We start from the raw sequence: 56,537 nt of genomic DNA, 5'->3' as shown, positions 1-56,537 counted from the left end.
CGGTCGCGGCTGCGCTTGAGCAGATGCCACGCTTCAACAGCTCGCTGTCTGAAGACGCACAGAAACTGACGCTGAAGAAATACATCAACATCGGTGTGGCGGTTGATACGCCAAACGGTCTGGTGGTTCCAGTGTTCAAAGATGTGAACAAGAAAGGCATCACTGAGCTGTCTCGCGAACTGATGGCTATCTCCAAAAAAGCACGTGATGGCAAACTGACTGCGGGCGAAATGCAGGGCGGTTGCTTCACCATCTCCAGCCTCGGTGGTATCGGGACGACCCACTTCGCGCCTATCGTTAACGCGCCGGAAGTGGCTATCCTCGGTGTGTCCAAGTCTGCGATTGAGCCGGTCTGGAATGGTAAAGAGTTCACGCCGCGTCTGATGATGCCGATGTCACTCTCCTTCGACCACCGTGTTATTGACGGTGCTGATGGTGCGCGTTTCATCACCATCATTAACAACGCACTGGCCGACATTCGCCGCCTGGTGATGTAATCCTGAAGAAGGCCGGCGTAAGCCGGCCTTCTGGTAAGTTGTTGTAGTGATTCGTGGCGCCGCGCTTTGCAGTTTATTAACAATTCTGTAAACTCTTGCGGTGAACGCGTCCCGGTGGATGAAGGGCGTTGAAATATATACCCAAAATAATTGGAGCTGCATCAAGGCGGCAAGCGAGGGAATCCCGATGAGCTTACATAAGTCAGTGATTCGGGTGAGCGAGCGTAGCCAACACAGATGCAGATTCAAGTATGACGGGTATCTGCTCTGACCCGCCGGACAATCAAATAAGAGGTCATGATGAGTACAGAAATTAAAACTCAGGTCGTGGTACTTGGGGCAGGTCCTGCAGGCTACTCTGCAGCCTTCCGTGCAGCGGATTTAGGTCTGGAGACCGTGATCGTTGAGCGTTACAGCACCCTCGGTGGTGTTTGTCTGAATGTCGGCTGTATCCCTTCTAAAGCCCTGCTGCACGTGGCGAAGGTGATTGAAGAAGCCAAAGCGCTGGAAGAGCACGGTATCGTGTTCGGCAAGCCGCAAACCGACATCAACAAGATTCGTACCTGGAAAGAGAAAGTCATCACCCAACTGACCGGTGGTCTGGCAGGTATGGCGAAAGGCCGCAAAGTGAATGTGGTCAACGGTCTGGGTAAATTCACCGGTGCTAACACCCTGGAAGTCACCGCTGAAGACGGTTCTAAAACCGTCATCACTTTCGACAATGCCATCATCGCTGCGGGTTCCCGTCCGATTGAACTGCCGTTTATTCCCCATGAAGATCCACGCGTGTGGGACTCCACTGATGCGCTGGAACTGAAAGAAGTGCCTGAGCGTCTGCTGGTTATGGGCGGCGGCATCATCGGTCTGGAAATGGGTACCGTGTATCACGCGCTGGGTTCTCAGATCGACGTGGTCGAGATGTTTGACCAGGTGATCCCGGCGGCTGATAAAGACGTGGTGAAAGTCTTCACCAAACGTATCAGCAAGCAGTTCAACCTGATGCTGGAAACCAAAGTTACCGCTGTTGAAGCCAAAGAAGACGGCATCTATGTAACGATGGAAGGTAAAAAAGCGCCGTCAGAACCACAGCGTTACGATGCGGTTCTGGTAGCCATTGGCCGCGTACCTAACGGTAAAGGTCTGGATGCAGGCAAAGCGGGCGTGGAAGTGGACGAGCGCGGATTTATCCGTGTCGACAAGCAGCTGCGTACCAACGTGCCACACATCTTCGCCATCGGCGATATCGTGGGTCAGCCAATGCTGGCACACAAAGGTGTGCATGAAGGCCATGTTGCAGCAGAAGTGATTTCTGGTCTGAAGCACTACTTCGACCCGAAAGTGATCCCATCGATCGCCTACACTGAGCCAGAAGTTGCCTGGGTGGGTCTGACCGAGAAAGAAGCGAAAGAGAAAGGCATCAGCTATGAAACGTCCACCTTCCCGTGGGCAGCATCAGGCCGTGCTATCGCTTCCGACTGTGCAGACGGCATGACCAAACTGATCTTCGACAAAACCACTCACCGCGTGATCGGTGGTGCGATTGTCGGCACCAACGGCGGCGAGCTGCTGGGTGAAATCGGTCTGGCTATCGAGATGGGTTGTGATGCTGAAGATCTGGCTCTGACCATCCACGCTCACCCAACCCTGCACGAATCGGTGGGTCTGGCGGCGGAAATCTTCGAAGGTAGCATTACCGACCTGCCAAACCCGAAAGCGAAAAAGAAATAACTCGCTTTGGTGTGTAAAAACGGCTCCTGCGGGGGCCGTTTTGCTTTCTGTCTTTCCGTAAAAAACCGCGCAGGGCGCCGCAAAATCGCGTATCTTTGCTGGCAATTTCTGACCGGTCAAAAGGCTCGTTGTGTCGAATAAAGTTGCCCTGATCACCGGTGCCTCACGTGGTATCGGTCACCATCTTGCCCGCCATCTCCATGCTGCGGGCTATCACCTGATACTCATTGCACGGAATGCGCAGGCGCTGAACGCCTTAGCAAACACTCTCGGCTCTGCACGCGTGCAGACGCTGGCACTGGATGTTTGCGATTATCCGGCGGTGGCACAACAGGTGCAGCAGGCACTGAGCGTGCACGCACAGCTTGATGTGCTGATCAACGCGGCGGGGATCTTCCGTGGCGGATCAACGCAGACCGCGCTGGATGATTTCAGCGCTATGCTGGCGACTAACGTCACTGCTATCCATCATCTTTGCCAGCTGTGTGTTCCCTGGCTGTCGAAATCGCCTGAGGGGCGCATCTTTAATCTCGCCTCGGTGAGCGGTGTGCAGCCTTATGGCAGCGTGGCCAGCTATGCCGCCAGCAAACATGCGCTGGTCGGATACAGCCGATCCATTGCACGTGAACTGGGAGCTCAGGGGATTAAAGTCACCACGCTGTGCCCCGATGTGGTGGATACCGATATGGCGCAGGGTTCCGGTCTGGCAGCCGATGAGATGCTGAGTACCGACGATCTGTGCCGCGCGGTTGATTTCGTGATGTCATTGTCTCCGGCTGCGGTTGTGGAGCAACTCACCATCGGGCGGCAGTATCGTCCACGTAAACCCGTCTGACCCAGGAGACGTTATGCTGGAACTGAAAGGGGTATCGCATGCTTATGGTGAGCGTAAGGTCCTCGATAACATCACTCTGCAACTCGCAGAAAAGCGCATTGGTATTGTCGGCAGCAACGGGTGCGGCAAAAGTACCTTTGCCCGTCTGCTGAACGGCCTGCTGCTGCCGCAACAGGGCGAGGTGCTGGTTGATGGCTTGAACACCCGTCAGCAGGGGAAAGCGGTACGGCGTAAAGTCGGCTTCGTGTTTCAGAATCCGGACAACCAGATTGTCTTTCCGGTGGTTGAAGAAGATCTCGCTTTCGGCATGAAAAACCTTGGGCTGTCAAAGCAGGTGATCCGCGAACGCACCGATGCGGCGCTGGCACGTTACGATATGCAGGATCTGCGTCAGCATCCGGCTCATCTGTTAAGCGGCGGGCAAAAGCAACTGCTGGCTATCTCTGGCGTGCTGGTCATGGAGCCGGAATATATCGTCTTTGATGAGCCAACCACGTTACTCGATCTGCGTAATAAACGGCGTATTGCGCAGGCGATTGCCGATCTCGATCAGACAGCGATCGTGGTGTCTCACGATTTGGAATTTTTACAGGATTTCGATCGCGTGCTGGTGTTTGAGCGCGGGCAGGTGGTGATTGATGATGTGCCCGCAGTGGCACTGAAAGAGTACGTCAGGATGATGTCATGATATTAAGCGATTACATCCCGGGAAATTCGATGATCCACCGGCTGCCCCCCGGCCTGAAGATCCTTTCGCTGGCGTTACTGGGCACGCTGCTGTTTGTGTTCCCCCGGCTGGAAACCTCGCTGGTGGCTCTTCTGCTGGTAGGATTGCTCTATCCACTGGCGCGTATCTCACCCCGCATTATGCTGTTGCAGCTTAAACCGCTGCTGTGGGTACTGGTGCTGTTGTTTGCCGTGCAGTGGTGGATGGTCAATTGGCAGTCCGGCGTGCTGGTGATTGCACGGCTGGCGGCGCTGATGCTGATGGCGGCGCTGGTGACGCTCACCACGCGCACCACTGAGATGATTGACGCCCTGGAGAAAGGCCTGTTCTGGCTGCGTTATGTACGTATTAATCCGGCGAAGGTCAGCCTGGCGCTGTCGCTGGCGATGCGTTTTATTCCGGTACTGGCAGCGATTGTTGCTGAAGTGCGGGAGGCGCAAAAAGCGCGTGGGCTGGATCGCAGCCTGATCGCCATTGCCATTCCGGTGATCGTTCGTACCCTGAAAATGGCTGATGATATTGCGGCGGCGCTTGAAGCCCGCGCTTATGACCCCCAACTGCGCCGTGAGCGCACCGATGCTGAGAAAGTGAGAGGATCTTAATGTCCACCCGAGATATTGTTTATATTGCGCTGTTTGCCGCCATCACTGCCGCGCTGGGTCTGTTTCCGGCGTTCAGTCTGCCGGTGATTGCTGTGCCGATCACCGCTCAGACTTTAGGCCCGATGCTGGCCGGTGCCATTGCCGGGGCGAAGCGCGGTGCGCTGGCACTGGTGCTGTTTGTGGTGCTGGTGGCGATTGGCCTGCCGCTGTTGGCGGGCGGTCGCGGTGGTTTAGGGATTTTCCTCGGTCCAAGCGGTGGCTTTATTCTGGCATGGCCGCTGGCAGCATTACTGATTGGCTTCCTGTATCAGCGTAACCTGCGTTCACTGACGCTGGTTAAAGAGGTGCTGTTCCTGGTGTTGGGCGGGGTAGTACTGATCTACTCGGCAGGTATTCCGTGGATTGCGGCAGTGGCCGGGTTATCTTTAAAGCAGGCGGCGCTGGGTTCACTGGGCTTCCTGCCGGGCGATATTGTCAAAGTGGTGCTGGCGGTGCTGATCATTCGCGCGGTGCGCCGGGCTTATCCGACGTTGTAAACGGGTCGGGCATGCCCGACCCCTACGGGGATCTGCGTGGGGGCTTATCTGACATTGTAAACGGGGCGGGCATGCCCGACCCCTTACGGGAATCTGCGTGGGGGCTTATCTGACGTTGTAAACGGGTCGGGCATGCCCGACCCCTACGGGGATCTGCGTGGGGGCTTATCTGACGTTGTAAACGGGGCGGGCATGCCCGCCCCCTACGGGGATCTGCGTAGGGGCGAGGCAAGCCTCGCCCGGGTTTTTTCCCGGAATAATGGTTACATCCGCAATAAAATCTTCCCTTTCAACTCCCCTGACTGCACGGCTTTGACCGCCTGGTCGATCTCCTCCAGCTCATATTCGGCGACAATCTCGGTGGCAATCACGCCGTCGCGGATCAGCGCCATCACCTCATTGATTTTGCGTTGAACCCGCGTCTTCTCATGGCCGTGCACCCACAGACGCAGATGGAAATTAGAGAAGCGAATATCCGGGCGGCTGCGCCAGAAGGTCGCCGGGATCGGCTGACCAGACAGCAGGCCATAGTGAATAAACTGCCCACCCGGCGTCAGTGCCTGGGCCAGCGCCAGAGACTCTTCACCACCGATGCAGTCGAAAATAGTCGCTACGCCGCCGCGTTGTGCTAACGCGGCCAGCGCCTGCGGATAATCTTGTGCGCTGCTGTTCAGCACCTGCTCTGTGGCATACCCGCCGAAGATGTCGAGGTTCTCTGCTTTACGCACAATTGCAATCGGCTTCAGCCCCAGATGATTGGCAATGCGGATCAGCATTTTACCGATGGCCGAGTTTGCTGCATTGATGATAATGCGCATCCCCGGGGTGAAATGCATTTCCTCGGTCAGCATCAGCAGCGCGGTCATTGGATTGACGTAGCTGGTCGCCGCCTGCTGGTCAGTCACGAAGTCTGGCAGCGTAAAACACCACTGCGGATCGCAGTCCTTATAATGCTGCCAGGCTCCCATGCTGCCAACGGGTAACACACGCTGGCCAACAGGCAACCCGGCCTCATTACTCTGGCTTATTCTGCCCATTCCCTCGAAGCCCGGCACAAAGGGCAGGGCGATACGTGAACGATAGGCACCAGAAATAGTAATAATATCAGAGGGGTTGATGGTGGCGAAGGCCATTTTCACCCGCACCTGGCCTGCGGTTAACTCTGTGAGTGGACTCTGTTCAAGCTGCATCACCTCACCGATTTTGCCGAACTCCCGGACGACTGCTCTGGTGAATAAAGTCTCTTTCATGGTATATTTTCTTCAGTGTTGTCCGGTTGACAGGTTAATGTTTTTTATGCAGGAACAGTATAATAGCGAAACATTTCGCGTATCAATGCGCGATATAGATTTAAACGGTCACGTGCATAATTCTGTTTATTTAGACTATTGTGAAGATGCTGTGGTTAATGCGTTTCGCCGCGCTGATATTCTGCCTTTATTTCGACCACACACTGCGGGTGTGGCCTACCACGTGAAAAAATGCGAAGCCACTTTCTCTCATCCGCTGTCAGTGGATGATGTGGTGTTACCTCAGGTGTTGATTGAGAAAATCGGTAACAGCAGTTTAATTTTCACCATCCGTTTAATGCTCGATGATAAAACCACGCTGTGCGCCGAAGGCAAATTCATCTGGGTCTGTGTAAGTCTGACGGATAATAAGCCGTGCCCGATCCCGGATGAAGCCCGTCAGGCGCTCACCCGGCACTTTCCGTTTGTCGGGGCCTGATCGTCATGCCGGTTCACGACAGAGTTAAGCAGCATGCAGAAAACCATCCCGACCTGACCGCCGTTGATATTGAAGGTTACACGCTGAGCTGGCAGCAGCTGTGGCAGCGTGCGCAGGTGCTGTACCAGCAGCTGTGCCGGATGCCTTCCACTAGTGAAAACCGCACTGTAGCAATAGCCATCGGTAACGATATTACCTTCCCCGTTGCCTGGCTGGCGGCCACTGCGCAGCCTTTTACGGCGGCGATTATCGATCCTCAGGTGCCCGTTGAACAACGCCACGATATGCTGCAACGGCTGGCGCCGGATCTGTTGCTGCTGAAAGCAGAGGATCGGGCGCTGATCGCACAGGCCGAGCAGCTGGCGATCCGCTGGCTGGCCGTCGATAGCGAACCCGCGCCACGTGTTCTGCCAGACGATCCCGCATTTACCGCCGGGATGCAGGCTGAAACGCCGTTTCTGATCAACTTTACCTCCGGCACCACCAGTCTGCCGAAAGCCTTTATCCGATCGCGACGATCCTGGCGCTGTAGCTTTGAAAACGGTGAAGCGCTCTTTGGGTTAAAACATGCCCCCTCAACGCTGTTTCCCGGTCCCCTTTCTCACGGTATTGGCCTTTACTGCCTGAATGAAACGCTGTACGCCGGAGGAACCTTCTACAGCCCCGGGCAGTGGCAGCCTGCGGCGGCGCTGGCGTTGATTGCGCAGCGACAGATCGAACGGCTGGTGGTCGTCCCCACGATGATCGCCGGGTTTGCTCGTGTGGCAGAAGGCAGCGCATATCCCAGCCTCCAGCGTCTGTTAAGCGCGGGTGCCAAGCTGGAGCTAAATCACTACCGTCAGGCGCGGACACTGTTTCCCGTCGCGCGAATGCAGGAATATTACGGTGCCTCAGAGCTGGGCTTTATTGCCGTTTCCACCCTGGAGGATGCCGATATCAGCGCATCGCTGGCAACGGTCGGCCAGGCGTTTCCCGGCGTGGAGATTAGCATCCGTAATGATCAGGGAGAGGTTCTTCCCGCGAACCAGCCGGGCACCATTTATATTACCAGCGAACAAATTATCGACCGTTATTTGTGGGGCGATGACGGCAGCGCCTTTGTAAAAGATCAGTCAACGGCGACGGTGGCTGATATCGGTTATCTCGATGATGATGATCGCCTGCATGTCATTGGCCGTCGGGGAAATATGATCCTCAGCGGTGGCAATAATATTTATCTCTCTGAAATAGAGTCAGCGATTAAATCATTGCCGGGAATTATTGAAGCCGTAGTGATTGCGGTTGATGATGATTATCTGGGTAAGAAAATGGTCGCTATTGTTGAGGGCGCACCAGAAGAACTGACACAGTTATCACAACGTTGTCGCTCACTGCTGGCGAAATATAAAATTCCGCGCCAGTTTTATCATATTACACACTGGCCACTGACGCCGAGCGGTAAAATAAAACGCACCGAGCTGGAAAAAAGGATCGCACAACATGGCAGCAGCAAAGAGCTTACTGAATTACCAGCCAGAGGATGACTGGCAGCCGGTGATCGTCGCTGCACGACGTACTCCGGTTGGCAGAGCTTATGGCATCTTTGACGGTGTGCCGATGGCCGCGCTGCTGACACCGCTGTTTGAGCACATCATGGCGACCCTGCCAGCGGGGTTTACCGCGATTGATGAAGTGATTATCGGTAATGCGACGGGCGGCGGCGGCAATATTGCCCGGCTGGCAGCGCTGACGGCGGGCTTGCCGCTCTCTGTTCCTGCCGTCACGGTGGATCGCCAGTGTGGTTCCGGGCTGGAAGCGGTGATTAATGCCTGCCGTCTGGTGCAGGCCAGAGCAGGGGAGTGTTATCTGGCGGGCGGCGTTGAAAGTGTCAGTACTGCACCGTGGCGCGTGGAAAAACCCGCATCGCTGAAACAGATGCCGCGTTTCTTCGGACGCGCGCAGTTTTCACCGGATGATATCGGTGACCCGGAGATGGGCATGGCGGCCGAGAATGTGGCGCGCCAGTGTGGCATCAGCCGGGAGCGTCAGGATCAGTTTGCCCTGCGCAGCCATCAGCGTGCGCTGGCGGCACAGCAGCAGGGGGCATTTCGGCAAGAGATTGTCCCGGTTAGCGTCAGGGGGCGTCTGGTGGAGAACGATGAGTGTCCGCGTGCCGACACCTCGCTGGCTAAGCTCTCGGCATTGTCGCCGGTGTTTGCCGCTGACGGAACAGTAACGGCGGGCAACTGTTGCCCGCTGAATGATGGCGCATCGTTGCTTCTGGTGATGAGCCGCCGCAGGGCACGTGCCAGTGGTTTTACCGAAGGACTGCTGTTTGCGGATGCCTGTAGCGCAGGCGTCGATCCTAATCTGCTGGGCCTCGGGCCGGTGCCCGCCACGCAGAAACTGCTGGCACGCCAGCCGGGTCTGACGCTGGATCAGGTCAACGTCATTGAGTTTAACGAAGCTTTTGCTGCCCAGGTTCTGGGGTCTGTTGATGCTTTGCATATTGATGAGATGCGGATTAACCGCCAGGGCGGCGCTATTGCTCTGGGGCATCCTTATGGCGCATCAGGCGCGATAATGGTAACGCGTCTGTTCAGCCAGCTTCTGGGCCAACCGCACAGTGGCGGCTTTGGTCTGGCGATGTTGGGCATCGCCGGAGGGCTGGGATTAAGTGCGTTATTTAAAGCCGTGCGGCTTTAAACCTATTTTCCGCGCCACTGCGGAGCGCGCTTTTCGCTGAAGGCGAGCAGACTTTCCTGATAATCCTGGCTCGCCTGGAGCTGCTGCAATTCTGCAGCGCTGATTTGACAAAGATCCCGGGCGTTGGCTGCTTTCAGCAGGGCGTTACAGGCCTGAACGGCCAGCGGTGCGTTGCGGTTGAGGCTGGCAGCCAGCGTCAGTGTATTTTCCAAAAGGTCTTCCGCTGTGGTCACCTGGTAAAACAGGCCCAGCGCCAGCGCACGCTGAGCGTCCATGGGCTCACCAATAAGCAGCATCTCTCGTGCAACGCTCGCAGGCAGCCGTGTTGCCAGTTGGCCGATGGCCCCGCCAAGCGGCAGCAGGCCATGCTTCACTTCGGGTAGCGCAATTTTCACCTGCTCAGCGGCAATAATAAAATCACATTCCAGCGCCAGTTCCAGTCCACCACCAAAGGCATGACCATTCAGTGCCGCTATCCAGATTTTGCGCCGTGGCAGATGTTGCAACGGGTTAAACCCACCGTGCGAATTGATCAGGCCTTTGCCACCGTCGGTAAAGGCCTCCTGTAGATCGGCCCCACCGCAAAACACGGTTCCGCTGCCAGTAAGGATAACGGTGCGGATATCGGCCTGCTGTTCGCACCAGTTCAGGCACTGTTCCAGCTCGCTGATCATGACGGCATTATAGGCATTACGCGCGGCGGGGCGGTGGAGCGTCAGCCGCGCAACGTGTGGGATGGGGCGGTCGCAGCGGACCAGTTGCGTATTCGGTTGTTCGCTATTCATCGTGGCTCAGCGTGATTCAGCAAGGAATTTGAGTGTATCACGCCGCGATTGGCCTGTTGTACCCACTCAATAAAGCAGCGCATCGCGGCGGAGTGGTATTTACGGCTGGGATAATAGAGCCAGAAACTTTCAGCTGGCGCCACATAGTCAGTCAGCAGCTCCACCAGTTCCCCGCTTGCCAGCGCGCTTTCACTCAGGTTGCGCAGCACAAAGGCGATGCCGGCCCCGGCTTGTGCGGCCTTAATCATCATCTGATCGTTATCCAGTGTCAGATTGCCGTTGACCGCAATCTCCTTCAATTTGCTCTGCACCTGGAACTCCCATTTATATTGCATTCCGCTGGGAAAACGCCGCTGGATACAGGGATAGTCTGGCAGTTCATCCGGATGCTGCGGCGCACCGTGATGGGCAACAAACGCCGGGCTGGCAATCACTGCGCCAGTGACGGGCATGCCGAAGGGGATCGCCACCATATCCTGCGGAATGACGTTGCCAAAACGTACACCGGCATCAAAACCCTCTTCCACAATGTTCACAAAGCCATCGCTGGTGGCTATCTCCAGGGCAATGTCGGGGTACTGCTGGCGGAACGGCAGCAATACAGGGTGCAGAGCAAGGGCTTCCGCATTGCGCGGCATATTGAGACGCAGTGTGCCTCGTGGATCGGCACGCCAGGTGTTCAACTCATCCACCGCACTGGACAAATCGACCAGTGCCGGTTCAATACGCGACAGAAAAGCACGACCCGCCTCAGTTAACGATACGCTGCGCGTGGTGCGGTTCAGGAGCCGCAAACCGATACGCTGCTCCAGATTTGTGAGGGTATGACTCAACGTCGAAGGTGTGACATTACGCTCCTCCGCCGCCTTGCGGAAATTGAGATGGCGGGCGATGGCAGCGAAAATCTCTAATTCCTGTAGCGTAGTGCGATTTTTCATATTGATGATTATTTTTCATTAAAGCGCTTAATTAGCGTCAATTGTTGATTTTAACCGGGGAAAGTATAACGACATTGTCGCTAATCAACGGGATAAAAATGATGAAACAAAGAACATTAGGCAGTGAACATTTTCACGTTTCCGCTCTCGGTCTGGGATGCATGGGAATGAGTTTTGCCTACGGGCAGCCGGGCGATGAACAGCAGATGATCAAAACGCTGCATCGCGCCTTCGATCTGGGCATAGATTTCCTTGATACTGCGGAAGTTTACGGGCCGTTCACCAACGAGTCTCTGATTGGAAAAGCACTGAAAGGCCACGCGGGTAAAGTAAAGGTCGCTACCAAATTTGGTTTTCATATCACAGATGAGGGGGAAGGCTGGGAACGTATTAAAGGCGTGAACAGCCAGCCTGAAAATATTCGTGCCTCGGTAGAGGCATCCTTACAGCGTCTGGGGGTAGAAGTGATTGACCTCTACTATCAACACCGCCTCGACCCGAGCGTAGCAGTGGAGGACGTGGTGGGAACAATGGCCGACCTGGTACGTGAGGGGAAAGTTCTGCACCTGGGTTTGTCAGAAATTTCCAGCGAAACATTACAGCGTGCACATGCGGTGCATCCCATTACCGCCGTGCAGAGTGAGTATTCGTTGTGGTCACGTGAGCCTGAACACTGCTTGCTCTCAACCTGTCGTCAACTTGGCATCGGTTTTGTCCCTTACAGTCCATTGGGCCGAGGTTTCCTTTCAGGAAAGCTTCCCGTGTTGGCAGCCGATGATTTCCGTCATTATCTGCCGCGTTTCCAGAAAGAGGCGCTGGCCCACAATCTTTTGTTAGTCGAGCAGCTAAAAGACGTGGCTTACGGCTATAGCTGTAGCGCGGCGCAGATGGCGCTGGCCTGGGTACTGGCGAAAGGTGAGAACATTGTGCCTGTTCCAGGTGCCAGCAAAATTCCCCATCTGGAAGATAACTGCCGTGCCGTCGATATCCGTCTGGCAGAGGATGACCTGGCACTGCTCGATCGTTTGTTTGCGGCGGAGAATATTATCGGTGAACGCTATACGGCACAGGAGCTTACGCTGGTGGAAAGCGATTTACCCCGCTAAGCATTATCATGTCGATAATGTCACCCGTGGGCGCAGCGTTTGCTGTTTGGCAATCCTGAAGGGCCACGCGTTGACTGAAGCATGTGCATGTTAAAAATAAATGCAGGAAAAAGTTGAACGTAGCCTAAATTATTTTCGAGTAATGGCTTTCTTGGCATGGATATTGATTTTTACCTTGTTTTTTTGCCCATTTATAATGATTTCTACCCGGTTTGGCGGACAGCTGGCGTTTATATCACCAGATTTTCTCCCTGCCTGACAATTGAGGTGATAAACACTGATAATAATCACATGGCATTAAAAACAGTATTGACTCTTGTTTTTAAAGCAGTAGATTAGAACTCACAGCACGGGAATATTACCGGGTTGTGTCAGATAAAGTTTAATGTTTATTTTGCGATGAAGGTCACGAAGTATTTTTGTATGGGAGAGTCGTTGTGAGTTTAGTTATTGTTATCCACTCGCTTCGATGATGCTTAAGGCCACGCAGTCAGTTGCGAAATCGCAGGGTGGGAACGTAAGCGCGATGACATAAGGCTATGTTTTACCGATATAAGCGAGTCCGAATGTTGTGATGTGTGTTAATAAGTCACAATGGAAGTCAAGCCACGTATCAAAGAGTCTACGTCGCGTTGGGTGTGTACTTGTTTAACCGGCCATGTCTTTCGACAGGCATGATGATGTTAACTGTCATTTATGGAGGTAAGCTAGAATCTTAGTCACTTATACTATCCGTAATAAACACGTACATTTGACGAAGTACTAATAGAAGTCATTACTCGTTAAGTTCATTAATGTTAAAGTTTGAGTTAGCAGTACCTTAAAAGCCCTGGCAATCTCTGTCAGGGCTTTTATCATTTAAGCCTGGTGACATTTTCATGAGCTCACCCACATGAGCACTTATCCTTCAGTACAACCCGCTGACCAGACGTGAACCATAAAGTTCAAAAAATATAAGTGAAATGAATCCTTGCTTGTTGAGTCTTATCCGGTCTACTATGCCTCATCGGTTTGGAATACAGACCTTATGAAAGCAGTTTTAGTAAAGCAGTCCTCAGTACAAGTGTTATCAAAGATATCCCTTCATCGAGAGCCTCCTCCTAAGTGCCCATAAGTTTAAATCTGATGAACAGGCCATGTTCGCCATGTTAAGTGGCTCAAAAATTGAAAGGAAATATCTATGTCTAACAAAATGACTGGTTTAGTAAAATGGTTTAACGCTGATAAAGGCTTCGGTTTCATCACTCCAGCAGACGGCAGCAAAGATGTATTCGTACATTTCTCTGCTATCCAGAGCAGCGATTTCAAAACCTTAGATGAAGGCCAGAAAGTTGAGTTCTCTATCGAGAACGGCGCTAAAGGTCCATCAGCTGTAAACGTTATCGCTCTGTAATTTGCGATAATCTCGCTAACACCGACGACAGCGATGAGGGCATTAGCCTGAGCAGTGATGTGTTAGTGATAAAAAAGCCGCCAAGTGCGGCTTTTTTTGTTTTTCTCCCCGCAAAAAAATATCCCCTGTGTGCCCCTCTCCATAAGTCATCGAACCGCTGTTTAAAATAAGCTGCATTTATTTCCACAGGTAGTAGCGGGAGATTGCTGTGCGGCAGGAATGCGGTTTTTTAGTCGCAAGTGAAGAACATCCAATATGGTCATGTTAAAAAAGCAGCTTAAAACGCTGGAAAAAGGCTTTTTTGCCCATAAAAACTGTCAGGCTATTGATGTTGCTTTTTTGTAAACGGATTAACACGCAACCGAAATCCTGCTATGCTGGCCCTCGCGGAACCGGGCACCTTACCCTACACATGGATGGTTTTCACTTTGCGGTGAACTCAGGTAGCCCGGGATGCTAAATACAATGAGAGCGAGGAGAACGTCGTGCTAGAAGAATACCGTAAGCACGTTGCCGAGCGTGCTGCCCAGGGGATTGTTCCAAAACCGTTAGATGCTTCCCAAATGGCCGCGCTGGTTGAACTGCTAAAAGCCCCTCCAGCGGGTGAAGAAGAATTTCTGTCCGATCTGTTAATCAATCGAGTGCCGCCGGGCGTTGACGAAGCGGCGTATGTCAAAGCGGGTTTCCTGGCTGCTGTCGCGAAAGGCGAAACAACTTCTCCTCTGGTTACTCCTGAACTGGCAGTCAAACTGCTGGGCACCATGCAGGGCGGTTATAACATCCATGCGCTGATTGACGCGCTTGACGATGAAAAGCTGGCACCGATTGCCGCTGAAGCGCTGTCCCACACGCTGCTGATGTTCGACAATTTCTACGATGTCGAAGAAAAATCTAAAGCAGGCAACCCACACGCGAAAAAGATTATTCAGTCGTGGGCTGATGCTGAATGGTTCCTGAAACGCCCTAAACTTGCAGAAAAAATCACCGTAACCGTGTTCAAAGTGACCGGCGAAACCAATACCGACGACCTCTCTCCGGCGCCGGATGCATGGTCTCGCCCGGATATTCCACTGCACGCGCTGGCGATGTTGAAAAACGCCCGTGAAGGCATCGAACCCGACGATGCTGGTAACGTAGGCCCGATCAAACAGATCGAAGCATTACAGGCTAAAGGCTTCCCACTGACCTACGTTGGTGATGTGGTCGGTACAGGTTCTTCGCGTAAATCCGCTACCAACTCGGTGCTTTGGTTTATGGGCGACGATATTCCTTACGTGCCGAACAAGAAGGGCGGTGGCGTCTGCCTCGGCGGTAAAATCGCACCTATCTTCTTTAACACGATGGAAGATGCAGGCGCACTGCCAATTGAAGTCGATGTTGACCGTCTGAATATGGGCGATGTTATCGACATCTATCCGTATAAAGGTGAAGTCCGCAATCACGACACCAACGAAGTTCTGGCTAACTTTGAACTAAAAACCAACGTACTGTTGGATGAAGTTCGTGCTGGTGGCCGTATTCCACTGATCATCGGTCGTGGCCTGACCACCAAAGCCCGCGAATCTCTGAATCTGCCGCACAGTGATGTGTTCGAGCAGGCGAAAGATGTGGCAGCCAGTACCCGTGGCTTCTCACTGGCGCAGAAAATGGTCGGCCGTGCATGCGGCGTTGACGGTGTGCGCCCTGGCGCCTACTGCGAACCGAAAATGACCTCGGTTGGCTCGCAGGACACCACCGGTCCAATGACCCGCGATGAACTGAAAGACCTCGCCTGCCTCGGTTTCTCTGCAGACCTGGTGATGCAGTCCTTCTGCCATACCGCGGCTTATCCGAAGCCGGTCGATGTGACCACGCACCATACGCTGCCTGACTTCATTATGAACCGTGGCGGCGTGTCGCTGCGTCCGGGGGATGGGGTAATCCACAGCTGGCTGAACCGTATGCTACTGCCGGATACCGTAGGTACAGGCGGTGACTCACATACTCGCTTCCCAATTGGTATTTCCTTCCCGGCGGGTTCAGGTCTGGTGGCCTTTGCTGCTGCGACCGGCGTTATGCCACTGGATATGCCAGAGTCCGTGCTGGTGCGTTTCAAAGGTGAAATGCAGCCGGGTATCACTTTGCGCGATCTGGTGCATGCGATCCCACTGTATGCGATTAAAGCTGGCCTGCTGACCGTTGAGAAGAAAGGGAAGAAAAACATCTTCTCAGGTCGCGTGCTGGAAATCGAAGGCCTGCCGAAACTGAAAGTTGAGCAGGCATTCGAACTGACGGATGCTTCAGCAGAGCGCTCCGCAGCCGGCTGTACCATCAAGCTGGATAAAGAGCCGATCATCGAATATCTCAGCTCGAATATCGTGCTGCTGAAATGGATGATCTCTGAAGGTTACGGCGATCGTCGTACGCTTGAACGTCGTGTTCAGGGCATGGAAAAATGGCTGGCCGACCCGCAGTTGCTGGAAGGCGATGCGGATGCGGAATACGCTGCGGTGATCGACATCGATCTGGCAGATATTAAAGAGCCGATTCTGTGTGCACCGAATGACCCGGATGATGCCCGTCTGCTGTCTGATGTGCAGGGCACTAAAATCGATGAAGTCTTTATCGGTTCCTGCATGACCAACATCGGCCACTTCCGTGCGGCTGGGAAACTGCTGGATGCGCATAAAGGCCAGCTGCCTACGCGTCTTTGGGTGGCTCCGCCAACCAAGATGGATGCGGCACAGCTGACCGAGGAAGGCTACTACAGCGTATTCGGTAAGAGCGGCGCGCGCATTGAGATCCCGGGCTGTTCACTGTGCATGGGTAACCAGGCACGTGTGGCAGATGGCGCAACGGTGGTATCGACCTCCACGCGTAACTTCCCTAACCGTCTGGGAACGGGTGCAAATGTGTACCTGGCGTCTGCTGAGCTCTCCGCAGTCGCTTCTCTGCTGGGTAAACTGCCAACGCCGGAAGAGTATCTGACGTTTATGGGCCAGGTGGATAAAACCGCTGTGGACACCTATCGTTATCTGAACTTCGACCAGTTGAGTCAGTACACCGACAAAGCCGACGGCGTGATTTTCCAGACTGCGGTTTAATCTTCAGTTAGCGCTAAGAAACCGGGCACATGGCCCGGTTTTTTTATGTGCTCAGTGGATGGCTGCGATCTCGAACTTCACCTGATAGCCGGCTTTGGCAAGCAGTGTGACGAGTTTATCCAGACTGAAAAGATGAAACTTTCCGCTACGAATTTCGGAAATACGTGAGACGGTGACGCCGAGCAGTACGGCGGCCTCTTTGAGCGGCATGCCGTCAATTTTTTCCTGCAACGCCATCAGTAATTGTGAGCGTGCTTTGAGCTGTTCGGCCTCTTTCGGGGTGTCGGCAAGGGCATCCCAGACACTGTCGAAACGCTGGATCATGAGCTGAACTCCTGTATCAGTTGCTGATAACGCTGGCGGACCAGTGCCACATCCTGCGGGCTGGTCTTGAGCGTTTTCTTATGGAAAGCATGCAGTACATAGATAGCATCGCGGAGCTTTGACACGTAGACCACGCGAAATGTCCCGCTGTCACCATCATGTATTCGCAATTCCCACACCCCACTGGCAACAGCAGCCAGTGATTTAAAATCTGCAGGTGTCGCACCCGCCTGTAGCTGAGCGAGTTGATAACCCGCATCATGCATCACATTCCTGGGAAAGTGTTTAAGGTCGCTCAACGAGCTACCAAGAAAACAGATCTTTTTCATTCGATTCTTCCCTGTTGATGAATTTACGGAATTACGTAATTTTAAGCAACTGTTTTTCCGTGATTACGTAATTTTATGTTGCCGGTGAACGGGCATTACCGTTGTGCCGGGCAGAACATGCCATGGGGGAAAGCGGACAGGCCAGTATTTTCACTGTTCCGTTATCAATATTGGAAAGCGCTACGTAAAACCTCCTGCTTTTCCCGCGCCGGGCTGCGATAATGCGCGCCAAAGCTCAGTATTGTCGCGGCAGACGCGCAAAATGTGGTTGAGCCTGTGAGCAGGCTGGCCGGGAGGAAAGCGCGATGGAATATGAATTTTTAAGAGATATCACCGGTGGTGTGAAGGTTCGCATGACGATGGGCCATGAAGCCGTCGGTCACTGGTTTAATGATGAAGTGAATGAAGACCTCACCCTGCTGGATGAGGTCGAAGCCGCTGCCGAAGACGTCAAAGGCAGCGTGCGTCAGTGGCAGCGCGTGGGCAAAGAGTACACGCTGTTACTGGATGAAGAAGAAGTGATGATCCGTTCAAACCAGCTCAACTTTGAAGGCGATGAGATGGAAGAGGGGATGAATTACTACGATGAAGAGAGTCTGTCATTCTGCGGAGTGGAAGACTTTCTGGCCGTGATTGCCGCCTACCGGGAATTTTTACAGGGGCGTTAACGTTCACGCCGAAGCCCCGCAGGAGCCGGGCATGCCCGGCCCTTGCCAATACATGCCTGGTTTATAACGATGCTCCACCGCACATCACCAGCTCCTGCCCGGTAATGGCGGCGGCGGCAGGTGACAGCAGATAGCCCACCAGTTCGGCAACTTCCTGTGGCTGAATAAAGCGGCCGATAGGTGGCAGTTTTGGCGGCGAACCTTCGCGTCCGGGGCTGTTCAGCATCGGTGTCTGTGTGGCGCCAGGCGCAACGATATTGGCTGTCAGCCCACGTGGTGCCAGCTCTGCTGCCCAGCTGCGGACCATACCTATCATGGCCGATTTGGTGGCGACATACTGACTACGGCCTGCTGCCCCGCGTGACGTGCGGCTGCCCAGTAGCACGATGCGCCCACCGCTGCGCATATGCGGCACAAAGGTATTGGCCAGCGTTTCCGCTACGGCAATATGCAGTTGCCATAGCTGCTGGCTGGCCGTGACATCCAGCTCCCCCAGCAATGCCGCTTTCATCATCCCGGCCGCGTGAATAATGGCCTGCGGTGTCTCCATCCCGGCAAGTACCCGGGCCAGCGCGGCATTGTCGAACAGGTCCACGCTGACAGACCGAAACTGCGGGTTATCATGTTCAATGTGGCTACGGCTTAATCCAGTCACCTGCCAGCCCTTTGCTAACAGATGATCAACAATCGCCGCCCCAATGCCTGAACTGGCGCCGGTCACCAGCGCATGACGGCTCATAGTGTGCCCTCCAGCATTCCCACCGGGATCTTAAAAACGGCCTTGCGGACCATCATCGGTTGCCCGATGGCGCACAGTGCCTGATGCGCTTCGCCTGGTGCAAACGTTACAAAGTCGCCGGGACGCAGATGGACCTGCTGCGTCAGCTGTGGATCGGCGACGATATACAGATCCGCTTTACGTTCTTCACCGCCGGCCGGGCGTGCATCGGTCAGTCCGTAGCGGATAACCTCCTCGCCCGTCAGCACGATCTGAATATCGAGATATTCCCGGTGAAACTCGGTATGGCGTGTGACCGCTGGTGCACTCTGCTGTGAGCCGATATGACAGAACCAGGCGGCCCCCTCCGGCTGCCATCGCCCATCGGGCAGTGCACTCAATGCCGCCAGGCTGTGCGCGGGCTGCGCCAGCAGTTGAAACAGCGATGCAGGCAGGGTAGCCAGCGTCAGATGGTTGAGGTTACCGGCGATCATCGGCGATCTCCTGTCACCCATTCCTCTTCCACACGCACATATTTAATCGCCTGGCGGAAATAGGTGTAGGCAATATGCAGCTCCCCGTTCAGCCCCTGCTTAATACTGGGGTAGGAGAACTCACGGTTCAGCTTCTGCTGCGAATTATTCGTCATGCAGTAGCCGTCGCCTTCATCCAGATTACGCCGGAACGGCCAGCTTTTTCCGCCATCACGTGAAATCGCCAGCGTCATGGGGGCTCGTGGTGCTCCCCAGAAGGCGGTTTTACCGCTGTGGATCACCGGTTCGGCGGCGACCGCCACGTCATCCTCTTCATCTTCAATTTCGTCATACAGTGAGGTGCGGCGTTCGCTGGCCCCTTCGGCACTCATGGCGTTAAACACCAACGCCAGGTCACCGTTCGCCAGCGTAGTCACCTGAATCGACGAGTTATTGTTTGGCAGTTCGGTGGCCTGTGGGGCGGACCAGCTTTGCCCGCCGTCGTCGGACCTGCTTTGATAGATATGATCTGCCCAGCGGCTACGATACAGCGCCAGCAGCGAGCCATCTTTCAGCAGCGTAATATTCATATGGACGCAGCCGGTGCTGTCCGGCACGGCCACATCGTGCCAGCTTTTGCCTTTATCCCGCGAGATTTTCACCGCGCTGTCGTCATTATTGCCCACCCATTTTTCACCCGGTTGGGTACGGCAGTAGAACACCGGCAGCAGCCAGTCGCCGTTAGCCAGCACGACTACTGGCTGACGGATAAAGGTGCCGGGCTGGTCGAGCAGCGTGGCAATCGGTCCCCAGCTCTGGCCGAAGTCCATTGACTGGCGGTAGCGCACAATTGCCGTATCCTGATTGCCGGACTTTTGCGCGGTGTACAGCAGCCACAGCACGTTGTCCGGGTCGAGGAACAGTACCGGGTTCTGCTCCGAGCGGGTCGGGTCGTCCGAGAGTTTTACCGCGTCGGACCAGCGCTCGCTCCCTTTCTCCAGGCGTGAGCACCAGACAGAAATATCGGCGATCCCTTCCTGAGTACCGCCAAACCATACGCACAGCACATCGCCATCCGGCAGCGGCAGCAGGTTAGCCGCATGATTTTGCGGGCAGGATGAGGGCAGCATCGCCTGCTGCCTGTCACCCTCGGTAGCGATAATGCCGTTACGTTCTACGGTGAGCGTTTCCAGTGTCATATCAGGCTCCACTTTTTTGAATTTGGTGTGCGGTTTTTTTCTGGCTGTCCCGCGATGGGATCATGCGATCAATCACCATCACCAGCGCCGGAACAATCAGGGCGATGTACATGTTATTGATGCCGAACGGATCGCCCATGACAAACCAGACCGAGGTCACGACGCAGGAACCAATCAGCCCCCAGTTTGCGCCGCGCGCACTTTTAAACATCGGCAGGTAGAAGGCGATAATCGCCACCACGGAAATCGACAGACGGATAGCACGGGTGAAGAACGATAGTTTCAACACTTCCGGCACCAGCAACACAAAAATCAGTGGGGCAAAGCCGATGGCCAGCGACAGCCAGCGCGTCATTTTGAACTCACGCTCTGGCGTTGGGTTACGCATCGGCACATAGAAGTCCTTCACAATCAGCGATGCAATCGCCAGCGCTACCGTACTGACGCTGACGAAGATCGAGGCCACCAGCGATGTCGTGACCACACCCGCCAGCCACGGGCTCATATCCTGTAAAAACACGGGCAGGGCATACAGACTGTTGATGTCCGGATGCAGGAATTTGGCCGCCACGCCAATCACCGCAATCGCCAGGCCAATCGGCAGACAGAAGAAGAAGGCCACCCAGGTGGCACGGCGCGCAGAGGCCGGGCTTTTGGTGGAGGAGATCGCCTGGATCACGAACTGGGTACAGAAGATCGAACCGATAGTTCCGATCAGCCACGCCATAATCGTACTGGCACCAACGTGACCATCCCAGGTCCAGTAGAACGATGGCATTTTCTCAACCATGGGCGTAATCCCGCCGGTCATCTTCAGTGCCACGCCTAGAATAATCAGAATACCGATGTACTTCAGGCCACTGTGCAGCATCGTGACCCAGGCCATCCCCTTCATACCGCCAAAGGCAAAGTAGAAGGTGCTGACAATGGCGGTAATAAAGGCCGCCACCGGCAGGTTCACTTTCAGCACGGTGGAGATCGCCGCCGCACCGCTGACGTAGTTACCCACGTTCACCAGCAGCAGGGCGTAGATCATAATCAGCGAGATAATGCATTTGGTGGTGTTGCCGTACTTCTCGGCAATGGCACCAGAAATAGTAATTTTTCCGGTGTTATAGATGCGTTTTACCAGCAGCAGACCGAAAATCGGGAAGCCAATGGCGGCACCAATCACCGACCAGGAGGCCGCGAAGCCATCTTCGAACGCCGCCTGTGCGGTACCAATGGTGGATTTGGCGCCGATATATTCCGACATCAGCAGGATGCCGACGATAAACGCGGGCATGGCGCGTGCGCCTTCCATATGTTCACCGGAGGTTTTACTGCGCAGTCGCCAGGTCAGCCAACTGGTAAACAGGATGTACACCAGCACCATCCCGACGATGATCAGCGTACCTTGCGTGGTAAATTCTTTCATAACAACCTCTTAAGTTGTAAAAAGCGCGCTGGCCTTCAGGCTCTTGTGGCGCTTCAGTAGGGTACAAAGGCAAAAGAGAGCGATGCACACCTCACAGGAAGGTGTGCCTGTATTGCTGTTCGTGTCTGATTTAGCCGTGACTGGCTGAAGTTTGAGAAAGAGCAGGTTGATCCTCATCGATGATGGGTTCGACCTTACCCAGCAGGAACAGGTAGTTCAGGATCCCCAACACCACCAACGCGGCTGAGAACACCAGTGCATAAGTAAAGGATCCTGTCGCGGCGACGATGGCACCGGTGATAATCGGGCCGACCGCGCCGCCCATATTGGAGACGGTGTTTTGTAGCCCGGCGACCATCGACACACTATTTTTTGGTGCCACATCGCCCGGCAGTGCCCAAACTTGAGACGCCGCTACCGTGGTGCCTGATTTGGCAACGCACAGCAGGAACACGGTCATAAAGACGGAATCTGTGAAAGGCGCGAATCCGATGCACAGTGCCATCAGCAGGCCAATCGTCAGGAACAGTTTGCGGGTGGCGGTCAGCGACAGCACTTTTTTATGGACCATACGATCGGATGCCCAGCCCGCGATCACTTCGATCACCATGCCACACAGCAACGGCAGAGCGGCAACCATCCCCATCTTGATGAAATCCATGCCTTTATCTTTCACCAGGTAGGTCGGTAGCCAGGTGATAAAGAAATAGGAGGTGTAGTTAATGGTGAAAAAGCCCAGGCACATCGCCCAGATATTGCGGTAGCGCAGTAGCTTGTACCACTTCATCGGCAACACGTTTTTATCGCCATGCTTCTGAGCCTGACCATCACGGATCAAACTGACTTCTGCCTTGCTGATTTTCGGATGATCTTCCGGGTTTTCGGCGTAAATCAGATACCATGCGATCACCCACAGAAGGCCGACGCTACCGATGATCAGGAAGGTCATGCGCCAGTCGACCATATAGATCATCCAGACGATCAGCGGCATCGCCACGGCACCGCCAAATTTCGAGGCACTGTCAAACAAGCCAGAGACGGTGGCGCGCTCTTTATCCGGGAACCAGCGCGCGGTGATCCCGGCATTGCTTGGATACGCCGCCGCTTCACCCACGCCGAGCGCCAGGCGTAATGCCAGCAGGGATTTAAACCCGGTGGCCAGGCCCATCATTGAGGTGGCAATAGACCACCAGGCAACGGCAATCCCCAGCCCTTTTTTCTGGCCGTAGCGATCGGCAAACCAACCCGCCGGGATCTGCAACAGCGAATAGGACCAGAAGAAGGCCGCCATAATAAAGCCCATCATTTCCGGATTCAGGCTAAGTTCATCGATCAGGTGCGGAGCCGCCGCTGACAGCACGGTGCGGTCAATGTAGTTAATGGCAATTGCCAGCCACATCAACCCGGCGATCCACCAGCGAATTCTGGTGCTGCTTGCAACATTATTCATCGTAGTAACCGAGGTCAAAGTTATCGTAGGCTACTGATTTAACAGCAGCGTTGTAATTTTCAGAGCTGATTCATAATATTGACGGGCTTCTGGCGTGCTTTAATGCACTGAATAATTTGCTGCACGCAGCGTTCACCCATCGCGCCAATGGCACCGTCGGTATAGCCGGCAATGTGCGACGTCGGCAGGAAATTATTCAGGGTAAAGAGGGGGTGGGCTTCCAGCGGCTCATGCTCAAAGACATCGGCTGCCGCACCGGCAATCACGTTATCGGCCAGCGCCTGATAGAGGTCGGCTTCATTAATAACGCCACCGCGTGACACGTTCACGAGGAAGGCGGATTTTTTCATACGCTTCATGCGGACAGCATCAAACAGATTGTGGGTTTCGGCCGTCAGTGGCGTGTGCAGGGTGATGAAGTCACTCTCCTGCGTCAGATGGTCCATGCTGACGAATTGAATGTCATGGTCGGCGGCAAATTGCTGGTCAGGATAGAAATCAAATGCCAGCACGCGCATATTGAAACCGCGTGCCCGCAGTGCCACCTGCTTACCAATATTGCCCAGCCCCACTATGCCAAGGGTTTTGCCGTACATATCGGTGGCAAAAATACGTGGCCACTGCCCGGAGCGGGTGTCGTTGATGGCCTGATTCAGCTGCCGGGCGCTGTTGAGCATCAAGGCAAAGGCAAAGTCAGCCACCGCATGTTTATTGGCATCCGGTACGTTGGTGACATAGATGCCGCGTTCGCGGGTAGCATTCAGGTCGATATTGTCGACGCCCACGCCGTGCTTGCAGACGATCGCCAGTTTTGGTGCGCACGCCAGTAGTGCCTGATTCACGTCCGTAAAGGCAACGATCATCGCCACGGTATCGGCCAGATGTGGCTCCAGTGCACTGAGCGGTGCATCCGCAGGCAGGCTGATCAGTTCGAAGCCCTGTTCACGCAATGTGGTGATAGGCTGGGCATCATATTTAGCAAAAGACGGTGAAGTACAAATCACTTTCATGACAGGGATCCCCGGTGTCAGAGCAGGCGGCATCGCAGTGCCGCTGCCGGAAAATTATTGAAGATACTGGTTAACGATCTGGCGAATTTTTTGCTCTTCTTCCGCGCTAAACTGCACCGCGTAGCGGCTGTCACCCACGTCAAAGCCCATCAGTGCCACGGCTTTTTTCACCGCTGCGGGTGAGAAGGCCACGGCATACAGGTCGGTACGCAGTCCGGTGACGTTCTCCTGGGCTTTGCGTGAGGCCGCGATATCGCCCGCGTGGAAGTGCGACCAGATGGCGTTGATCTCTTGCGGTGCAACGTTAGCCAGACCGGAAATACACGCCGAGCAGCCGTCCACGAATCCTTGATGGATCAACGAGTCCGGACCGTTCAGCACGTTAAAGTGATCAATACCTTCGGCTGCTTTCAGGAAGCCGCTCAGGCTCTCATAGCTGCCTGCGCTGTCTTTGATGCCGATAATGTTGGGGTGGGCAGCCAGCTGGCGAACGGTTTCCGGCTGTAAGGTATTGCCGGTACGCGCCGGGATGTTGTAGAGAAACACCGGCACCGTCAGTGCATCGGCCACGGCGGTGTAGTGGGCGATCAGCTCTGACTGTTTGAGTGGAACAAAGTACGGAGTGATCACCGACACGGCATCCACACCCAGCGCGGCAACCTGTTTACCGAGGCGAATGGTTTCACGTGTGGATATCTCGCCGACGTGGGCCACCACATTGGCTTTTCCGGCCACTTCGTCGACGCAGGTGGCCGTCACAGCCAGCTTTTCCTGTTCGTTTAATACGAAGAACTCACCGTTGGTGCCGCCGCAGAAAATACCGTTTCCGGCCGCCAGCTGGCGCTGCACCTGACGGCGCATGGCTGCTTCAGCATAGGCGCCGTCATGATCGAAAGGTGTGACGATGGCGGTCAGTACGCCCTGAATAGTTTTGCTCATCATAATCTCTCTGTTAGTGATTCAGTGCCGGAAACAGCGTCAGGTACACGTTACGCACGTCGTTTGCGCTCACCGGTGCCGGGACATTTTTCATCAGGCGCTGCACATCGAGTGCCGCTTCCACTAAATAAGGCAGGTGTTCTGAGGTGATCCCCAGCTCGTCGAGGCTGGCAGGCAGCTTCAGTCGCTGGACCAGGGCCGCGAAGTAATCCACCAGTGCGTGAGACTTCTCCTCCGCGTTGAGCTGCGGGTTAGCCTCTGGCAACAGATCGTAGACTTCGGCGAATTTGCTTACCGCCGCCGGGCGCACAAAGCGCATGCAGGGAGCGAGCAGAATGGCGTTCGCCACGCCGTGCGGCAGGTGATATTTGCCTCCCAGCGGGTAGGACATGGCGTGCACCAGATGAGTCCCGGCATGGGCGATGGCCGCCCCGCCGTAATAAGACGCCCACAGCATATTCAGTCGGGCTTCCAGGTTACCGGGTTCAGCCACGGTGGTTTCCAGGCTGGCAAACAGCTTCTTCATCCCGATCAGCGCGTAGTTGTCACTCACCGGGTTTGACACCGTCGCGGTAAAGCACTCAATCAGGTGGCAGAGCGCATCAATCCCGGTTGAAGATGCAATATGTGCCGGCATGCTGGTGGTCAGTTCCGGGGCCAGAATCACATAGTCCGGCAGCATCACTGGGGAAATAATGCCGACTTTCGTCTCTTTCTCCGGGATGGCCAGAATGGCGTTTGGCGTGGCTTCTGACCCCGTACCTGCAGTGGTCGGGATCAGCAACGAGGAGGTGCGTCTCTGAGGTTTCTCTCCGGCCAGCAGGGCCTCTAGCGTAGGTGCATTCTCAACGCACAGCACCGACAGCAGTTTTGCCACGTCCAGCACGCTGCCACCGCCTACGCCAATCACCAGATCCACATCGCGCGAGGCCAGGCCGGCGAGGATCTCTGCTACATCATGCTGGCTCGGCTCGGGTGGCACGTTGCTGACGGTATGTAAGGTTGAGACCTGACGGCGTACCTGCTCCGTCAGCGTCTGCACTGCCGGGATCGCCGCAATATTCTTATCGGTGACCAGCAACACACGCTGCTTACCTTTTAACAGGTAGCCAATGTCATTGAGTGTCTGGTAGCCCGCGATCACGGTACTGTTTATGTTCATGCCTGATTTCTCCTCATCACGCCGCTTTCAGTTACGGGTGATTGTATTTCGTCATTTGTAAGGGCTTTCCGACTTTGATGGGTAATTTATAGGGCATATTGATTCTGATTAATTTGAACTTGCTCACATTTAATCAAATGTGATTGAATATAATCATATTCAGATAATGAGTGGTGTCCTGAACCTCTCTTCACAGACAGGCACCTCAATGTTCCGTACAGGAGTGGCGATGACGCAGCGTAAATGGCAAACGCCGGTACTGGTGATTGCGGATGATTTTACCGGGGCCAATGATGCGGGCAGCGGGCTGGCCAGAGCGGGAGCGCGGGTGAATGTGCTTTTTGACAGCCAGTCACCGCGTGGTGACGAGCAGGCCGACGTCTGGGTGGTCAGCACGGACAGCCGCGCGCTCTCTGCCCAGGATGCTGCAGAGCGGGTGCATCGTGCGCTGATGCACTGGTCGCCGGTTGCCCGCGAAGGCTGGCTGTTTAAGAAGATGGATTCCACTCTGCGCGGCAATCTGGGCGCAGAAACCGAAGCGGCTCTGCTGGCCAGCGGTGCATCGCTGGCGCTGGTAGTTCCGGCGGTTCCACGGCTGGGGCGCATTACCCGCGACGGCGAGTGCTTTATTCACGGCTTGCGACTGACCGAGACCGAATTTGCCAGCGACCCGAAAACGCCGGTGACAACAGCGAACATTGCCCGGCGGTTATTGGAGCAGAGCACATTGCCTTGCGGCGGCCTGACGCTGGCGCAGGTGCGCGGGCCACAGCTGCTGGCGCTGATGCAACAGGCCGCCGACAGCACACCGTCGCTGCTGGTGGTGGATGCAGAAACCGATGATGACTTACAGCGCATTGCGCAGGCAGCGTCCCACCTGGCACAGCGTCCGCTGCTGGTCGGTGCTGCCGGGCTGAGTGATGCTCTGACGGCGTTGCTGGTGGATCGCCACCCGTCACCGCTGCTGGCAGTGGTGGGCTCGATGAGTGACATTGCCCGTCAGCAAATTGACCGGATTCAGCAGCAGCATCCCGTGACGCTGGTGGATATCGATATTGCCGAACTGTTTTCTCGCCCGCGTTGGGTATCGTTTCCCACCTGGCGCCAGACCGTGACCAAGGCATTGCGCGCCGGGCAGCACTGTGTGGTCCGCACCTGCCAGCATAACGGGCAGCGTGAAGCGATTGCTGCACTGTGTGAAGAACATCAGCTGAGCCGTGCTCAACTGGGTGAAGAAATTTGCCAGCTACTGGCACAGCTCACGGCTGAAGTGCTGGCAGAAGCCCAGCCTGGCGGGTTGTATCTTTCCGGCGGTGACGTGGCGATCGCCGTGGCGCGCGGGCTGGGTGCCAGTGGATTCCAGATTCAAGGCCAGATTGCGGGCTGTGTGCCCTGGGGCCGCTTATTAAATGTGACTGAACCCTTGCTGGTGATGACCAAAGCCGGTGGCTTCGGTGATGCAAACACCCTGGTCGACGTTATTCGTTTTATTGAGGAGAAATCGAGTGAGTAAAATTATTGCGATCACTATGGGCGACCCGGCAGGTATCGGTCCGGAAATCATTATCAAATCACTGGCCAGCGGTGAGCTGTCCGGGGTTCCGGCAGTGGTGGTGGGCTGTGCCAGTACCCTGCGGCGCGTGCTGAGCCTGAATATTACCCCACAGGCAGAACTGCGCGTGCTGGATCGCGTGGCCGATGCTCACTTCGCCCCTGGTATTATCAATGTTATCGATGAACCGCTGACCGATCCGGCTGCCCTGAAGCCCGGAGTCGTGCAGTCGGAAGCGGGTGATCTGGCGTACCGCTGCGTTAAACGTGCCACGGAACTGGCGCTGGCGGGGGAAGTACAGGCGATTGCCACCGCCCCGTTAAATAAAGAAGCGCTGCACTCTGCCGGGCATCTTTATCCCGGGCATACCGAACTGCTGGCGAAGCTGACCGACAGCAAAAATTACGCGATGGTGCTGTATACCGACAAGCTGAAGGTGATCCACGTCACCACGCATATTGCGCTACGTCAGTTCCTTGATACCCTGGGGCGCGAACGCGTTGAGACGGTGATCGGTATGGCAGATACTTTCCTCAGGCGCGTTGGTTTTGAGAACCCGCGTATTGCCGTGGCCGGGGTGAATCCGCATGCGGGTGAAAATGGCCTGTTTGGCGATGAAGAGATCACTATCGTCGGCCCATCGGTAGAGGCGATGAAAGCGCAAGGGCTGAACGTGACCGGGCCGTGCCCGCCGGATACCGTTTTCCTCCAGTGCCAGGAAGGCCAGTACGATATTGTCGTCGCGATGTATCACGATCAGGGGCACATTCCGCTTAAGCTGTTGGGCTTTTACGATGGGGTCAATATTACCGCCGGGCTGCCGTTTATTCGTACCTCGGCAGACCACGGCACGGCGTTTGATATTGCCTGGACAGGAAAAGCGAACTCTGCCAGCATGGCGATCTCTATTCAGTTAGCGATGCAGCTTGCATAAGGACATATGAAGGGACAAAGCCGCCTCGATCAGATTATGGACTATCTGAAAAGTCATAATCTGGTCACGGTCGAACAGCTGGTGGCTGCCATTGCGGCGTCACCCGCCACCATCCGACGCGACCTTATAAAACTCGATCAGGAAGGGGTGATCAGCCGTAGCCACGGTGGGGTAACCCTGAACCGCTTTATTCCCAATCAGCCCACCACGGTTGAGAAGATGCAGCGCCATCTGGCAGAGAAACGGGTTATTGCGCATACCGCGGCCAGCCTGGTGAAATCCGGTGATGCTGTGGTGCTGGATGCCGGCACCACCATGCTGGAGCTGGCACGTCAGCTGACGCATTTGCCGCTGCGGGTGATCACGGCTGATTTGCATATCGCGTTGTTTCTTTCCGAGTTTAAGCAGATTGAAGTGACGATTATCGGCGGGCGCATCGACGACTCCAGTCAGTCCTGTATTGGTGAGCACGGACGCCGTCTGCTGCGTAATATCTATCCGGATATCGCTTTTGTCAGCTGTAACTCCTGGAGCCTGGAGAAGGGCATCACGGCACCGACGGAAGAGAAAGCCGGACTGAAGCAGGACCTGCTGGCCAATGCGCGCCGCCGGGTGCTGCTGGCCGACAGCAGTAAGTACGGTTCCTGGTCGCTGTTTCAGGCGGCACCGCTTCAGCAACTGACGGATATTATTACCGACAGGCTGCTAACCGATGAATCTCAGAGTGAGTTGAGTGAGCAGGACTTTACGCTGAGGCTGGCGCTGTAACCACAAGGCTCTGAACTCACCTCCACGATTGAAAACCTTAAGCCTTCCGTCCTCAAAGTTGGGATTAATCCCAACTTTGAATATCATCACTGTGTAGTCATGCGCACCTGATAAACCTTTTTTCACTATGTTTAACTTTACCCGATGGCAATTTTTTTTGAATAGCCAGATAAAGCTGTGTAATATTTGATGGTTCTGAATTAATTATCCCTTTTAAGGGAATGAGTTGGGATAGGGATGAACCCATTTTTTTATTCTAAAAAAAGTATTTTTTCAAAAGTGAACATGACAGTTTTGGCCATGTTTTTGGTAATGGGTCTTTGGTTCTGGTACATGATATGGGCTTCCATCCTATCACATCGAACTGTTTTGATGGAGTTTGTTCCTGAATGGATGGTGTATATCACCACTGGAGCAGTTATTGGGCTTTTTTTTGCGGGGAGAACGGTTTACAGACGCCCAGTCAATAAAACACCGAAGTATGTTCTGGAGATGTTCTTTGGTGGTTTCTGTTTTGGCTTTATCTGCGTGTTGAATATTTTCGATGTCTATATTTATTGCTTCCCTGATAATTTAATCCGTTATGAGTCAGAGTATGAGGTGGTTTTTCCTGGTCCATCGAGAGGAAAATCTGGTCATTGCGAAGCAGGACTCTGGATTAAAGATCCTCACACCAACAGATGGTTACAACTTTGTACTAATAAAAAAGAGCTAAGCTATAAACGTAGGCAAGGGATGGATCGTGTATGGGTGACGGCAAAAGTGAATCATATTGGTTCTTATATCGTTGAGTATGAATTTGTTTATCATTAAAAGCTTTTTTTGATAAAAAGCGACCCGAAGGTCGCCTTTTTGCGGATATCAATACACCCAACCAGTTACTGCGTTTTTAATCCCAACGACGGAATATTGCGGCCGTAATAAATCTCACGCATCTCTTTCCACAGTAAATCCGTAATGCGTTTATGTTCCTGTGGACTCAGATCGGCGGGTTCGGTATTGAACAGATAGTGTTTCAGATCGAACTCTTTCAACAGCATTTTGGTGTGGAAGATATTTTCCTGATACACATTCACATCCATCATGTCGTACATCGATTTCATATCATCCGACATGAAATTCTGAATAGAGTTAATCTCGTGATCGATGAAGTGTTTCACCCCGTTCACATCGCGGGTAAACCCACGCACGCGATAATCGATGGTGACAATATCGGATTCCAGCTGATGAATTAAATAGTTCAACGCTTTCAGTGGTGAAATGACACCACAGGTCGAGACTTCAATATCTGCACGGAAGGTACACAGACCGCCTTCAGGATGGCTTTCCGGGTAGGTGTGTACGCAGATATGACTTTTGTCGAGGTGCGCCACAACGGAGTTGGGCAGCGGGCCAGGATGTTCGGAGGTGTCGATGTCGCGCGGATCGATCGGCTCTTCACTGACCAGAATCGTAACGCTGGCCCCCTGGGGTTCATAATCCTGACGCGCGATATTCAGCACGTTGGCACCGATAATTGAGCAGGTCTCGCTCAGGATCTCGGTCAGGCGGTTAGCATTATACTGCTCATCAATGTATGCAATATATCCGTCACGCTCCGCATCGGTGTTTGCGTAACAGATATCGTAGATACAAAAACTCAGGCTTTTCGTCAGGTTGTTGAAGCCATGTAGTTTAAGCTTTTGCAATTTAGTTCACCCCCTTGAAATACCTGGTTAGTCGGCCAGCGCATTTAACAGATATTGCGGCAGGGCAAAGCTGCCAGTGTGGATCGCCGGATTGTAGTAACGGCAGTTCAGGCCTGCTTGTGCAAAGCGTGAAGCAATCGTCGCGGCATCGAGCTGGCGCAGCGCCGGATTATCACTGGCCCAGGCGAAGGTCATAATGCCGCCGTAGTAGGTCGGGATCGCGGCCTGGTAGAAGCTGACATCAGCGAAATAGTGGCTGAGTTTGCGATGGCTGTTCACCGCTTCATCTTGCTGCAGGAAACAGACGCCGTTTTGTGCCACGAAGATGCCATTCGGGTTCAGGCAGCGGTGGCAGCCTTCATAAAAGTCTGAAGTAAACAGGCTTTCTCCCGGCCCAATCGGGTCGGTGCAGTCAGAGATAATCACATCGAATTTTTCGCTGGTCTGTGTAACGAAGTTCACGCCATCGTCAATCACCAGGGTAAAGCGCGGGTCGTCATAGGCGCCCTGGCTGTGGTTCGGCAGGTGTTCTTTGCAGAAGGTCACCACGCCAGCATCGATTTCAACCATCGTAATCTGTTCGATGTTTTTATGCCGGGAGACTTCACGCAGCATGGCTCCGTCACCGCCGCCGATGATCAGCACTCGCTTTGCGGCCCCGTGGGCCAGCAACGGAACGTGTGTCATCATCTCGTGATAGATAAACTCATCGCGTTCGGTGGTTTGTACTACGCCGTCCAGCGCCATTACCCGGCCTAATGCCGCATTCTGAAAGATAATCAGATCCTGGTGTTCGGTCTGCTCGCGATACAGTACGTTGTCGACAGAAAAATACTGCCCGAATCCGGCATGAAGCGTTTCATACCACATTTCTTTATCGGTCATGGTGGGGGTTTTCATCCTCATATACTCTCCGTCATGCACGTTGCAGCCCGGCGGCACCCGTGTGAACACTGTGTGACGGGGGAGCAAACGTGGCCTGCGCAGGTGCAGGCTGAATCAGGGCGAATATAACAGCCGCGAAAAATGGGCCAGTATCATAGCGATTAATGACCGCAGTTGCACGGTCAAATCAGCAGCAGGAGGGCGAGAGAACAATTACTTCACGTAGGCCAGCAGGCTCAGAGAGTCACGCGCCAGAGATTTACACTTAGTATCGTTCGGTACGGCAATACCACTGAGATCGCGATAGCTGTCTTCACCTAATGCTTTCATATTAAAACTGTTGTAATTGGTTAAATCCCAACGATTTTGCTGTGCGAAAAACACCAATGCACGGCGAATTTGCCCGTCGGGGAGATCCTGATAACCACAATCGTTTTTCAAATAAACAAATACGGCGGTTAAATCTGCCAAATCTTCTGCTTCCGATTCGCTGAGGGCGAAACTGGTGGAGGAGAAGCCAAACAGCCCTAACAGCAACAGAGCCTTGATGCTTTTCTTCATGGTTTATCTCATACGTGTGCAATAGCTTGACGTTAGCACAGTTCAGGCCGGGTGCCAGCCACTTTTAAGACAGAAAAGTCCTGAAGGGCTTATCCCGCAATCTTTTAACGGGCTTGACCTTCCCGCTGGGGCAGGGTTTATGCTGTCGGTCGCTATCGATATCTGACACAGACATCTTACACAAGGACTGAATAAGGAATGGATGATGCAACGTCGTGATTTTATCAAATTAAGCGCCGCTATCGGCGCAGCCAGTGCCTTGCCACTGTGGAGCCGTTCATTAATGGCGGCTGAACAGCGCCCGCTGTTGCCGATACCCACGTTACTGACGGCCGATGCGCGCAGTGAAATCACCCTGATTGCCCAGACCGGTAACAGCCTGTGGCGCGGTAAAAACGTGCCAAGCTGGGGCTATAATGGCAGCCTGCTTGGCCCGGCGATCCAACTGGATCGTGGCAAAGAGGTCAACATCACCGTGCATAATCGTCTGCCCGAAACGACGACGGTGCACTGGCACGGTCTGGAACTGCCGGGCAACGTCGACGGTGGGCCACAGGCGCGGATCGCGCCGAACAGCAGCCGCCGGGTGACATTCACGCCCGATCAACCGGCGGCGACCTGCTGGTTCCATCCGCATCAACATGGCCGTACCGGTTACCAGGTCGCGCAAGGACTGGCTGGGCTGGTGCTGATCAACGACCCGGAAAGCGGCAAGCTGCTGCTGCCCCAACAGTGGGGCGTTGATGACATTCCCGTGATTTTACAGGATAAGCGACTGAGTGCTGACGGCAGCCAGATCGATTACCAGTTGGATATTATGAGTGCGGCGGTGGGCTGGTTTGGCGACACGATGCTGACGAATGGGGCTATCTACCCGCAGACCGGCGTACCGCGAGGCTGGCTGCGCCTGCGTCTGCTAAATGGCTGTAATGCCCGTTCGCTCAATCTGACCACCAGCGATCAGCGCCCGATGTATGTGATTGCCAGTGATGGCGGCCTGCTGGCTGAGCCCGTGCAGGTCAGCGAGCTGCCGATGCTGCCGGGTGAACGTTATGAAGTGCTGGTAGATACCTCTGACGGTAAACCTTTCGATCTGCAAACGCTGCCGGTGCGTCAGATGGGCATGACACTGAAGCCCTTTGATCAGCCGTTGCCGGTGTTGTCGATCAACCCATTGCGGGTGTTGGCCAGCGGAACGCTACCGGACAAGCTGGTGGATATGCCCGCTGTTCCTGCGACTGACGGGCTTAAAACTCGCTGGATGCAATTAATGATGGATCCGGAACTCGACCGTCGCGGCATGATGGCGCTGATGGAAAAATACGGACATGCGTCAATGGCGGGTATGGCGATGGACGGGCACGACAGCGATAAACCGGCAAGCCCGGCGAAATCTGATATGGCTGGAATGGATCACGGCAACATGGCCGGAATGGATCATGCAAAACCGGTGAAAGGCTATGATTTCCATAACGGTAATCAGATCAACGGCGTGGCCTTTAATATGGATAAACCCTCGTTTGAGGTCGCGAAGGGCGTGTATGAGAAGTGGACCATTTCAGGTGAAGGCGATGAGATGCTGCATCCGTTCCATATTCACGGCACCCAGTTCCGTATCCTGTCGGAAAATGGCAAACCCCCTGCGCCACATCGCAGCGGCTGGAAAGACACCGTTCGTGTTGAGGGCTGGCGCAGCGAGGTGCTGGTGCGCTTCAACCATCAGGCCGATGCCGCCAATGCCTATATGGCGCACTGCCATCTGCTGGAGCATGAAGATACCGGCATGATGCTGGGCTTTACCGTGGCGTAATCACCACGGTGTGACAGACCCTTTTTTTAGATGTGTTTTTATCTAACTGATTTATATCAGTATAGGGATATGGCGATGAAAAAAGGGTCTGGCATGATAAAAAGTGATAAAAGGTAATTAAGTTAACAGGTTAGCGTTGTAAGCTAACGGGTTCACTGCCGTACAGGCAGCTTAGAAATACGTTCCTTTTCCACGATTATGAAACACTGCGTTCACTGCCGTACAGGCAGCTTAGAAAAGGCGGACCGGAAAAAGGGTCCGCCCCTGCATTGGGCTGGCGCAGCGCAAAACGTTATATCTCGCGCTCTACAAACGAGAGCTTCTCTGCGCTGCGGATAACACGTTTAGCCCAGCGATAACCTGACGTCTTCAATCAAATCATCTTTATTCTCAATACCAATCGACAGACGAATGGTGGATGAGGTGATACCAAAACGGTTGCGCACATCAAGCGGTACGCCGGAGTGGGTGGTGCTGGCCGGGTGGCTGGCGAGGGATTCGGTGCCGCCCAGGCTCACCGCCAGCTTAAACAGTTGCAGACTGTTGAGGAAACGGAACGCTGCTGCCTCGCCGCCGCGAATATCAAAGGAGAAGGTCGAGCCTGCGCCGCTGCACTGAGTGGTATACACCTTGCCCTCTGGGGAGGCCGGGTCCAGGAACGGCAAATAATGGACGTGCTCCACCTGCGGATGGCTGCGCAGGAACTCAGCAACCGCCGTGGCGTTATCGTTGGCGCGCTCCATACGCAGCGCCAGCGTCTCCAGCGAGCGACCAATCATCCAGCTGGAATGCGGGTCCAGTTGGGTGCCAATGGCACTGCGCAGGGCTTTCACCTGGCGGATTAACGCCTTGCTGCCCATGGCGGCTCCGGCAATCAGGTCGGAGTGGCCGCCTACGTATTTGGTCAGTGAGTAGAGAGAAATATCGGCACCGTGTTCCGTCGGGCGTGAAAACACCGGGCCGAGCAGGGTGTTATCGCAGGCGATCACCGGGCGATGCTGCTGCTGGCGCTCAATATGGTCGGCTACACGCTTAATCAGCGCAATATCCACCAGGCTGTTGGTCGGGTTTGCCGGGGATTCAATCAGGATCACCGATACCCGTCCCAGCTTCATCGCTTCTTCAGCGGCGGCTTGCACCACGGCTTCGTTCACACCATCCGCAAAGCCAAGCGTCGAAACGCCCAGATTACGGAAGGTTTTACTCAGCAGCGTCTCTGTGCCGCCATACAGCGGCTGTGAATGCAGGATGGTATCGCCCGGTTTGACGAAAGCCAGCAGCGTGGTGGAGATCGCTGACATGCCGGAAGAGAACAACGCAGCGCTGTCGGTGCGTTCATAAATTGCCAGGCGGTCTTCAACTATCTCGCTGTTCGGATGGTTAAAGCGCGAGTAGACCAGCCCGTTGCCCTCGCCGGCAGGCGGTTCACGGCGGCCGGAAACATAGTCAAAGAAGTCCCGCCCCTCTTCTGCGCTGTTAAATACGAACGTGGAGGTGAGAAACACCGGCGGTTTGACCGCGCCTTCTGACAATGACGGATCATAGCCATAGTTGAGCATCTGGGTTTCAGGATGTAGCTCGCGGTTACCGATATGTGTTTTTTTCGAATGTGAAGAAGGCATGCAAACTCCGGCTATCAGGCCTGTGACTTATTATTGTTGCGCATAAGCTAGCATGGGGCAGGAGTGAGAGATAAATGAATAATCGCTCTATGGTTAAATCAAAAAGCCATATGAAATAGGGCTATCTGAACGTATGGCAGTCTATATGTCTGTGGCGAGAAGTGAGTAAGCGACGTTGCGCAACAGTGAGGGAAAGCGCTGAAGTGTGATAAACTTCACCGCTTTCCCTGAGCAATCGACGAACCACTATCTATGAAACACACCGTTGAAGTGATGATCTCCGAAGCTGAGATCAAATCCCGCGTTGCCGAACTCGGCAAGCAAATCAGTGACCACTACCGTGACAGCGGCAGCGACATGGTGCTGGTGGGCCTGCTGCGTGGCTCCTTTATGTTTATGGCCGACCTGTGCCGCACCATTGATGTTTCTCACGAAGTCGACTTTATGACGGCGTCCAGCTACGGCAATGGCACCTCAAGCACGCGTGATGTGAAAATCCTGAAAGATCTGGATGAAGATATCCGTGGCAAAGACGTGCTGATCGTTGAAGATATTATCGATTCAGGCAATACGTTGAGCAAAGTGCGTGAGATCTTTAGCCTGCGTGGGCCGAAGTCGCTGGCGATCTGTACCCTGTTGGATAAACCGTCGCGTCGTGAAGTGGATGTGCCAGTCGAATATGTCGGCTTCGCCATCCCCGATGAGTTTGTGGTGGGCTACGGTATTGACTACGCTCAGCGCTATCGCCACCTGCCCTATGTGGGCAAAGTGGTCATGCTGGACGAATAATCCGGCAGAGCACAATCGACCAAGGCCGGATCCTCCGGCCTATAATAATATGTGCCGCTTAAGGATTAAGGTCCGGGTCATTGAGCAGGTTAGCAATGCCCTGGCGATAGCGCTGTTCCAGGGTTTCACGATTGGTTGAGCTGACGCCAAGATCGCGCAGATAACCATCCATGATGCCGTAAACCCAGCCATGAATATTGACCTTCTGCCCGCGTTTCCACGCTGACTGCATCACGGTCGAATGACCCAGGTTATACACCTGCTCAATCACGTTGATTTCACACAGTTTGTCGAAACGCTTTTCTGGCGGCAGCTCACCCAGTAACGAACTATGCTTGTACCACAAATCGCGAATATGCAGCAGCCAGTTGTTGATCAGGCCAAGCTCTGGATTTTCAACTGCCGCTTTAACGCCGCCGCAGCCGTAGTGACCACAAATAATAATGTGTTCCACTTCCAGCACTTCAACCGCGTATTGCACGACCGAAAGACAGTTTAAGTCAGTATGGATCACCAGGTTAGCGACGTTACGGTGAACGAACAGTTCACCCGGCTCCAGCCCGGTCAGGCGCTCGGCAGGTACGCGGCTGTCTGAACAGCCAATCCAGAGAAAACGGGGGTTTTGTGCCTGAGCAAGGCGCTCAAAGAAACCGGGATCTTCCTCTTTCAGCAACCTGGACCACTGGCGGTTGTTGCTGATAAGGGTATCAATGTCTTTCATAATGGTGTCGGCCAATAACTCGAAATGCGTACAGTAATATAGGGTAATGCGGCGCAATTGAAAATGACAAACAAGAAACCACAACAAAACAGGGCACTCTTTAATCTATGACTTATGCACTGGAGCTTGAAAAGCTAACCAAAACCTACGCAGGTGGGGTTCAGGCGCTCAAAGGAATCGACCTTGCGGTAGAAGCCGGTGACTTCTATGCACTGCTGGGGCCTAACGGCGCAGGGAAGTCCACCACCATTGGCATTATCAGTTCGCTGGTCAATAAAACCGCCGGTAAGGTGCGCGTGTTTGGCTACGACCTCCAGCAGGATGTGGTTAACGCTAAGCGTCAACTGGGCCTGGTGCCGCAGGAATTCAACTTTAACCAGTTTGAAACGGTGCTACAGATTGTGGTCAGCCAGGCTGGACTGTACGGCGTGGAAAAACCGGAAGCGCAGAAACGCGCTGAAAAGTATCTCAAACAGCTGGATCTGTGGGAGAAACGCAACGAACGTGCGCGGATGCTCTCCGGTGGGATGAAGCGCCGTTTAATGATTGCCCGTGCGCTGATGCATGAGCCTAAGCTGCTGATCCTCGATGAACCCACCGCGGGTGTCGACATCGAGTTGCGTCGCTCAATGTGGACTTTCCTGCAGGAGCTGAACGCCCAGGGCACCACCATTATTCTCACCACCCACTATCTGGAAGAAGCCGAGATGCTGTGCCGCAATATCGGCATTATCCAGCGCGGTGAGCTGGTGGAAAACACCTCGATGAAAGGCCTGCTCTCTAAGCTGAAATCAGAAACCTTTATCCTCGACCTCGCGCCAAAAAGCCCGCTGCCGAAGCTGGAAGGATTCCAGTATCGTCTGGCGGATACCTCAACGCTGGAAGTGGAAGTGCTGCGTGAGCAGGGGCTGAACAGTGTGTTCAGCCAGCTGAGCCATCAGGGGGTGCAGGTGCTCAGTATGCGCAACAAAGCCAACCGTCTTGAGGAGCTGTTTGTCGACCTGGTGAACGGTCGCAAAGGAGATAAAGCATGACACATTTGTACTGGGTGGCGCTGAAAAGCATCTGGGGCAAGGAAGTGAATCGTTTCGCGCGCATCTGGATTCAGACGCTGGTGCCGCCGGTGATCACTATGACGCTCTATTTCATTATTTTCGGCAACCTGATTGGTTCGCGCATCGGTGAAATGCACGGTTTCAGCTATATGCAGTTTATCGTGCCGGGTTTGATCATGATGGCGGTGATCACCAATGCCTATGCCAACGTGGCCTCATCCTTCTTCAGCGCCAAGTTCCAGCGCAACATTGAAGAACTGCTGGTGGCACCGGTGCCGACGCACGTGATCATTGCCGGATACGTGGGCGGCGGTGTGGCGCGCGGTATCTGTGTGGGTGTGCTGGTGACGGCGATTTCACTGTTCTTCGTGCCGTTCCAGGTGCATTCATGGCTGATGGTGGCGGTTACGCTGGTGCTGACGGCGGTGCTGTTCTCACTGGCGGGTCTGCTGAACGCCGTATTTGCCCGGACCTTCGATGATATCAGTCTGATCCCGACCTTTGTGCTGACGCCGCTGACCTATTTGGGGGGCGTGTTCTACTCGCTGACGCTGTTGCCACCGGTCTGGCAGATGGTGTCTAAGCTGAACCCGATTGTCTATATGATCAGTGGCTTCCGCTATGGTTTCCTGGGGATTAACGATGTGCCTCTGGTGTTTACGCTGGGCGTGCTGGTGGCGTTTATCGTGGTGTTCTATGCGCTGGTGTGGGTGTTAATTCAGCGGGGACGCGGGTTACGTACTTAATGTGAGATAGCGGGTTGACCGAAAAAGAGGGTCAACCCCTACAGGTCACAAAGGGGCCGATCATTTTTCCGATCGGCCCGTTAAATATCACTTACGCGACCTGAACCGGCACGGCTTTCGCCAGGCGCTTCATCTGGTTGTCGCCTTCAAAATAGGCCACTTTAGGCTGCCATTCACGCGCTTCGGCATCGGACATCTGCACGTAAGAACAGATAATCAGCAGGTCCCCTTCGCAGGCACAGCGCGCTGCCGCACCGTTCACCGAAATGATTTTTGAACCCCGTTCGGCAGCAATCGCATAGGTGGAAAAACGCTGGCCGTTGTTCACGTTATAGATATCAATCGCTTCGTATTGCAGAATGCCGGAAGCGTCGAGGAAGTCCTGGTCGATGGCGCAGGAACCTTCGTAATTCAGGTCCGCCTGAGTCACTTTGACCCGGTGAAGTTTGCCCTGCAACATAGTACGGTTCATAAAAAGTCACTCTGCAATCAATTCAAAAAAACGGTCGTCAGTATTGCCTGAGAGGGCGCGGCTGTCTACTGCGTCAGATCAACCTGTTGGTTATCAATCAAACGCGCTTTACCCAACCACGCCGCCATCAGGATGACTGCGCGCTGGCTGTCGACATTCAGCGGTCGCAGCGTATCGGCATCGACAATCGCCAGGCCGTCAGGCTGTAACCCCTGATCGCTGAGGGCGTTTTCGGCTTCTGCAATCAGTGTGTCCACATGGCGTTCACCCTGGCTCAGTTTTTCCGCAATACCGTTCATGACCTTGCTCACCACGGGCGCAATTTTGCGCTCATCGGCGGTGAGATAGCCGTTACGCGAACTGAGCGCCAGGCCATCTTTGGCGCGCACGGTTGGCACACCAACGATGTCAATATCGTAGCCCATATCCGCCACCATTTTGCGGATCAGCGCCAGTTGCTGATAATCTTTTTCGCCAAAGCACGCGAGGTCGGGCTGCACCAGATTAAACAGCTTGCTGACGATGGTGGAGACGCCACGGAAGTGACCGGGACGGCTGGCACCTTCCAGCAGCGTGGAGAGGCCGGGAACCTCAACGAAGGTCTGTTCACCCAGGCCTTGCGGGTAAACGTCGCCAGGGGCAGGAGAGAACACCAGGTCAACGCCACGGCGATTTAGCTTTTCGCAATCTTCCTGCAACGTACGCGGGTAGCGTGCCAGGTCATCAGCGCGTTCGAACTGCATCGGGTTAACGAAAATCGACACCACGACGATATCGGCATTCGCGCGTGCTTCGTCGACCAGCGTCATGTGCCCGTCATGCAGGTTACCCATCGTGGGAACCAGCGCGATGCGCTTGCCATCCTGGCGCCAGCGCCGCACTTCACGGCGCAGCATTGGCAGGGTTTCAATAATCAGCACGGCTTACTCCTCGGTTACTGGAAACTGTGTTGGGCAGCCGGATAGCTTCCGGCTTCCACTTCGGCCACATACTGACGCACTGCGGCGCGGATCTCTCCAGCCTCAGCGAGGAAGTTCTTGGCGAATTTGGGGATATGGCCGCCGGTGATGCCAAAGGCGTCGTGCATCACCAGGATCTGACCATCGGTAACGTTACCCGCACCAATGCCGATGGTTGGAATGGTCAGTGCTTCGGTAATACGCTGCGCCAGTGCAACCGGCACGCACTCCAGTACGACCAGCTGCATACCTGCGGCTTCCAGCGCCAGCGCATCATCCAGCAGGCGTTCAGCATCGCTGCTGGAGCGCCCCTGGACTTTGTAGCCGCCGAAAATATTGACCGACTGGGGCGTCAGACCCAGATGCCCGCAAACGGGCACTGCGCGTTCAGTCAGCTGTTTTACCGTTTCTGCCAGCCATTTCCCGCCTTCCAGTTTGACCATATTGGCCCCGGCACGCATCAACTGCGCGGCGTTATCAAAAGTCTGTTGCGGTGTGGCGTAACTCATAAACGGCAGATCGGCGAGCAGCAGGGCATTGGCGCTGCCACGGCGCACTGCCTGAGTGTGATAGGCAATATCTGCAACCGTCACGGGCAGTGTGGAGTCATGGCCTTGTACGACCATGCCGAGCGAATCCCCGACCAGCATCACTTCAATGCCTTCATCGGCAAAGAGTTTGGCGAAACTGAAATCGTACGCGGTAATTGAGGCGAATTTACGCCCCTGTTGTTTCCACTGATGCAGGGTCGAGACAGTTGTCGGTTTCATCATTCCACCTAATAAAATCCAGTTGGGCAGTATCTTAAAGGAAGGGAAGAGGGATGTCAGCACTGTCGCGGGTGAGGCAGGTCAGCATGGTCGCGGGTGAGGCAGGTCAGCATGGTCGCGGGCGAGGCATGTCAGCACTGTCGCGGACGAGGCGTGCCTCGCCCCTACGGGTAAGGGAACAGACGTGTGATTTTCCCGTAGAGGTGGGAACAGACGTGTGATTTTCCCGTAGAAGTGGGAACAGACGTGCGATTTTCCCGTGGGGTGGGAACAGACGTGCGATTTTCCCGTGGAGTGGGAACAGACGTGCGATTTTTCCGTTGGGGTGGGAACAGACGTGCGATTTTTCCGTAGGGGTCGGGCATGCCCGACCCTTATGCTTTACCAGCGCCGGATACTGCTGCTGTCGAGGGTGGCCAGAATATCCGCCAGCCGCGTGCCATCTGGCAGGCAAAGCTCTGGCGCTATCTCCAGTAACGGCAGCAGCATAAAGGCGCGGTTGTGCATATCATAATGCGGCACTGTCAGGCGCGGCGTGTTCAGCGTCTGCTCACCAAACAGCATGATATCCAGGTCGAGGGTGCGTGGCCCCCAGCGGTGTGCTTTACGTACGCGGCCCTGCTCCAGCTCAATACGCTGGGTATGCTTCAGCAGGGATTCAGCGTCAAGTCGGGTATCCAGCGCCACGGCGGCGTTGAGGAAATCAGGCTGATCCGGCGGACCGTAAGGTGGGGTGCGGTAGAGGGACGAGGTGGCAACCAGCGTAGTATCGGGAATGGCCGCCAGCGCATTCAGTGCAGACTGCACCTGATGCAACGGGTCGGCCAGATTACTGCCCAGCGCCAGATAAACGCGGATCATGCGTCGTTATTATGATCGCGACGTGGGCTGCCCGGTACGCGTTTACGCGGACGGCGCGTACGACGGCGTGGCACCGGATCGTCGCCCAGGGTATTGAGCATGGTTTTCTGCTGCGGTGGCGCAGAAACCTGGAACTCGCTCCACCATGTGGTCAGTCGTTGCAGCTCGTGGTTATGTTCCACTTCAGCACGCAGTGCCAGCAGGTCGTAGGCGGCACGGAACTTAGGATGCTCCATCAGCTTCCACGCACGTTTGCCGTGACGGCGTGACAGGCGGAGTTGCAGCGTCCAGATGTCACGCACCAGCGTGGTAATACGTTTCGGGATCGCCAGCGAACGACAGGCTTCATCCAGCACATCATTCATCGACAGGGCGAAGGCATCGTAATAAGCGAGGCCGCTTTCCTGAGCAATTTTCTGTGCCGCTTCCAGCTGTGGGTACCAGAAGATGGCGGCAAAGAGGAACGCCGGGTTAACACGCATCTGGTTGTGGATGCGGCTGTCGGTGTTTTTGAGCACCTGAAGGATCATCCGCTCCATATTACTGTCACCCTGTTCGGTGAAGTAGCGAGTGATGATTGGGAACAACGGCTGGAACAACTGGTGTTCACGCAGTTTCAGGTAGGTATTGTGGCCGTAGCCCGCCTGCAACAGTTTAAGGGTTTCCTCAAACAGACGCGCCGGGGGAATATCATTCAGCAGCGTTGCCAGACGCGGGATAGGTTCACCTGTCTCGGCCGCGATGCTCATATCCAGTTTGGCGGCAAAACGCACTACGCGCAGCATACGCACCGGGTCTTCACGGTAGCGGGTTTCCGGGTCGCCGATCATGCGGATAATGCCTTGCTGCAGATCGCTGAGCCCACCAACGTAATCACGTACGGAGAAGTCAGCCACGCTGTAATACAGGCTGTTAATGGTCAGATCGCGGCGCTGGGCGTCATCTTCAATTGAACCAAAAATATTGTCGCGCAGCAGCATGCCGTTCTGGCCGCGCTGCGAGCTGTTGCGGTCATCGGCGACCTGTTGTTCGGCTTCGTGATGCCCACGGAAGGTGGCAACCTCGATAATTTCGGGGCCAAACATCACGTGTGCCAGACGAAAGCGACGGCCAACCAGGCGGCAGTTGCGGAACAGCTTGCGCATCTGGTCCGGCGTGGCATTGGTGGTCACATCGAAGTCTTTCGGTTTTTTACCCAGCAACAAATCGCGCACGCCGCCGCCTACCAGGTAGGCTTCATATCCGGCTTTATTCAGGCGATACAGAACCTTGAGGGCATTTTCACTGATGTCCTTGCGCGAGATGTTATGGGCGTCACGCGGAACGATGGCCATCTGGCGCACTTCCTCGACCACGGCTGGCGCCACCTCATCACGACTGAGGACTTTCCGGCAAAAATTAGCAACTCGGGTAAAAATGGGACACCTCGATAGTGACATTGAAATCTGGTCAGTAAAAACAGCGGCTAATCATAGCTCAGAGTGAGCCGTTTGAGAATGCCGAAGTCGCGGTATGCGCCAGCCTGGCATCGTTAATGGGGATTTTTTCGCAATCCCAGCCATCAACGGCCTGCTGTAATAGTGTTGTTAGCGTTAAATCGCGCCAGCCAGCGGTAACGGTCTGGCCGAGAAAACGCAATGCGTCAACTAGTGCCGGACGCGAATCGCCTGCGGGCAATGCCGGGGCATGATTTTGCTTGGACAGTTTATTGCTGTCTTGATTAAGCACCAGCGGCAGATGTAAATGTGCGGGCGCAGTCCAGCCAGACTGTTGATACAACGTTATCTGGCGCACCGTGGGTTCAATCAGGTCTGCCCCGCGCACCACTTCAGTGATGCCCTGAAAATGGTCGTCGACCACCACCGCCAGATTGTAGGCAAAGAGCCCATCACGGCGATGAATAATAAAGTCTTCACGTGCCAGTGCAGGATCGGCCTCAACCCGCCCGCGCAGCCGATCGTTAAACGCCAGCACCGGATGGTCGACTTTTAAACGCAGCGCAGCCTGATGCGGGCCATGACCTAGCGTGCGGCAGTGGCCGTCATACAGTCCGCCTGTTTGCTGGATCCGGCTACGGGTACACGTGCAGTAATAGCAATGACCCTGCCGTTGCAGATCGTGGAGTGCTGCACGGTAAGCGTCATGGCGTTGCGACTGCCACAGCACATCGCCATCCCATTCCAGCCCGTGATCTTCCAACTGCTTCAGGATACGCGTTGCGGCGCCGGGAATTTCGCGGGGAGGGTCGATATCTTCAATACGGACACGCCAGAGGCCACGTTGCGCACGTGCCTGTAGGTAACTGCCTAAAGCAGCAATCAGTGAGCCGAAATGCAGGTCGCCAGACGGGGAGGGGGCGAAGCGCCCAATATAAGATGATGACATCATGAATAAGAGAGGCAGTGAAGCGGCAGCGGAAACCGCTCCCTGCTTCACTGCACAATCAATGCGCCGTTAACCGGCCATTTGTTTTTCGCGGATTTCCGCCAGCGTTTTGCAGTCAATGCAAAGATCAGCCGTTGGACGTGCTTCAAGGCGACGAATACCGATTTCAACACCACAGGAATCACAGTAGCCAAAATCGTCATCCAGCACTTTCTTCAGCGTCTTCTCGATCTTTTTGATCAGCTTGCGCTCACGGTCACGGTTACGCAGTTCAAGACTAAACTCTTCTTCCTGAGTTGCGCGGTCAGCGGGGTCCGGGAAGTTAGCGGCTTCATCTTGCATATGCGAAACAGTGCGGTCCACTTCATCCCGAAGCTGGTTACGCCAGGCTTCAAGAATTTTCTTGAAGTGCTCCAGCTGGGCTTTGTTCATATACTCTTCGCCCGGCTTCTCCTGGTATGGTTCCACACCAGCAATGGCGAGAATACTCAGGGACGATGTTTTACGGTTTTGCCCTTCTTGCATGTTGTTTCTCCTGGATAACACGCACTACACCCTTTGTCTTTAAGCTGCAGGTGCGTTAGCAGCCACCCTGCAACCCGAATCTTCGGGTATCGATCCCACTAAGGGGAAAAAACAGGCCGCTATAAATAACAGAAGCGGTCAAGGTTAGCAATTATTCCTGAACATCTATTGACAAGCATGTGAGGAAAAGCGTATTTAGCGCGGCTCATCTTCCTCTCTCAATCCACAGCGATGTTGGCTTCTTCTTTTTCCCCCTGCACTTAACATGATGTAAGCATTGGGAGATTCTTTCGGTTGCCCTTTTTCTGCCGTTTGAAATCGGTTGGAAATGCAGATTTGCCGTATCAAAACAAATTGCGCTAAATTTTACAACTCTACCGTCAGGGGGCTGTGCAGGTTGATCCCTTCGGGTGATAACTGCGCCTTATAACAGAGCAGTTCAACGCCACTCTGTTGTGCCTGTGCCAATAGTTCCGCGTAGCGTACATCGATATGACGCGCCGGGGAAACGTCCTCAATCCCCGAATGCAGAACGGCGAAGAACAGTACCGCACGATGGCCCGATTGCGCGATCTGCATGAGTTCGCGCAAATGCTTCTGGCCACGCTCGGTCACCGCATCCGGAAAATACCCTTTACCCTGCTGTAATAGCGTCACGGATTTGACTTCAATATAGCAGTTACTGCGATTATCCGCCTGTAACAGGAAGTCAATCCGGCTGTTTTCGCTGCCGTATTTCACTTCAGGTACGATTTTATCGTAACCGGATAACTCTGGAATCCGATCGGCGGCGAGTGCTTCACGTACCAGTCCATTAGCGCGCAGGGTATTAACACAAATCCAGTGCCCCTGCTGCGTGTGCGTCAGCTCCCAGCTGTGCGGATATTTCCGCGTCAGGCTGGCCGATGTCGAGTACCAGACCGTATCGCCCGGCGTGGCACATCCGGTCATCGCACCGGTATTGGCACAATGGATGGTCAGGGCCTCTCCTTCGGGCGTCACAATATCGGCCAGAAAGCGTTTATAACGTTTAACCAGTCGTGCTGACAGCAGTCCGGGCGTAAATTCCATAGGAATTCCTTATCGTAAATTGCCCGGCAGCAGCACGTCAGGCTGCGTAGCGTTGCGCAGAAATGTGACAGGCAGATGAATAGGGTGGATAGTTGCAAACACGCATTGCGTCCTGCGGTCAATCCCTCGCGGGCAATGCTACAATGCCCGCAAAAATTAGACCATGTTGTTCTGGAGCAAAACGTGAGTTCATTACCCGTCAGTGTCGTATTACCTGAGCTGTTGGCCGCCTTGCAGACATCACAGCAGGTATTGCTGGCTGCGCCCACCGGGGCCGGGAAATCCACCTGGCTGCCGCTGCAGATCCTGCAACAGGCCGGTTTTGACGGGCGTATTCTGCTGCTTGAACCCCGCAGGCTGGCGGCGCGAAATGTGGCGCAACGGCTGGCCGAACTGCTGGGGGAAGAGCCGGGTGCCACCGTGGGTTACCGCATGCGGGGTGAAAGCCGCAGCGGAAAACATACCCGCCTGGAAGTCGTGACGGAGGGGATACTGACGCGCATGCTGCAACAGGACCCGATGCTGGACGGTGTGTCGCTGGTGATCCTCGATGAGTTCCACGAACGCAGCCTGCAAGGCGATCTGGCGCTGGCGCTGCTGCTGGATGTGCAGGGCGGATTACGTGATGACCTTAAAGTGCTGATCATGTCTGCGACGCTGGACAATTCACGGCTGCGCGAAAGGTTACCCGAGGCACCGTTGATCAGCTCAGAAGGGCGATCGTTTCCGGTGGCGCGCCGTTATCAGCCTTTGGCGGCCAACCTGCGTTTTGAAGAGGCGGTGGCGCGGCAGGCCAGCCAGTTATTGAATGAAGAGTCGGGTTCGATGCTGCTTTTTTTGCCCGGCGTGGCCGAAATTCAGCGCGTGCAAACGCAGCTGGCCGAACGAGTCGCCAGCGACGTTGACCTCTGCCCGCTTTACGGCGCGCTGTCGCTGGCGGAACAGCGCCGGGCGATCCTGCCTTCCCCTGGCGGGCGGCGTAAAGTGGTGCTGGCGACCAATATTGCGGAAACCAGCCTGACGATTGAAGGCATTCGCCTGGTGGTGGACAGCGCTCAGGAACGTAGCGCGCAGTTTGATCTGCGCAGCGGCGTGACCGGCCTGCAAACGCAGCGCGTCAGCCAGGCATCAATGACCCAGCGCGCCGGACGTGCCGGGCGTCTGGAGCCCGGCATCTGTCTGCATCTGATTGCCCGTGAACAGGCGGAGCGTGCCGCTGCCCATAGCGAACCGGAAATCCTCAACAGCGATCTGGCTGCGCTGTGGCTCGATCTGTTGCAGTGGGGATGCCAGGAGGTCAGCCAGCTGAAGTGGCTGGATGTGCCTCCGGCGGCAGGGATTGCGGCCGCCCGTCAGTTACTGCGCCAGTTGGGCGCAACCGATGATGAAGGCCGCCTGACGTCGCGCGGGCGAAAAATGGCGACGCTGGGCAGTGAGCCGCGCTTTGCCGCGCTGCTGATGGCGGCCGGGCAGGAGGCGAATGCGGTTACCACCGCTGCGGAGCTGGTGGCGATGCTGGAGGAGCCGGTGCGCGGCAGCACGGATCTGCGTGACAGTTTTCATCGCCGCCTGCCACAGTGGCAGCGCCGCGCACGTCAGCTTCAGCAACGGTTAAACATCACCGGAGGACGGGCTGACGACGATCTTATTGCGCCGTTGCTGGCGGCGGCGTTTCCAGACCGGATTGCACGGCGGCGGGGTGTGGACGGGCGCTATCAGTTAGCGAACGGCAGCGGTGCTTCGCTCGATCGTGAAGACGGTTTAACTCGCCATGAATGGCTGATCGCCCCCGCCCTGTTGCAGGGAAACAGCCAGCCGGATGCACGTATGTTACAGGCGTTACCGCTGGATATTGAGCGTCTGGTCAGCCAGTGTCCTGAGCTGGTGCAGCAGCAGACTGACGTTGAATGGGATGAAGAAAAAGGCACCCTACGTGCCTGGCGGCGCGAACAGATCGGCCAGCTGGTATTGAAATCCCAGCCGCTGGCAAAACCCGAAGAGGGTGAGCTGCATACCGCGATGCTGCGCTGGGTGCGGGCGAAAGGGCTGTCGGTGCTTAACTGGACCCCGCAGGCAGAACAGCTGCGGTTACGTCTGGTGTGTGCCGCGCAATGGCTGCCCGAAGGGGGCTGGCCCGATGCAGAGGAGCCTGCGTTGCTGGCATCGCTGGAAAAATGGCTGCTGCCGGCGATGAGCGGTGTGCGTGATGGTAAAGGATTGCGACAGCTCGACGTGACCAGCGCGCTAGCGCAGCTGCTGAGCTGGGCGCAGCGCCAGCAGTTGGACGCGGTACTGCCGACTCATTATGTCGTGCCCACCGGCAGCCGCTTACCTGTTCACTATCATCAGGATAAGCCCCCGGCGCTGGCGGTGCGTTTGCAGGAGATGTACGGCGAGGCGAAGAACCCAAGCGTGGCGAACGGACGCGTGCCGCTGGTACTGGAGCTGTTATCCCCGGCGCATCGGCCGTTGCAGATCACGCGTGACCTGGCGGCATTCTGGTCGGGTGCCTATCGGGAAGTGCAAAAAGAGATGAAAGGGCGCTATCCAAAGCATTTGTGGCCTGATGATCCCGCCAATACCCTCCCCACCAGCCGGGTGAAACGGTTTTCCCCGTCTGCAACCAAGAAGTAACTTTCTGCTGTCAGTGCGCCTGACGACAATCGCCCCGGTAACCTGCCAGGGCGATGATCCTTTGTGAAACCCGCAATAATCAGGTTCTGATCCTGAGCCGTGCTTCCAGTTTATCGGCCACTTTGGTGATTACCCAGGCGATCACCATATAGAACACCACCGCCACCAGGAACGCTTCCAGGTAGTAATAGTTCAGTGCCGCTGTCAGCTGTGCTTGCGCAAAGATATCCACCACTTCAATGGCGAAGGCCAGCGAGAGCGCCTTCATGATCACCATAAAGGAGTTTGCCAGATCCGGGATCGCGGCAATGATCGTCTGAGGAAACAGCACGCGGCGGAACAGCTGGCCGTTGGAGTAGCCCAGCGAACGCGCGGCGTCCGACTGCCCGGTATCAAAGGAGTTCAGCGCCCCTTTGATCACTTCGGCCTGGAAGGCGGCCACGCAGGCCGTGAGCGCCACGATAACGATCACCCAGTTCGGCATGGAGTGGCCGTTATAATCAACACCGACCAGCGATGCGCTGAAATGCAGTGCCGGAGGCAGGCCGTAGTAGGCAAGGAAAATCATCACCACCATCGGCACGCCTTTAAACACCACCTTATAACCGACAACCAGTTGCCGCAGCACCGGGATTTGTCGGTATTCGATCAGGGCAAACAGACCCCCTGTCAGCGTCGAGAAGATAAAAATCGTCACGGCCATCATCAACGTTAATGGCACAGCGTCCATAATGCTTAAAAAATCCGGCAGCAAGACATCTAAATCAAACATGGTTAATCACCTTCTTCAGTCAGATGCTCGCCGTGAGCTTAATTCTGGACGGGGCGGTTTTCGAGGTGTAGCGAGAGAACCGACGCTCGAAGACGCGCACAATCAGCCAGGAAATCAGGCACAGCAGGGAGTAAATCACCCCCAACACCAGATAGGTGCTGAACTGATACTGGTTGTAATCCCGCTCCATCACCAGGTGCGCGGTCGCCATGATATCGGCAGCCCCGATATACATCACCAGCGCCACATTGTGGATCATGTAGATCACCGCATTGCCGTAACCCGGTAACGCAATGTGCAATGCCTGTGGCCCGGCGACGCGGGTGAGTTTTTGCCAGAAGCTGTAGCCCAGGCTGTCTGCGGCATCATGCTGGCCGCGTTCAACCGCCAGCCAGGCCGGGCGAATCACCTCTGACAGATAGCCGCCGTGATACAGGCTCAGCCCAACCATTGATGCCAGAGTGGGCGTGACGAAATCTTTCATATCAAACAAGGCAACAAAAACAGGCAGGCCGTAGAACGCCACGAACAGCTGCAATACCACCGGCACGCTGCGGGCATAGGAGACGTAAAGGTCGGCCAGTTGGCTGAGCACCAGTACCCTGCGAACCCTGAAGGTTGTGGCAATCAGTGCCAGCACGAAGCCAGCGATGAGCGCTACAAACATAATCGCGAGCGTTAACGGCAAGGCCGAGAGTAGCTCTGGGATCATGACGGTAAGATCCATGGTGAAACACTCCTGCTAATAATGTCGGCATTGACCGTTGACCCGGCAACGCCGGGCCATCGTCAGAGTTACTTGATGTACTTCACCACGTCTTCGCCGAACCACTTCTGCGACAGTTTGTCGAGAGTGCCATCGGCTTTCAGCGTTTTCAGCACGCCATCAATATCGTCTGACAGACGCTGGTTCTCTTCTGAGCGGTGGATCAGCACGTAGGTATTGTTGATTGACACCGGCTCACTGGCTTTGATATCGAGTTTCTGGGTTTCGATAACCGTCTGCTCACCCAGGTTTGAAGGCAGGATCAGGGCATCGTATTTACCACGCTGCACTTCTTTCAGACGGTCCGGGTAAGGAATACCGGCACTGGACGCTGAGATTTTCACCGCATCGTTCGGGTTCTCTTGCTGCCACTGAGTCACAAATTTATAGACGCCACCGCCGGCAGTGACCGGAACAATTTTCTTACCCACCAGATCCTTCATGGTGTTGATGTTGCTGTCCTTGCGGCTGTAGATTTTCATCATGCTGGCCCCCATCGGGGTGGCCGGGATCAGGAACTGCTTGCTGCGTGCCGGAGCGGTGTAGAAACCGCCGGTCGCCATATCGTATTTGCCGGTGGCCAGCCCGGTTTCCTGGGCAATATCCGCGGCCCCTTCCAGCTCGAAGCGATACTGCGGAAGTTTGGCGTTAATCGCTCTCAACAGATCGGGCTCGTAGCCCTGGGGTTCATGGCCGATGGCGCCCCAGGAGAGCGGCTTAGATTCTGCAGCGGTAGCCACTTTAATAACGCGTACAGGCGTCTGTGCAGAGGCGGAACCCATGCCGGATGCCGCGATGGCGACACCGGCAAGTAATGCCAGGGTCAGACGACGGAAAGGGGTAGTGTTTGCAGGCATTGTTATTATCCTTTTAGTTAGTAGAGCGTTGTTTCGGACTGGAGGAACTGCGCGAGTCGTGGATTTGACGGCGTGTCAAAAATCTCCGTTGGGCTCCCTTCCGCCGCGACAACGCCCTGATCCATAAACACGATGCGGTTTGAGACATTTTTAGCAAATTGCATCTCATGGGTGACCAGCAGCGAAGTAATCCCCGATGAAGTCACCTCTTTGATCACTTTCAGTACTTCGCCGACCAGCTCCGGGTCCAGTGAGGAGGTCGGTTCATCGAAGAGGATCACATCTGGCCGCACGGCCAGCGCCCTGGCGATGCCGGTACGCTGAAGCTGCCCGCCGGAAAGCTGAGACGGATAGTGGTCGCGCTTGTCAGACAAACCGACGCGATCCAGCTCTTCAAGGGCAATTTTACGCGCTTCATCAGCAGACTTACGCTGTACGACAATCAGCGGATCCATCACGTTCTGAATGACCGTCATGTTTTTAAACACGTTAAACTGCTGGAATACCATGGCGGTACGCAAACGGATCGCCTGAACGGCGTTTTTGTCGACGGACTGATAATCCATGCGGATTTGATCGAACGTGATGCTGCCGGATGAAGGCTTTGCCAGATAGTTAATACAGCGCAGCAGCGTGGTTTTCCCGGTGCCGCTTGGGCCAATAATCGACAGCACATCACCGCGTTTCACCGAGAGGTTCACGCCTTTCAGAATTTCTGAGCTACCGTAGGCGAGCTTAATATTGTCAAGTTCAAGCATGTTGGTCAGTTTCCTGGCACAGGTGGCGTTAAGGTGCTTCAGTTTCCGCTATCGGCGTGGCCGAGAACGTGCATCAGGCGATTTGCCCAGCCGAAGATGGAGATGGCGTGGATCAGGTCGACGATGTCGACGTCATCCATGCCAACGGATTTCAGCAGGGCGATATCTTCCGCCGTCGCTTCCGAGGGCACGGCCGACAGACGACGGGCAAAGCGGTGGATCGCCGCATCGCGTGGGCCGAGCTGCTCGGGTTTATCGAAATAGAGTGCGCTGACTACGTCGTTGCTTTTGGTCAGGTTGGCATGGCGGCGCGCATGAACCACGGCGCAGAACTTGCAGCCATTCACCATTGACGCTCCAAGCGCACCCAGTTCGCGGTCGGCATGGGGCAAACCGCCGTCAACATACATAATGGCATTGAACAGCACGGTACGGGCTACGTAGCTCTCGGGGTCGTGCGCCAGCGTGCGCACATATTCCGAGACCTTCTTATTCGATGGCGTGACCTTCATCGCTTCAATCTGCTGTGGCGTGGCTTCAGACAGCTCGACCGGAGCGATATGCGGGTGCCAGGTCAGGGGCTTCAGGGTAACAGATGGGATCATAACAACCTCATCAGGCGCAAACCGCTGGCCACTTTGGTCTGGAAATTCACGAAGGCAATCAGTTCAGATAGCGCGACGATCTGCGGATTGTTGAAGCCCGCCCCGGCCAGCCGGGCGATATCATCGGCTTTGGCTTCACCCGGAGTCAGTGTGATCCGGTCAACATGGCGAGCGAGGGTCGCCAGCGGTTCGTCGCAGACGGATGCTCCACTGGCGAAAGCCAGCAGCGTGTCGTCAGGCGTCAACGCCGCCAGCTGTGCGCTGTATTCGGCTATCAGTGCTGTATCCGCATTCAATGTGGCGATGCGCAGGGCCACCGCATGGCGCCATGCCGCAGACAGACCCTGATCGTTTTCGGGGTGCAGCACCGAGAGACGGCACAGTTCGGCCCCCTGAACAAATTCTGGGCGAAAACGCCGGGTTGCGTACAGTGCATCCTCGGCGGCAAGGCCTGCCGCCTTGTCGATAGCATCAATCACAATGCGTTATCCTTTTGAAGTTGGGGAGTGGAATCAGTCCATTCATCTCCCTGGAGTTCTGGGATGTCATAAGCCATCAGGCTGGTGAAGTGTGCATCGACATCTTCAGCAAATAATGCAGCGGCAATGCCGCGCACAAGACGTTCTGTCCCGGCGCTGACCGCCGGGATATCACCGGACACCTTCCCGTGCGTCAGCATGGCGGCATCGTTAAAGCAGTGAATATTCGCCAGCATCGGGCAGGCACCCGGTACACGCTCTCGGAATTCAAACGTTGGCCCCAGGTCCGGTGACGCCAGCATGCCAGGGCGCGGTGCACCCATTTCCGGCGTGTAGCGGCCATCCGACCAGGTGCGGATATGCGGCGCTATGGCAGCAAATTCCGGGCGGCCGTTAAAGTCATTGGAAAAGCCGGTGGCGGCGATGAGAAAATCGTAATGCAGCGGACCCTGAGTGGTGTCAATGCGAAGCGCGCCCGCGTTTTCTTCAACCGCCCTGATACCGCAATCGAGCAGGAAGCGGGCATTTGCATGACGGGAAACGCGCAGGGTGGAGGAGCGTGGCGGCGGCGTCTGGGTGGTGTTGGTGTAGTCGACAAACTTCCATTTCCACGCGTCAGGCAGCAGATGCATACCGTGCACCACGCCCTGGCTGCCGATGCCGGTCATTTTGTTGATGCGTGGCATCTCTTTGCGGCGGATCAGCAGGTCAACGGAGCCGACACCGGACTCCAGTGCCGCAGCGGCATTGTCCATCGATGATGCACCCGCCCCGATCACCGCCAGGCGCTTGCCCTTCAGTGCAGCGAAATCGATATCATCGGCAGAGTGTGCCCAGAGGGCGTGGTCGACCCCTTGCAGGAAATCAGGAACGGCAAAGCCGCCCAGCCCTGAACGTCCCGTTGCCAGCACCAGATGCCGGGTATAGACCCGGCCCGTTTCTGCGCCCTCAAGATCGATAGCGATCAGATCGTCCGCTGCAGTGATGCTGGTCATGCGCACATTGTTACGCACGGGCAGCGCCAGCACCTGGCGATACCAAACCAGATAATCCATCCACTGACCTTTCGGAATTTTATCCAGCGCTTCCCAGGCTTCTGCTCCCCACTGCGCCGTGAACCAGGCACGAAAGGTCAGTTGCGGCAGGCCGAGTGCCGGGCCGTGCAGCGTTTTGGGGGATCGCAGTGTTTCCATACGGGCAAACGTTACCCACGGCCCTTCCAGCCCGGCAGGCGCGGCATCATAGGCAACGACATTGGTGATCCCGCTCAGGATCAGCTTTGCCGTGGTAGCCAGGCCGCACATACCGCCACCAATCACCACCACGTCACGCACAGCGGTACCATGGTAAACACGTGTGGGAACCCAGGGCCTGGCGGGCAGTTCCAGCAAAGACAAATCCTCAGCCAGGCGTTGTTGCAACGCGTCTAAACCGGTTTTGTTTGCACCCTTTGCTGACATGATTAAGCCCCTTTTCGTCATCTCAATGCATATAATGGATTATATGAAAAACGCATTATGAATTAGTGTGTATGCGTATTCTTAATACTAATTAATAATTAGCTTATTCAAAAATTGCACTTGATAATTATGGCTGTTGAAAAATAAAGGATTCCCGTATGCAGAACCTGGCTTCACTTAACGATCTTGACCTTCGCCAGTTACAGGCTTTCTCGGCGGTCATCTCGTCCGGCAGTGTGACGGCAGCGGCTAAAGTTCTGCAACGTTCGCAGCCTGCCGTGACCCGGCTGATCCAGGATCTGGAGAACACCCTTGGTTATCCGCTTTTTTTGCGTAACGGGCCACGTATCTACCCGACCGAGCAGGCACTGCGTCTGCATGAGTACGTTGAGACGGCGTTGACGTCGTTGCAACAGATACGCCTGCGCGCCAATGAGATCTGGAAAGAAGAAAAAACCCCGCTGCTGATTGCCGCTACGCCATCAATGTCCTCCGGCCTGCTGCCCGTGGCACTGGCGCAGGTGAATCTGGATGACTCGGTGCAAATCCTGAGTGATTCCGCAGAACAAACGGCGCACGCCATTATTACCGGCCAGGCGGAGTTGGGGATCAGCAGCCTGCCGCTGGAGCATCAGGGGGCGCAGGTTCACTGGATTGGTCAATCACGCTGCGTCATGGCGCTGAGAGAAGATGACCCGTTGGCCCAGAAAGAGCAGGTGCTGTTAACCGACTTAACGTCACGCAAGCTGATCACACCTTACAACCCGTATCGCCTGCGCAGGCGCTATGAGCAGGTATTACGTAAGGCAAAGGTCAAACCGGCGGGTGTGATTGAAACGAACTCATCGGTGAATATTCTCTCCTGCATTCGTTCGGGATTAGGCGTGGCGATTATGGAACCCGTCACCGCTTACGGTTTGCCCGTGGCAGGTGTGGTGATCAGAGAGCTGGATGTGGACATTCCTTATTACTTTGGGGTCACCACTCCGCAATCCCGCCCACCGCGTTCCAGCGTTCTGGCCTTGATCGATGCCTTGAAACAGGCGGCTGCCAGCCTGCTCCCGGAGTTTATCTGCCTTGATGCGAATGAACATGCGCGTGTGATGCAGTCCCTGCATCAGGAGAATTAAGGTTTTTTGTTGCAAAGGCACAATAGATGCTCGCCAGTAATAAATGGTATTCTGTCGCGCTTGTGTGACTGCCAGAGGCTTTCAGAAGGTTCTGGTTCCGCAACTGTCGTCATACGACGAAAGTAGTCGGCCCGGCCGACGCCTGCTTCTGGAGAAATAAACAAGATGTCTGACGATCGCGAACCTATCGGGCGTAAAGGAAAACAGCCCCAGCCTGCGCGCAACAAAGCGGGGCGTGGTCGCCGCAGGGAAGAAGAATATGATGACTATGACGATCAGGATGATGAAGATCTGGATGAGGAAGAGGTAACTTCGATGCCACGTAAAGGAAAAGGGCGCGGGACGCGTAAAAAAAGAGGCTGGATAGGCTTATTGTTTAAGCTTTTCCTGATCTTCGCGGTGGTCATGGCCATTTATGGTTTCTACCTCGATTCACAGATCCGCAGCCGTATTGATGGCAAAGTCTGGCAGCTACCGGCCACGGTCTATGGCCGCATGGTCAACCTTGAGCCAGGTATGTCGTACAACAAAAAAGAGATGATCACGCTGCTGGAAGGCACACAGTATCGC

General features: G+C 55.1%; 57 protein-coding genes (2 of these 57 cut by a window edge). 24 read left to right on the top strand and 33 right to left on the bottom strand.

The features are described from left to right. From aceF to HHI26_RS13090, 6 genes are all read left to right on the top strand, one after another. On the top strand, positions 1-497 hold the 3' portion of the coding sequence (gene aceF / locus HHI26_RS13115; protein ID WP_171149226.1) for a pyruvate dehydrogenase complex dihydrolipoyllysine-residue acetyltransferase. 1,105 nt of this gene lie to the left of the window's left edge; only the last 497 of its 1,602 coding nucleotides appear in the window; its start codon lies off the left edge, out of view; the stop codon is at positions 495-497. A 300-nt stretch (positions 498-797) separates the two neighbouring features. Then, entirely contained in the window at positions 798-2,225 is a 1,428-nt protein-coding gene (gene lpdA / locus HHI26_RS13110) for a dihydrolipoyl dehydrogenase (RefSeq protein ID WP_133842715.1), read from the top strand. A gap of 130 nt (positions 2,226-2,355) precedes the next feature. Then, entirely contained in the window at positions 2,356-3,060 is a 705-nt protein-coding gene (locus tag HHI26_RS13105; RefSeq protein WP_159336897.1) for an SDR family oxidoreductase, read from the top strand. A gap of 13 nt (positions 3,061-3,073) precedes the next feature. Further along, the gene (locus tag HHI26_RS13100; RefSeq protein ID WP_133842259.1) at positions 3,074-3,748 is read left to right on the top strand and encodes an ATP-binding cassette domain-containing protein; all 675 of its coding nucleotides are present in this window, start codon (positions 3,074-3,076) and stop codon (positions 3,746-3,748) included. After that, complete coding sequence (locus tag HHI26_RS13095) at positions 3,745-4,389, top strand: energy-coupling factor transporter transmembrane protein EcfT (protein ID WP_133842258.1); 645 nt, start codon at positions 3,745-3,747, stop codon at positions 4,387-4,389. Before HHI26_RS13100 ends, HHI26_RS13095 begins: the two co-directional genes overlap by 4 nt. Continuing rightward, the gene (locus tag HHI26_RS13090) at positions 4,389-4,925 is read left to right on the top strand and encodes a biotin transporter BioY (protein ID WP_133842257.1); all 537 of its coding nucleotides are present in this window, start codon (positions 4,389-4,391) and stop codon (positions 4,923-4,925) included. The genes HHI26_RS13095 and HHI26_RS13090 overlap by 1 nt, the downstream gene beginning before the upstream one ends. Positions 4,926-5,188: 263 nt before the next feature. Here HHI26_RS13090 and HHI26_RS13085 read toward each other — a convergent pair whose 3' ends face one another. Then, positions 5,189-6,175 carry a zinc-dependent alcohol dehydrogenase family protein gene (locus HHI26_RS13085; protein ID WP_159336898.1) on the bottom strand — a complete coding sequence of 329 codons (987 nt, stop codon included), beginning with the start codon at positions 6,173-6,175 and terminating at the stop codon, positions 5,189-5,191. Positions 6,176-6,212: 37 nt separating this feature from the next. Between HHI26_RS13085 and HHI26_RS13080 the strand changes: the two genes are divergently transcribed. From HHI26_RS13080 to HHI26_RS13070, 3 genes are read left to right on the top strand one after another with little or no spacing between them, the layout of a single operon-like run. Beyond that, on the top strand, positions 6,213-6,653 hold the full coding sequence (locus tag HHI26_RS13080) for a thioesterase family protein (RefSeq protein WP_133842255.1): 441 nt from the start codon (positions 6,213-6,215) through the stop codon (positions 6,651-6,653). 5 nt (positions 6,654-6,658) lie between these two features. Next, positions 6,659-8,176 carry an AMP-binding protein gene (locus HHI26_RS13075; protein WP_171149225.1) on the top strand — a complete coding sequence of 506 codons (1,518 nt, stop codon included), beginning with the start codon at positions 6,659-6,661 and terminating at the stop codon, positions 8,174-8,176. Next, positions 8,133-9,338, top strand: coding sequence for a thiolase family protein (locus tag HHI26_RS13070; RefSeq protein WP_171149224.1), 1,206 nt, complete (start codon positions 8,133-8,135; stop codon positions 9,336-9,338). The genes HHI26_RS13075 and HHI26_RS13070 overlap by 44 nt, the downstream gene beginning before the upstream one ends. Before the next feature lie 2 nt (positions 9,339-9,340). Here the strand turns inward: HHI26_RS13070 and HHI26_RS13065 are convergent, their stop codons facing one another. Both HHI26_RS13065 and HHI26_RS13060 read right to left on the bottom strand, forming a co-directional pair. Then, positions 9,341-10,123 (bottom strand): enoyl-CoA hydratase/isomerase family protein, encoded by a 783-nt coding sequence (locus tag HHI26_RS13065; protein WP_133842252.1) that lies wholly within the window; start codon positions 10,121-10,123, stop codon positions 9,341-9,343. Then, entirely contained in the window at positions 10,120-11,061 is a 942-nt protein-coding gene (locus HHI26_RS13060; RefSeq protein ID WP_133842251.1) for a LysR family transcriptional regulator, read from the bottom strand. The genes HHI26_RS13065 and HHI26_RS13060 overlap by 4 nt, the downstream gene beginning before the upstream one ends. A 101-nt stretch (positions 11,062-11,162) precedes the next feature. On the opposite strand from HHI26_RS13060, the gene HHI26_RS13055 reads away from it, so the two are divergent. The 3 genes from HHI26_RS13055 to acnB all read left to right on the top strand — a co-directional run bounded on the left by HHI26_RS13055 (position 11,163) and on the right by acnB (position 16,643). Beyond that, on the top strand, positions 11,163-12,167 hold the full coding sequence (locus HHI26_RS13055; RefSeq protein ID WP_171149329.1) for an aldo/keto reductase: 1,005 nt from the start codon (positions 11,163-11,165) through the stop codon (positions 12,165-12,167). Positions 12,168-13,347: 1,180 nt separating this feature from the next. Continuing rightward, complete coding sequence (locus HHI26_RS13050) at positions 13,348-13,560, top strand: cold-shock protein (RefSeq protein ID WP_133842250.1); 213 nt, start codon at positions 13,348-13,350, stop codon at positions 13,558-13,560. A 485-nt stretch (positions 13,561-14,045) separates the two neighbouring features. Further along, complete coding sequence (gene acnB, locus HHI26_RS13045) at positions 14,046-16,643, top strand: bifunctional aconitate hydratase 2/2-methylisocitrate dehydratase (RefSeq protein WP_133842249.1); 2,598 nt, start codon at positions 14,046-14,048, stop codon at positions 16,641-16,643. Positions 16,644-16,694: 51 nt separating this feature from the next. Here the strand turns inward: acnB and HHI26_RS13040 are convergent, their stop codons facing one another. Together HHI26_RS13040 and HHI26_RS13035 are read right to left on the bottom strand one after the other, a co-directional pair. Next, complete coding sequence (locus HHI26_RS13040) at positions 16,695-16,967, bottom strand: XRE family transcriptional regulator (protein WP_159336903.1); 273 nt, start codon at positions 16,965-16,967, stop codon at positions 16,695-16,697. Next, positions 16,964-17,296, bottom strand: a complete 333-nt coding sequence (locus tag HHI26_RS13035; protein ID WP_171149223.1) for a type II toxin-antitoxin system RelE/ParE family toxin — start codon at positions 17,294-17,296, stop codon at positions 16,964-16,966. Before HHI26_RS13035 ends, HHI26_RS13040 begins: the two co-directional genes overlap by 4 nt. A 305-nt stretch (positions 17,297-17,601) precedes the next feature. Between HHI26_RS13035 and yacL the strand changes: the two genes are divergently transcribed. Beyond that, positions 17,602-17,964 (top strand): protein YacL, encoded by a 363-nt coding sequence (gene yacL / locus HHI26_RS13030; protein ID WP_133842246.1) that lies wholly within the window; start codon positions 17,602-17,604, stop codon positions 17,962-17,964. A 61-nt stretch (positions 17,965-18,025) separates the two neighbouring features. Here the strand turns inward: yacL and HHI26_RS13025 are convergent, their stop codons facing one another. The 8 genes from HHI26_RS13025 to HHI26_RS12990 all read right to left on the bottom strand — a co-directional run bounded on the left by HHI26_RS13025 (position 18,026) and on the right by HHI26_RS12990 (position 26,332). Further along, entirely contained in the window at positions 18,026-18,703 is a 678-nt protein-coding gene (locus tag HHI26_RS13025; RefSeq protein ID WP_133842245.1) for an SDR family oxidoreductase, read from the bottom strand. Then, positions 18,700-19,176 carry a YhcH/YjgK/YiaL family protein gene (locus HHI26_RS13020; protein WP_159336906.1) on the bottom strand — a complete coding sequence of 159 codons (477 nt, stop codon included), beginning with the start codon at positions 19,174-19,176 and terminating at the stop codon, positions 18,700-18,702. Before HHI26_RS13020 ends, HHI26_RS13025 begins: the two co-directional genes overlap by 4 nt. Then, complete coding sequence (locus HHI26_RS13015; RefSeq protein ID WP_133842243.1) at positions 19,173-20,354, bottom strand: exo-alpha-sialidase; 1,182 nt, start codon at positions 20,352-20,354, stop codon at positions 19,173-19,175. Before HHI26_RS13015 ends, HHI26_RS13020 begins: the two co-directional genes overlap by 4 nt. A gap of 1 nt (position 20,355) precedes the next feature. Continuing rightward, positions 20,356-21,771, bottom strand: coding sequence for a sodium:solute symporter family protein (locus tag HHI26_RS13010; RefSeq protein ID WP_133842242.1), 1,416 nt, complete (start codon positions 21,769-21,771; stop codon positions 20,356-20,358). A 130-nt stretch (positions 21,772-21,901) separates the two neighbouring features. Next, positions 21,902-23,221, bottom strand: coding sequence for an MFS transporter (locus tag HHI26_RS13005; RefSeq protein ID WP_133842241.1), 1,320 nt, complete (start codon positions 23,219-23,221; stop codon positions 21,902-21,904). Positions 23,222-23,280: 59 nt separating this feature from the next. Then, positions 23,281-24,231, bottom strand: a complete 951-nt coding sequence (locus HHI26_RS13000; RefSeq protein WP_133842240.1) for a phosphoglycerate dehydrogenase — start codon at positions 24,229-24,231, stop codon at positions 23,281-23,283. Between the two features lie 54 nt (positions 24,232-24,285). Next, a complete protein-coding gene (locus tag HHI26_RS12995; RefSeq protein ID WP_159336948.1) occupies positions 24,286-25,170 on the bottom strand; it encodes a dihydrodipicolinate synthase family protein in 885 nt (294 codons plus the stop codon). 13 nt (positions 25,171-25,183) lie between these two features. Then, on the bottom strand, positions 25,184-26,332 hold the full coding sequence (locus tag HHI26_RS12990) for an iron-containing alcohol dehydrogenase (protein ID WP_167863210.1): 1,149 nt from the start codon (positions 26,330-26,332) through the stop codon (positions 25,184-25,186). Between the two features lie 229 nt (positions 26,333-26,561). On the opposite strand from HHI26_RS12990, the gene HHI26_RS12985 reads away from it, so the two are divergent. The 4 genes from HHI26_RS12985 to HHI26_RS12970 all read left to right on the top strand — a co-directional run bounded on the left by HHI26_RS12985 (position 26,562) and on the right by HHI26_RS12970 (position 30,399). Continuing rightward, the gene (locus HHI26_RS12985) at positions 26,562-27,845 is read left to right on the top strand and encodes a four-carbon acid sugar kinase family protein (protein WP_171149222.1); all 1,284 of its coding nucleotides are present in this window, start codon (positions 26,562-26,564) and stop codon (positions 27,843-27,845) included. Beyond that, entirely contained in the window at positions 27,838-28,818 is a 981-nt protein-coding gene (locus tag HHI26_RS12980; protein ID WP_159336909.1) for a D-threonate 4-phosphate dehydrogenase, read from the top strand. Before HHI26_RS12985 ends, HHI26_RS12980 begins: the two co-directional genes overlap by 8 nt. A 6-nt stretch (positions 28,819-28,824) precedes the next feature. Continuing rightward, on the top strand, positions 28,825-29,586 hold the full coding sequence (locus tag HHI26_RS12975; RefSeq protein ID WP_133842236.1) for a DeoR/GlpR family DNA-binding transcription regulator: 762 nt from the start codon (positions 28,825-28,827) through the stop codon (positions 29,584-29,586). Positions 29,587-29,823: 237 nt separating this feature from the next. After that, a complete protein-coding gene (locus HHI26_RS12970; protein WP_238337036.1) occupies positions 29,824-30,399 on the top strand; it encodes a hypothetical protein in 576 nt (191 codons plus the stop codon). A 65-nt stretch (positions 30,400-30,464) separates the two neighbouring features. Here HHI26_RS12970 and speD read toward each other — a convergent pair whose 3' ends face one another. The 3 genes from speD to HHI26_RS12955 form a co-directional block, all read right to left on the bottom strand. Continuing rightward, positions 30,465-31,274, bottom strand: coding sequence for an adenosylmethionine decarboxylase (gene speD / locus HHI26_RS12965; RefSeq protein ID WP_133842235.1), 810 nt, complete (start codon positions 31,272-31,274; stop codon positions 30,465-30,467). 27 nt (positions 31,275-31,301) lie between these two features. Continuing rightward, entirely contained in the window at positions 31,302-32,159 is an 858-nt protein-coding gene (speE, locus tag HHI26_RS12960; RefSeq protein WP_171149328.1) for a polyamine aminopropyltransferase, read from the bottom strand. Between the two features lie 213 nt (positions 32,160-32,372). Then, positions 32,373-32,720, bottom strand: a complete 348-nt coding sequence (locus tag HHI26_RS12955) for a YacC family pilotin-like protein (RefSeq protein ID WP_048914955.1) — start codon at positions 32,718-32,720, stop codon at positions 32,373-32,375. A gap of 205 nt (positions 32,721-32,925) precedes the next feature. On the opposite strand from HHI26_RS12955, the gene cueO reads away from it, so the two are divergent. Next, on the top strand, positions 32,926-34,530 hold the full coding sequence (cueO, locus tag HHI26_RS12950; RefSeq protein ID WP_171149327.1) for a multicopper oxidase CueO: 1,605 nt from the start codon (positions 32,926-32,928) through the stop codon (positions 34,528-34,530). 344 nt (positions 34,531-34,874) lie between these two features. Here the strand turns inward: cueO and HHI26_RS12945 are convergent, their stop codons facing one another. After that, positions 34,875-36,152, bottom strand: coding sequence for a cystathionine gamma-synthase family protein (locus tag HHI26_RS12945; RefSeq protein WP_133842234.1), 1,278 nt, complete (start codon positions 36,150-36,152; stop codon positions 34,875-34,877). A gap of 252 nt (positions 36,153-36,404) precedes the next feature. Between HHI26_RS12945 and hpt the strand changes: the two genes are divergently transcribed. Then, complete coding sequence (gene hpt, locus HHI26_RS12940) at positions 36,405-36,941, top strand: hypoxanthine phosphoribosyltransferase (RefSeq protein WP_133842233.1); 537 nt, start codon at positions 36,405-36,407, stop codon at positions 36,939-36,941. Positions 36,942-36,999: 58 nt separating this feature from the next. Here the strand turns inward: hpt and can are convergent, their stop codons facing one another. Next, positions 37,000-37,662, bottom strand: coding sequence for a carbonate dehydratase (gene can / locus HHI26_RS12935; RefSeq protein WP_133842232.1), 663 nt, complete (start codon positions 37,660-37,662; stop codon positions 37,000-37,002). Positions 37,663-37,769: 107 nt separating this feature from the next. Here can and HHI26_RS12930 point away from each other — a divergent pair, with 107 nt between their 5' ends. Together HHI26_RS12930 and HHI26_RS12925 are read left to right on the top strand one after the other, a co-directional pair. Further along, on the top strand, positions 37,770-38,696 hold the full coding sequence (locus HHI26_RS12930) for an ABC transporter ATP-binding protein (protein WP_133842231.1): 927 nt from the start codon (positions 37,770-37,772) through the stop codon (positions 38,694-38,696). Next, a complete protein-coding gene (locus tag HHI26_RS12925) occupies positions 38,693-39,463 on the top strand; it encodes an ABC transporter permease (RefSeq protein WP_159336910.1) in 771 nt (256 codons plus the stop codon). The genes HHI26_RS12930 and HHI26_RS12925 overlap by 4 nt, the downstream gene beginning before the upstream one ends. Before the next feature lie 91 nt (positions 39,464-39,554). Here HHI26_RS12925 and panD read toward each other — a convergent pair whose 3' ends face one another. The 8 genes from panD to sfsA all read right to left on the bottom strand — a co-directional run bounded on the left by panD (position 39,555) and on the right by sfsA (position 46,506). Further along, the gene (gene panD / locus HHI26_RS12920) at positions 39,555-39,935 is read right to left on the bottom strand and encodes an aspartate 1-decarboxylase (protein ID WP_171149221.1); all 381 of its coding nucleotides are present in this window, start codon (positions 39,933-39,935) and stop codon (positions 39,555-39,557) included. 65 nt (positions 39,936-40,000) lie between these two features. Next, complete coding sequence (gene panC, locus HHI26_RS12915) at positions 40,001-40,855, bottom strand: pantoate--beta-alanine ligase (protein WP_171149220.1); 855 nt, start codon at positions 40,853-40,855, stop codon at positions 40,001-40,003. Positions 40,856-40,869: 14 nt separating this feature from the next. Then, on the bottom strand, positions 40,870-41,664 hold the full coding sequence (panB, locus tag HHI26_RS12910) for a 3-methyl-2-oxobutanoate hydroxymethyltransferase (protein ID WP_171149219.1): 795 nt from the start codon (positions 41,662-41,664) through the stop codon (positions 40,870-40,872). Positions 41,665-42,045: 381 nt separating this feature from the next. Next, entirely contained in the window at positions 42,046-42,525 is a 480-nt protein-coding gene (gene folK / locus HHI26_RS12905; protein WP_171149218.1) for a 2-amino-4-hydroxy-6-hydroxymethyldihydropteridine diphosphokinase, read from the bottom strand. After that, a complete protein-coding gene (pcnB, locus tag HHI26_RS12900; protein ID WP_207105627.1) occupies positions 42,522-43,943 on the bottom strand; it encodes a polynucleotide adenylyltransferase PcnB in 1,422 nt (473 codons plus the stop codon). The genes folK and pcnB overlap by 4 nt, the downstream gene beginning before the upstream one ends. Before the next feature lie 58 nt (positions 43,944-44,001). Next, positions 44,002-44,910 carry a tRNA glutamyl-Q(34) synthetase GluQRS gene (gene gluQRS, locus HHI26_RS12895; protein WP_171149326.1) on the bottom strand — a complete coding sequence of 303 codons (909 nt, stop codon included), beginning with the start codon at positions 44,908-44,910 and terminating at the stop codon, positions 44,002-44,004. Between the two features lie 69 nt (positions 44,911-44,979). Continuing rightward, the gene (gene dksA / locus HHI26_RS12890) at positions 44,980-45,435 is read right to left on the bottom strand and encodes an RNA polymerase-binding protein DksA (protein WP_133842225.1); all 456 of its coding nucleotides are present in this window, start codon (positions 45,433-45,435) and stop codon (positions 44,980-44,982) included. A 366-nt stretch (positions 45,436-45,801) separates the two neighbouring features. Continuing rightward, positions 45,802-46,506, bottom strand: coding sequence for a DNA/RNA nuclease SfsA (gene sfsA, locus HHI26_RS12885; RefSeq protein WP_133842224.1), 705 nt, complete (start codon positions 46,504-46,506; stop codon positions 45,802-45,804). Between the two features lie 183 nt (positions 46,507-46,689). Here sfsA and hrpB point away from each other — a divergent pair, with 183 nt between their 5' ends. After that, entirely contained in the window at positions 46,690-49,140 is a 2,451-nt protein-coding gene (gene hrpB / locus HHI26_RS12880) for an ATP-dependent helicase HrpB (protein WP_171149217.1), read from the top strand. Positions 49,141-49,219: 79 nt separating this feature from the next. Here the strand turns inward: hrpB and HHI26_RS12875 are convergent, their stop codons facing one another. From HHI26_RS12875 to HHI26_RS12845, 7 genes are all read right to left on the bottom strand, one after another. After that, on the bottom strand, positions 49,220-49,912 hold the full coding sequence (locus HHI26_RS12875; RefSeq protein WP_133842222.1) for an amino acid ABC transporter permease: 693 nt from the start codon (positions 49,910-49,912) through the stop codon (positions 49,220-49,222). A gap of 19 nt (positions 49,913-49,931) precedes the next feature. Next, complete coding sequence (locus HHI26_RS12870; RefSeq protein WP_159336913.1) at positions 49,932-50,639, bottom strand: amino acid ABC transporter permease; 708 nt, start codon at positions 50,637-50,639, stop codon at positions 49,932-49,934. Positions 50,640-50,707: 68 nt separating this feature from the next. Next, on the bottom strand, positions 50,708-51,535 hold the full coding sequence (locus tag HHI26_RS12865; RefSeq protein ID WP_133842220.1) for a transporter substrate-binding domain-containing protein: 828 nt from the start codon (positions 51,533-51,535) through the stop codon (positions 50,708-50,710). Positions 51,536-51,552: 17 nt separating this feature from the next. Continuing rightward, the gene (locus HHI26_RS12860; RefSeq protein WP_133842219.1) at positions 51,553-52,293 is read right to left on the bottom strand and encodes an amino acid ABC transporter ATP-binding protein; all 741 of its coding nucleotides are present in this window, start codon (positions 52,291-52,293) and stop codon (positions 51,553-51,555) included. Between the two features lie 38 nt (positions 52,294-52,331). Next, positions 52,332-52,898 (bottom strand): peroxidase-related enzyme, encoded by a 567-nt coding sequence (locus tag HHI26_RS12855; RefSeq protein ID WP_167863203.1) that lies wholly within the window; start codon positions 52,896-52,898, stop codon positions 52,332-52,334. After that, the gene (locus HHI26_RS12850) at positions 52,895-53,377 is read right to left on the bottom strand and encodes a hypothetical protein (RefSeq protein ID WP_159336915.1); all 483 of its coding nucleotides are present in this window, start codon (positions 53,375-53,377) and stop codon (positions 52,895-52,897) included. The genes HHI26_RS12855 and HHI26_RS12850 overlap by 4 nt, the downstream gene beginning before the upstream one ends. Next, positions 53,374-54,837, bottom strand: a complete 1,464-nt coding sequence (locus HHI26_RS12845; RefSeq protein ID WP_133842216.1) for an NAD(P)/FAD-dependent oxidoreductase — start codon at positions 54,835-54,837, stop codon at positions 53,374-53,376. Before HHI26_RS12845 ends, HHI26_RS12850 begins: the two co-directional genes overlap by 4 nt. Positions 54,838-55,004: 167 nt before the next feature. Between HHI26_RS12845 and HHI26_RS12840 the strand changes: the two genes are divergently transcribed. Then, the gene (locus HHI26_RS12840) at positions 55,005-55,967 is read left to right on the top strand and encodes a LysR family transcriptional regulator (RefSeq protein ID WP_205945510.1); all 963 of its coding nucleotides are present in this window, start codon (positions 55,005-55,007) and stop codon (positions 55,965-55,967) included. Between the two features lie 165 nt (positions 55,968-56,132). After that, positions 56,133-56,537 carry the 5' end (the start) of a bifunctional glycosyl transferase/transpeptidase gene (mrcB, locus tag HHI26_RS12835; RefSeq protein WP_159336917.1) on the top strand. It continues 2,145 nt past the right edge of the window, so only the first 405 of its 2,550 coding nucleotides appear in the window; its start codon is at positions 56,133-56,135; its stop codon lies beyond the right edge, outside the window.

It is taken from the genome of Erwinia sp. JH02, from assembly GCF_013074405.1.
GTDB classification, from domain to species: domain Bacteria; phylum Pseudomonadota; class Gammaproteobacteria; order Enterobacterales; family Enterobacteriaceae; genus Erwinia; species Erwinia rhapontici.
Note: the sequence above shows the minus strand (reverse complement) of the source record. Positions and strands in the feature narration are given on the sequence as shown.

What these genes read in the sequence shown, in the direction of transcription:
- gluQRS (WP_171149326.1), bottom strand. Translation starts at nt 44,910, where the DNA reads ATGTCATCATCTTATATTGGGCGCTTCGCCCCCTCCCCGTCTGGCGAC.
- lpdA (WP_133842715.1), top strand. Translation starts at nt 798, where the DNA reads ATGAGTACAGAAATTAAAACTCAGGTCGTGGTACTTGGGGCAGGTCCT.
- HHI26_RS13055 (WP_171149329.1), top strand. Translation starts at nt 11,163, where the DNA reads ATGAAACAAAGAACATTAGGCAGTGAACATTTTCACGTTTCCGCTCTC.
- HHI26_RS12875 (WP_133842222.1), bottom strand. Translation starts at nt 49,912, where the DNA reads ATGTTTGATTTAGATGTCTTGCTGCCGGATTTTTTAAGCATTATGGAC.
- panD (WP_171149221.1), bottom strand. Translation starts at nt 39,935, where the DNA reads ATGAACCGTACTATGTTGCAGGGCAAACTTCACCGGGTCAAAGTGACT.
- yacL (WP_133842246.1), top strand. Translation starts at nt 17,602, where the DNA reads ATGGAATATGAATTTTTAAGAGATATCACCGGTGGTGTGAAGGTTCGC.
- hpt (WP_133842233.1), top strand. Translation starts at nt 36,405, where the DNA reads ATGAAACACACCGTTGAAGTGATGATCTCCGAAGCTGAGATCAAATCC.
- HHI26_RS13095 (WP_133842258.1), top strand. Translation starts at nt 3,745, where the DNA reads ATGATATTAAGCGATTACATCCCGGGAAATTCGATGATCCACCGGCTG.
- speE (WP_171149328.1), bottom strand. Translation starts at nt 32,159, where the DNA reads ATGACCGATAAAGAAATGTGGTATGAAACGCTTCATGCCGGATTCGGG.
- HHI26_RS12855 (WP_167863203.1), bottom strand. Translation starts at nt 52,898, where the DNA reads ATGATCCCATCTGTTACCCTGAAGCCCCTGACCTGGCACCCGCATATC.
- HHI26_RS13090 (WP_133842257.1), top strand. Translation starts at nt 4,389, where the DNA reads ATGTCCACCCGAGATATTGTTTATATTGCGCTGTTTGCCGCCATCACT.
- HHI26_RS12955 (WP_048914955.1), bottom strand. Translation starts at nt 32,720, where the DNA reads ATGAAGAAAAGCATCAAGGCTCTGTTGCTGTTAGGGCTGTTTGGCTTC.
- HHI26_RS13080 (WP_133842255.1), top strand. Translation starts at nt 6,213, where the DNA reads ATGTTTTTTATGCAGGAACAGTATAATAGCGAAACATTTCGCGTATCA.
- HHI26_RS13025 (WP_133842245.1), bottom strand. Translation starts at nt 18,703, where the DNA reads ATGAGCCGTCATGCGCTGGTGACCGGCGCCAGTTCAGGCATTGGGGCG.
- HHI26_RS12925 (WP_159336910.1), top strand. Translation starts at nt 38,693, where the DNA reads ATGACACATTTGTACTGGGTGGCGCTGAAAAGCATCTGGGGCAAGGAA.
- HHI26_RS12995 (WP_159336948.1), bottom strand. Translation starts at nt 25,170, where the DNA reads ATGAGCAAAACTATTCAGGGCGTACTGACCGCCATCGTCACACCTTTC.
- HHI26_RS13050 (WP_133842250.1), top strand. Translation starts at nt 13,348, where the DNA reads ATGTCTAACAAAATGACTGGTTTAGTAAAATGGTTTAACGCTGATAAA.
- folK (WP_171149218.1), bottom strand. Translation starts at nt 42,525, where the DNA reads ATGATCCGCGTTTATCTGGCGCTGGGCAGTAATCTGGCCGACCCGTTG.
- HHI26_RS12970 (WP_238337036.1), top strand. Translation starts at nt 29,824, where the DNA reads ATGAACCCATTTTTTTATTCTAAAAAAAGTATTTTTTCAAAAGTGAAC.
- HHI26_RS12930 (WP_133842231.1), top strand. Translation starts at nt 37,770, where the DNA reads ATGACTTATGCACTGGAGCTTGAAAAGCTAACCAAAACCTACGCAGGT.
- HHI26_RS13000 (WP_133842240.1), bottom strand. Translation starts at nt 24,231, where the DNA reads ATGAAAGTGATTTGTACTTCACCGTCTTTTGCTAAATATGATGCCCAG.
- HHI26_RS12945 (WP_133842234.1), bottom strand. Translation starts at nt 36,152, where the DNA reads ATGCCTTCTTCACATTCGAAAAAAACACATATCGGTAACCGCGAGCTA.
- HHI26_RS13070 (WP_171149224.1), top strand. Translation starts at nt 8,133, where the DNA reads ATGGCAGCAGCAAAGAGCTTACTGAATTACCAGCCAGAGGATGACTGG.
- HHI26_RS13040 (WP_159336903.1), bottom strand. Translation starts at nt 16,967, where the DNA reads ATGATCCAGCGTTTCGACAGTGTCTGGGATGCCCTTGCCGACACCCCG.
- HHI26_RS13005 (WP_133842241.1), bottom strand. Translation starts at nt 23,221, where the DNA reads ATGAATAATGTTGCAAGCAGCACCAGAATTCGCTGGTGGATCGCCGGG.
- HHI26_RS13060 (WP_133842251.1), bottom strand. Translation starts at nt 11,061, where the DNA reads ATGAAAAATCGCACTACGCTACAGGAATTAGAGATTTTCGCTGCCATC.
- HHI26_RS12870 (WP_159336913.1), bottom strand. Translation starts at nt 50,639, where the DNA reads ATGGATCTTACCGTCATGATCCCAGAGCTACTCTCGGCCTTGCCGTTA.
- HHI26_RS13020 (WP_159336906.1), bottom strand. Translation starts at nt 19,176, where the DNA reads ATGATCGCCGGTAACCTCAACCATCTGACGCTGGCTACCCTGCCTGCA.
- HHI26_RS13035 (WP_171149223.1), bottom strand. Translation starts at nt 17,296, where the DNA reads ATGAAAAAGATCTGTTTTCTTGGTAGCTCGTTGAGCGACCTTAAACAC.
- HHI26_RS12860 (WP_133842219.1), bottom strand. Translation starts at nt 52,293, where the DNA reads ATGCTTGAACTTGACAATATTAAGCTCGCCTACGGTAGCTCAGAAATT.
- HHI26_RS13085 (WP_159336898.1), bottom strand. Translation starts at nt 6,175, where the DNA reads ATGAAAGAGACTTTATTCACCAGAGCAGTCGTCCGGGAGTTCGGCAAA.
- sfsA (WP_133842224.1), bottom strand. Translation starts at nt 46,506, where the DNA reads ATGGAATTTACGCCCGGACTGCTGTCAGCACGACTGGTTAAACGTTAT.
- panB (WP_171149219.1), bottom strand. Translation starts at nt 41,664, where the DNA reads ATGAAACCGACAACTGTCTCGACCCTGCATCAGTGGAAACAACAGGGG.
- HHI26_RS13065 (WP_133842252.1), bottom strand. Translation starts at nt 10,123, where the DNA reads ATGAATAGCGAACAACCGAATACGCAACTGGTCCGCTGCGACCGCCCC.
- HHI26_RS12865 (WP_133842220.1), bottom strand. Translation starts at nt 51,535, where the DNA reads ATGCCTGCAAACACTACCCCTTTCCGTCGTCTGACCCTGGCATTACTT.
- HHI26_RS13015 (WP_133842243.1), bottom strand. Translation starts at nt 20,354, where the DNA reads ATGACACTGGAAACGCTCACCGTAGAACGTAACGGCATTATCGCTACC.
- HHI26_RS12975 (WP_133842236.1), top strand. Translation starts at nt 28,825, where the DNA reads ATGAAGGGACAAAGCCGCCTCGATCAGATTATGGACTATCTGAAAAGT.
- HHI26_RS13075 (WP_171149225.1), top strand. Translation starts at nt 6,659, where the DNA reads ATGCCGGTTCACGACAGAGTTAAGCAGCATGCAGAAAACCATCCCGAC.
- can (WP_133842232.1), bottom strand. Translation starts at nt 37,662, where the DNA reads ATGAAAGACATTGATACCCTTATCAGCAACAACCGCCAGTGGTCCAGG.
- cueO (WP_171149327.1), top strand. Translation starts at nt 32,926, where the DNA reads ATGCAACGTCGTGATTTTATCAAATTAAGCGCCGCTATCGGCGCAGCC.
- HHI26_RS12990 (WP_167863210.1), bottom strand. Translation starts at nt 26,332, where the DNA reads ATGAACATAAACAGTACCGTGATCGCGGGCTACCAGACACTCAATGAC.
- HHI26_RS12845 (WP_133842216.1), bottom strand. Translation starts at nt 54,837, where the DNA reads ATGTCAGCAAAGGGTGCAAACAAAACCGGTTTAGACGCGTTGCAACAA.
- dksA (WP_133842225.1), bottom strand. Translation starts at nt 45,435, where the DNA reads ATGCAAGAAGGGCAAAACCGTAAAACATCGTCCCTGAGTATTCTCGCC.
- HHI26_RS13010 (WP_133842242.1), bottom strand. Translation starts at nt 21,771, where the DNA reads ATGAAAGAATTTACCACGCAAGGTACGCTGATCATCGTCGGGATGGTG.
- HHI26_RS12985 (WP_171149222.1), top strand. Translation starts at nt 26,562, where the DNA reads ATGACGCAGCGTAAATGGCAAACGCCGGTACTGGTGATTGCGGATGAT.
- HHI26_RS13100 (WP_133842259.1), top strand. Translation starts at nt 3,074, where the DNA reads ATGCTGGAACTGAAAGGGGTATCGCATGCTTATGGTGAGCGTAAGGTC.